This is a genomic window from Streptomyces sp. HD (assembly GCF_028369295.1).
Lineage (GTDB): Bacteria > Actinomycetota > Actinomycetes > Streptomycetales > Streptomycetaceae > Streptomyces.
This window is the reverse complement of record NZ_JAQMYP010000054.1, coordinates 1-55696: the sequence shown is the minus strand read 5'-3', so window position 1 is coordinate 55696 and position 55696 is coordinate 1. Positions and strand designations below refer to the sequence as shown.

General features: G+C 69.8%; 53 protein-coding genes and 6 pseudogenes (1 of these 59 cut by a window edge). 35 read left to right on the top strand and 24 right to left on the bottom strand.

The window, feature by feature from the left end; translation table 11 throughout:
- Both POF73_RS37335 and POF73_RS46385 read left to right on the top strand, forming a co-directional pair.
- Window positions 1-85, top strand: the end of a protein-coding gene (locus tag POF73_RS37335) for an alpha/beta fold hydrolase (protein ID WP_272123710.1). 1070 nt of this gene lie to the left of the window's left edge; 85 of the gene's 1155 nt are visible here — the last part of the coding sequence; its start codon lies beyond the left edge, outside the window; it ends in the stop codon at window positions 83-85.
- A 370-nt stretch (window positions 86-455) separates the two neighbouring features.
- Window positions 456-1868, top strand: a pseudogene (locus POF73_RS46385) (ISL3 family transposase).
- Window positions 1869-1973: 105 nt separating this feature from the next.
- Here the strand turns inward: POF73_RS46385 and POF73_RS37320 are convergent.
- Entirely contained in the window at window positions 1974-2387 is a 414-nt protein-coding gene (locus POF73_RS37320) for a DUF4345 domain-containing protein (RefSeq protein WP_272123707.1), read from the bottom strand.
- Window positions 2388-2480: 93 nt separating this feature from the next.
- On the opposite strand from POF73_RS37320, the gene POF73_RS37315 reads away from it, so the two are divergent.
- Both POF73_RS37315 and POF73_RS37310 read left to right on the top strand, forming a co-directional pair.
- Complete coding sequence (locus tag POF73_RS37315) at window positions 2481-3110, top strand: TetR/AcrR family transcriptional regulator (RefSeq protein ID WP_272123706.1); 630 nt, start codon at window positions 2481-2483, stop codon at window positions 3108-3110.
- A gap of 183 nt (window positions 3111-3293) precedes the next feature.
- Window positions 3294-3845 carry an AAA family ATPase gene (locus POF73_RS37310; RefSeq protein WP_272123705.1) on the top strand — a complete coding sequence of 184 codons (552 nt, stop codon included), beginning with the start codon at window positions 3294-3296 and terminating at the stop codon, window positions 3843-3845.
- A 13-nt stretch (window positions 3846-3858) separates the two neighbouring features.
- Here POF73_RS37310 and istB read toward each other — a convergent pair.
- A pseudogene (gene istB / locus POF73_RS37305) lies at window positions 3859-4657 on the bottom strand (IS21-like element helper ATPase IstB); the annotation flags it as partial.
- Here istB and POF73_RS37300 point away from each other — a divergent pair.
- Window positions 4641-4830, top strand: a pseudogene (locus POF73_RS37300) (IMP dehydrogenase); the annotation flags it as partial. The pseudogenes istB and POF73_RS37300 sit on opposite strands and share 17 nt — an antisense overlap.
- A 54-nt stretch (window positions 4831-4884) precedes the next feature.
- Here the strand turns inward: POF73_RS37300 and POF73_RS37295 are convergent.
- Window positions 4885-5517 (bottom strand): DUF2461 family protein, encoded by a 633-nt coding sequence (locus tag POF73_RS37295; RefSeq protein WP_272123704.1) that lies wholly within the window; start codon window positions 5515-5517, stop codon window positions 4885-4887.
- A gap of 1121 nt (window positions 5518-6638) precedes the next feature.
- Between POF73_RS37295 and POF73_RS37290 the strand changes: the two are divergent.
- Both POF73_RS37290 and POF73_RS37285 read left to right on the top strand, forming a co-directional pair.
- Window positions 6639-6914 (top strand): annotated as a pseudogene (locus POF73_RS37290) (tyrosine-type recombinase/integrase); the annotation flags it as partial.
- Window positions 6915-6979: 65 nt separating this feature from the next.
- Window positions 6980-7141, top strand: a complete 162-nt coding sequence (locus POF73_RS37285; protein ID WP_272123703.1) for a hypothetical protein — start codon at window positions 6980-6982, stop codon at window positions 7139-7141.
- Window positions 7142-7355: 214 nt separating this feature from the next.
- On the opposite strand, the gene POF73_RS37280 is transcribed toward POF73_RS37285, so the two are convergent.
- Together POF73_RS37280 and POF73_RS37275 are read right to left on the bottom strand one after the other, a co-directional pair.
- Complete coding sequence (locus POF73_RS37280; RefSeq protein WP_272123702.1) at window positions 7356-7643, bottom strand: SHOCT domain-containing protein; 288 nt, start codon at window positions 7641-7643, stop codon at window positions 7356-7358.
- A 50-nt stretch (window positions 7644-7693) separates the two neighbouring features.
- Window positions 7694-8146 carry a DUF6325 family protein gene (locus POF73_RS37275; protein ID WP_272123701.1) on the bottom strand — a complete coding sequence of 151 codons (453 nt, stop codon included), beginning with the start codon at window positions 8144-8146 and terminating at the stop codon, window positions 7694-7696.
- Between the two features lie 161 nt (window positions 8147-8307).
- Between POF73_RS37275 and POF73_RS37270 the strand changes: the two genes are divergently transcribed.
- From POF73_RS37270 to POF73_RS46380, 7 genes and pseudogenes are all read left to right on the top strand, one after another.
- Window positions 8308-9648: a hypothetical protein gene (locus POF73_RS37270; protein WP_272123700.1), complete on the top strand. Its 1341-nt coding sequence runs from the start codon at window positions 8308-8310 to the stop codon at window positions 9646-9648.
- A gap of 262 nt (window positions 9649-9910) precedes the next feature.
- Entirely contained in the window at window positions 9911-11332 is a 1422-nt protein-coding gene (locus POF73_RS37265) for a DUF2252 domain-containing protein (RefSeq protein ID WP_272123697.1), read from the top strand.
- A gap of 122 nt (window positions 11333-11454) precedes the next feature.
- Complete coding sequence (locus POF73_RS37260) at window positions 11455-11973, top strand: hypothetical protein (protein ID WP_272123696.1); 519 nt, start codon at window positions 11455-11457, stop codon at window positions 11971-11973.
- Window positions 11903-12151: pseudogene (locus POF73_RS37255) on the top strand (hypothetical protein); the annotation flags it as partial. The gene POF73_RS37260 and the pseudogene POF73_RS37255, both read left to right, overlap by 71 nt.
- A 235-nt stretch (window positions 12152-12386) precedes the next feature.
- A complete protein-coding gene (locus POF73_RS37250) occupies window positions 12387-12671 on the top strand; it encodes a UDP-N-acetylmuramoylalanyl-D-glutamate--2,6-diaminopimelate ligase (RefSeq protein WP_272123695.1) in 285 nt (94 codons plus the stop codon).
- A gap of 106 nt (window positions 12672-12777) precedes the next feature.
- Complete coding sequence (locus tag POF73_RS37245; protein ID WP_272123694.1) at window positions 12778-13164, top strand: SDR family NAD(P)-dependent oxidoreductase; 387 nt, start codon at window positions 12778-12780, stop codon at window positions 13162-13164.
- A gap of 18 nt (window positions 13165-13182) precedes the next feature.
- Window positions 13183-13311: pseudogene (locus POF73_RS46380) on the top strand (IS5/IS1182 family transposase); the annotation flags it as partial.
- A 213-nt stretch (window positions 13312-13524) separates the two neighbouring features.
- Here the strand turns inward: POF73_RS46380 and POF73_RS37235 are convergent.
- Both POF73_RS37235 and POF73_RS37230 read right to left on the bottom strand, forming a co-directional pair.
- The gene (locus POF73_RS37235) at window positions 13525-13992 is read right to left on the bottom strand and encodes a GNAT family N-acetyltransferase (RefSeq protein ID WP_272123693.1); all 468 of its coding nucleotides are present in this window, start codon (window positions 13990-13992) and stop codon (window positions 13525-13527) included.
- Window positions 13993-14107: 115 nt separating this feature from the next.
- Window positions 14108-14650, bottom strand: coding sequence for a GNAT family N-acetyltransferase (locus POF73_RS37230; RefSeq protein ID WP_272123722.1), 543 nt, complete (start codon window positions 14648-14650; stop codon window positions 14108-14110).
- Window positions 14651-15095: 445 nt separating this feature from the next.
- Between POF73_RS37230 and POF73_RS37225 the strand changes: the two genes are divergently transcribed.
- Complete coding sequence (locus POF73_RS37225; protein WP_272123692.1) at window positions 15096-15224, top strand: hypothetical protein; 129 nt, start codon at window positions 15096-15098, stop codon at window positions 15222-15224.
- 108 nt (window positions 15225-15332) lie between these two features.
- Here the strand turns inward: POF73_RS37225 and POF73_RS37220 are convergent, their stop codons facing one another.
- A complete protein-coding gene (locus tag POF73_RS37220) occupies window positions 15333-15965 on the bottom strand; it encodes a type III effector protein (protein WP_272123691.1) in 633 nt (210 codons plus the stop codon).
- Window positions 15966-16093: 128 nt separating this feature from the next.
- Between POF73_RS37220 and POF73_RS37215 the strand changes: the two genes are divergently transcribed.
- The 4 genes from POF73_RS37215 (at window position 16094) to POF73_RS37200 (ending at window position 18272) form a co-directional block, all read left to right on the top strand.
- On the top strand, window positions 16094-16525 hold the full coding sequence (locus POF73_RS37215) for an Hsp20/alpha crystallin family protein (RefSeq protein WP_272123690.1): 432 nt from the start codon (window positions 16094-16096) through the stop codon (window positions 16523-16525).
- Window positions 16526-16621: 96 nt separating this feature from the next.
- The gene (locus POF73_RS37210) at window positions 16622-17017 is read left to right on the top strand and encodes a DUF2267 domain-containing protein (RefSeq protein ID WP_272123689.1); all 396 of its coding nucleotides are present in this window, start codon (window positions 16622-16624) and stop codon (window positions 17015-17017) included.
- 53 nt (window positions 17018-17070) lie between these two features.
- The gene (locus POF73_RS37205; RefSeq protein ID WP_272123688.1) at window positions 17071-17508 is read left to right on the top strand and encodes a DUF2267 domain-containing protein; all 438 of its coding nucleotides are present in this window, start codon (window positions 17071-17073) and stop codon (window positions 17506-17508) included.
- Window positions 17509-18059: 551 nt separating this feature from the next.
- Window positions 18060-18272 (top strand): hypothetical protein, encoded by a 213-nt coding sequence (locus tag POF73_RS37200; protein WP_272123687.1) that lies wholly within the window; start codon window positions 18060-18062, stop codon window positions 18270-18272.
- A 128-nt stretch (window positions 18273-18400) separates the two neighbouring features.
- Here POF73_RS37200 and POF73_RS37195 read toward each other — a convergent pair whose 3' ends face one another.
- A complete protein-coding gene (locus POF73_RS37195) occupies window positions 18401-19540 on the bottom strand; it encodes a PucR family transcriptional regulator (RefSeq protein ID WP_272123686.1) in 1140 nt (379 codons plus the stop codon).
- An 87-nt stretch (window positions 19541-19627) separates the two neighbouring features.
- On the opposite strand from POF73_RS37195, the gene POF73_RS37190 reads away from it, so the two are divergent.
- From POF73_RS37190 to POF73_RS37180, 3 genes are all read left to right on the top strand, one after another.
- Window positions 19628-20683, top strand: a complete 1056-nt coding sequence (locus POF73_RS37190) for a ferredoxin reductase (protein WP_272123685.1) — start codon at window positions 19628-19630, stop codon at window positions 20681-20683.
- A gap of 7 nt (window positions 20684-20690) precedes the next feature.
- Window positions 20691-21809, top strand: coding sequence for a fatty acid desaturase family protein (locus POF73_RS37185; protein ID WP_272123684.1), 1119 nt, complete (start codon window positions 20691-20693; stop codon window positions 21807-21809).
- A gap of 416 nt (window positions 21810-22225) precedes the next feature.
- On the top strand, window positions 22226-23014 hold the full coding sequence (locus POF73_RS37180) for an MBL fold metallo-hydrolase (RefSeq protein WP_443049704.1): 789 nt from the start codon (window positions 22226-22228) through the stop codon (window positions 23012-23014).
- 486 nt (window positions 23015-23500) lie between these two features.
- Here the strand turns inward: POF73_RS37180 and POF73_RS37175 are convergent, their stop codons facing one another.
- Window positions 23501-23935 carry a VOC family protein gene (locus POF73_RS37175; RefSeq protein ID WP_272123682.1) on the bottom strand — a complete coding sequence of 145 codons (435 nt, stop codon included), beginning with the start codon at window positions 23933-23935 and terminating at the stop codon, window positions 23501-23503.
- A 305-nt stretch (window positions 23936-24240) separates the two neighbouring features.
- On the opposite strand from POF73_RS37175, the gene POF73_RS37170 reads away from it, so the two are divergent.
- Window positions 24241-24900 carry a nucleoside deaminase gene (locus POF73_RS37170; protein ID WP_272123681.1) on the top strand — a complete coding sequence of 220 codons (660 nt, stop codon included), beginning with the start codon at window positions 24241-24243 and terminating at the stop codon, window positions 24898-24900.
- A 106-nt stretch (window positions 24901-25006) separates the two neighbouring features.
- Entirely contained in the window at window positions 25007-25549 is a 543-nt protein-coding gene (locus POF73_RS37165; RefSeq protein ID WP_272123679.1) for a BLIP family protein, read from the top strand.
- Window positions 25550-25712: 163 nt separating this feature from the next.
- Here POF73_RS37165 and POF73_RS37160 read toward each other — a convergent pair whose 3' ends face one another.
- Window positions 25713-26540 (bottom strand): class I SAM-dependent methyltransferase, encoded by an 828-nt coding sequence (locus tag POF73_RS37160; protein ID WP_272123678.1) that lies wholly within the window; start codon window positions 26538-26540, stop codon window positions 25713-25715.
- Between the two features lie 208 nt (window positions 26541-26748).
- On the opposite strand from POF73_RS37160, the gene POF73_RS37155 reads away from it, so the two are divergent.
- Both POF73_RS37155 and POF73_RS37150 read left to right on the top strand, forming a co-directional pair.
- A complete protein-coding gene (locus POF73_RS37155) occupies window positions 26749-27453 on the top strand; it encodes a DUF4328 domain-containing protein (RefSeq protein ID WP_272123677.1) in 705 nt (234 codons plus the stop codon).
- Window positions 27454-27737: 284 nt separating this feature from the next.
- Window positions 27738-28427 carry a GAF and ANTAR domain-containing protein gene (locus POF73_RS37150; RefSeq protein WP_272123675.1) on the top strand — a complete coding sequence of 230 codons (690 nt, stop codon included), beginning with the start codon at window positions 27738-27740 and terminating at the stop codon, window positions 28425-28427.
- Between the two features lie 178 nt (window positions 28428-28605).
- Here POF73_RS37150 and POF73_RS37145 read toward each other — a convergent pair whose 3' ends face one another.
- Complete coding sequence (locus POF73_RS37145; protein ID WP_272123673.1) at window positions 28606-28830, bottom strand: hypothetical protein; 225 nt, start codon at window positions 28828-28830, stop codon at window positions 28606-28608.
- 520 nt (window positions 28831-29350) lie between these two features.
- A complete protein-coding gene (locus POF73_RS37140; protein ID WP_272123671.1) occupies window positions 29351-30586 on the bottom strand; it encodes an epoxide hydrolase family protein in 1236 nt (411 codons plus the stop codon).
- A 523-nt stretch (window positions 30587-31109) separates the two neighbouring features.
- Between POF73_RS37140 and POF73_RS37135 the strand changes: the two genes are divergently transcribed.
- Both POF73_RS37135 and POF73_RS37130 read left to right on the top strand, forming a co-directional pair.
- On the top strand, window positions 31110-31511 hold the full coding sequence (locus POF73_RS37135; RefSeq protein WP_272123669.1) for a hypothetical protein: 402 nt from the start codon (window positions 31110-31112) through the stop codon (window positions 31509-31511).
- A gap of 86 nt (window positions 31512-31597) precedes the next feature.
- Entirely contained in the window at window positions 31598-32371 is a 774-nt protein-coding gene (locus POF73_RS37130) for a hypothetical protein (protein WP_272123667.1), read from the top strand.
- Between the two features lie 37 nt (window positions 32372-32408).
- Here POF73_RS37130 and POF73_RS37125 read toward each other — a convergent pair whose 3' ends face one another.
- The 5 genes from POF73_RS37125 to POF73_RS37105 form a co-directional block, all read right to left on the bottom strand.
- Window positions 32409-33575, bottom strand: a complete 1167-nt coding sequence (locus POF73_RS37125; RefSeq protein WP_443049702.1) for a substrate-binding domain-containing protein — start codon at window positions 33573-33575, stop codon at window positions 32409-32411.
- Window positions 33576-33643: 68 nt separating this feature from the next.
- Window positions 33644-34729, bottom strand: coding sequence for an ABC transporter permease (locus POF73_RS37120; protein WP_272123666.1), 1086 nt, complete (start codon window positions 34727-34729; stop codon window positions 33644-33646).
- The gene (locus POF73_RS37115; protein ID WP_443049701.1) at window positions 34726-36279 is read right to left on the bottom strand and encodes a sugar ABC transporter ATP-binding protein; all 1554 of its coding nucleotides are present in this window, start codon (window positions 36277-36279) and stop codon (window positions 34726-34728) included. Before POF73_RS37115 ends, POF73_RS37120 begins: the two co-directional genes overlap by 4 nt.
- A gap of 107 nt (window positions 36280-36386) precedes the next feature.
- Complete coding sequence (locus POF73_RS37110) at window positions 36387-39251, bottom strand: SpoIIE family protein phosphatase (protein ID WP_443049700.1); 2865 nt, start codon at window positions 39249-39251, stop codon at window positions 36387-36389.
- A gap of 168 nt (window positions 39252-39419) precedes the next feature.
- Window positions 39420-40418: a cyclase family protein gene (locus POF73_RS37105; protein ID WP_272123659.1), complete on the bottom strand. Its 999-nt coding sequence runs from the start codon at window positions 40416-40418 to the stop codon at window positions 39420-39422.
- A gap of 167 nt (window positions 40419-40585) precedes the next feature.
- Between POF73_RS37105 and POF73_RS37100 the strand changes: the two genes are divergently transcribed.
- Window positions 40586-42598 carry a spermidine synthase gene (locus POF73_RS37100; RefSeq protein WP_272123657.1) on the top strand — a complete coding sequence of 671 codons (2013 nt, stop codon included), beginning with the start codon at window positions 40586-40588 and terminating at the stop codon, window positions 42596-42598.
- A gap of 128 nt (window positions 42599-42726) precedes the next feature.
- Entirely contained in the window at window positions 42727-43089 is a 363-nt protein-coding gene (locus tag POF73_RS37095; RefSeq protein ID WP_272123656.1) for a hypothetical protein, read from the top strand.
- Between the two features lie 22 nt (window positions 43090-43111).
- Here the strand turns inward: POF73_RS37095 and POF73_RS37090 are convergent, their stop codons facing one another.
- The 3 genes from POF73_RS37090 to POF73_RS37080 all read right to left on the bottom strand — a co-directional run bounded on the left by POF73_RS37090 (window position 43112) and on the right by POF73_RS37080 (window position 45934).
- Window positions 43112-43726 (bottom strand): dihydrofolate reductase family protein, encoded by a 615-nt coding sequence (locus tag POF73_RS37090; RefSeq protein ID WP_272123654.1) that lies wholly within the window; start codon window positions 43724-43726, stop codon window positions 43112-43114.
- 110 nt (window positions 43727-43836) lie between these two features.
- The gene (locus POF73_RS37085; RefSeq protein ID WP_443049699.1) at window positions 43837-45261 is read right to left on the bottom strand and encodes an MFS transporter; all 1425 of its coding nucleotides are present in this window, start codon (window positions 45259-45261) and stop codon (window positions 43837-43839) included.
- A 103-nt stretch (window positions 45262-45364) separates the two neighbouring features.
- Window positions 45365-45934 (bottom strand): GlcG/HbpS family heme-binding protein, encoded by a 570-nt coding sequence (locus POF73_RS37080; protein WP_272123653.1) that lies wholly within the window; start codon window positions 45932-45934, stop codon window positions 45365-45367.
- A gap of 236 nt (window positions 45935-46170) precedes the next feature.
- Between POF73_RS37080 and POF73_RS37075 the strand changes: the two genes are divergently transcribed.
- Window positions 46171-47388, top strand: coding sequence for a sensor histidine kinase (locus tag POF73_RS37075; RefSeq protein ID WP_272123652.1), 1218 nt, complete (start codon window positions 46171-46173; stop codon window positions 47386-47388).
- Window positions 47385-48032: a response regulator gene (locus POF73_RS37070; protein ID WP_272123651.1), complete on the top strand. Its 648-nt coding sequence runs from the start codon at window positions 47385-47387 to the stop codon at window positions 48030-48032. The genes POF73_RS37075 and POF73_RS37070 overlap by 4 nt, the downstream gene beginning before the upstream one ends.
- Window positions 48033-48063: 31 nt before the next feature.
- On the opposite strand, the gene POF73_RS37065 is transcribed toward POF73_RS37070, so the two are convergent.
- From POF73_RS37065 to POF73_RS37055, 3 genes are all read right to left on the bottom strand, one after another.
- Window positions 48064-48546 carry a DUF5990 family protein gene (locus POF73_RS37065; protein WP_272123649.1) on the bottom strand — a complete coding sequence of 161 codons (483 nt, stop codon included), beginning with the start codon at window positions 48544-48546 and terminating at the stop codon, window positions 48064-48066.
- A 61-nt stretch (window positions 48547-48607) separates the two neighbouring features.
- Window positions 48608-50749 carry a SpoIIE family protein phosphatase gene (locus POF73_RS37060; RefSeq protein ID WP_272123647.1) on the bottom strand — a complete coding sequence of 714 codons (2142 nt, stop codon included), beginning with the start codon at window positions 50747-50749 and terminating at the stop codon, window positions 48608-48610.
- Between the two features lie 153 nt (window positions 50750-50902).
- Window positions 50903-51460 carry a TetR/AcrR family transcriptional regulator gene (locus POF73_RS37055; protein WP_272123646.1) on the bottom strand — a complete coding sequence of 186 codons (558 nt, stop codon included), beginning with the start codon at window positions 51458-51460 and terminating at the stop codon, window positions 50903-50905.
- Between POF73_RS37055 and POF73_RS37050 the strand changes: the two genes are divergently transcribed.
- From POF73_RS37050 to POF73_RS37040, 3 genes are all read left to right on the top strand, one after another.
- Entirely contained in the window at window positions 51420-52715 is a 1296-nt protein-coding gene (locus POF73_RS37050) for an FAD-dependent monooxygenase (protein ID WP_334313648.1), read from the top strand. The two genes, POF73_RS37055 and POF73_RS37050, sit on opposite strands and share 41 nt — an antisense overlap.
- Window positions 52716-52845: 130 nt before the next feature.
- A complete protein-coding gene (locus POF73_RS37045) occupies window positions 52846-54042 on the top strand; it encodes a serine hydrolase domain-containing protein (RefSeq protein WP_272123642.1) in 1197 nt (398 codons plus the stop codon).
- Between the two features lie 111 nt (window positions 54043-54153).
- Entirely contained in the window at window positions 54154-55497 is a 1344-nt protein-coding gene (locus POF73_RS37040; protein WP_272123640.1) for an MFS transporter, read from the top strand.
- Window positions 55498-55696: the final 199 nt, after the last annotated feature.

The following is a 55696-nucleotide window of genomic DNA, read 5'->3' as shown; positions in this document are numbered from 1 at the left end:
GGTCGGCCGGGCCGGCCCGCACGTCACCGTGCCCGCCGTTCGCCACCTCGTAGGGTCTTTCTTCGCCCGTCACCTGCCGAGGTGAGCGCCGCTGCATCCCGCTCTCCCGATTGCCTCGACCTACGCATGGCTGCGGTCCGCTTGTGCGCAGAAAGGTAGGGCCGACTGACGCTGACAGTCCCGGACCCGATGGCGCGCCGCCCTCCCAGAAGGCGGGCCATCCCACGCAGTGACGTCATTTCTCGTGAACATTCAGGGCGCCGTCGATCACCGGCCGCCTCCCGAACCCGTGGACAAACGCCGTCGCTTGAAGGGTTCTGGCCCGCTTTCCGTGACGCGGCCACTCTGAGTGATGGCCGACACTCGGGACGACCTCCGGGAAGTTGCCTGAAAATGGTCGGTGTTGATCTCGGTATGGCCGACGGTTCGGCGCCGTGGAAGAGACGTTGCCCTGGCTGGAGAAGCTGTTGTTCCCGTCCATCAAGGACGTGGCGGTGCTGTCGCTGGACGTGAGCAACGAGGCTATACGCATCGAGGCCCGCAGTACGGCGACCGGGGCGCCATGTCCGGATTGTGGGAGTGAGTCAAGGCAGGTACACAGCTCTTACCTGCGGTTTCCCGCGGATGTGCCAAGTGGAGGACGGCGGGTGGTCCTCCGTCTGCGGGTCCGTCGGTTCTTCTGCCCGGCGGCCTTGTGCGAACGGCGAACGTTTGCCGAGCAGATGCCGGGGCTGCCCCGGAGACACAGCAGGTGGACAGAGCGGTTGCGTTCGACTCTCGCAGCAGTCGGTCTCGCCCTCGCCGGCCGGGCCGGCGCCCGGATGGCCCGGGTCTTCGGGGTGTCCATCAGCCGCAGCGCGGTGTTGCGGCTGCTCGACGCCTTGCCCGAACCGGAAGCCCCGGCCCCGCGGGTGGTTGGTGTTGATGAGTACGCCACACGCAAGGGGCGGGTCTATGGCACGGTTCTGGTCGATGTCGAGACCCGCCGGCCGGTGGATCTGCTGCCTGACCGGGAGGCGTCCAGCCTGGCGAGATGGTTGGCGAAACGACCTGGGATCGAGGTCGTCTGCCGGGATCGGGCGCCGTTCTTCGCGGAAGGCGCCACGGCCGGGGCGCCCCCAGGCTGTCCAGGTCGCTGACAGGTGGCACCCAGGCACGCCACCGTCCACGCGATGCTGGAAGCCGGCCACAGCCGCCGCTCCATCAGCCGTCAAATCCGCATGCCCCACCGCACCGTCAAGAGCCTCGCTGACGCGGCTGAGCCGGAAGATCTCTTTCGCGGCCAATGGCAGTACAACAGGACCTCCGTCCTCGACGAGTACAAGCCCTACCTGGACGAGCGTTGGGACGAGGGCTGCACCAACGCGTGGAAGCTCTGGGAAGAGCTCGTTCCCCTCGGCTACCAAGGAAGCTACGGCCGCGTCAGCGCCTACCTGCGGGAGAAGCGCACCTCGCCGCGGCCGGTCACCGCACGGCCGCCGGCACCCCGCGTGGTGACGAAGTGGATTCTCAGCCGGCCCGAGACTCTGACCGAGATCGAACAGCTCCGGCTCAGGGCCGTCCTGGCCAACTGCCCCGAACTCGACGCCCTCACCGGCCACGTCCGGTCCTTCGCCCAGATGCTCACCGAGCGCCGGGGCGACCGGCTCCCGCACTGGCTCGATGCCGTCCGCCAGGACGACCTGCCCAGCCTCCACACCCTCGCCGCTGGCATCGACCGCGACCGTGACGCCGTCATCGCCGGCCTCACCCTGCCCTGGAACTCCGGCGTTGTCGAGGGTCACGTCAACCGCATCAAGATGCTGAAACGGCAGATGTTCGGCCGCGCAGGCTTCCGGCTTCTCCGAAAGCGCGTCCTCTTCGCGTGACGGAGACGAGGAGGGGAGACACGACGAACCGCACTATGCGGCATGCTGACAATGTGGCTGCGCAGGTGAGGGCGTCGTCCGGAAGTCGTCGGAGTCGCTGCGCATTTACCGCCCGGCGGACGTGGTCTCCGCGCTGCTGCGCAGAGCTCGTTCCTCTGCGTCGGCAAGCCAGAAGAAGACAGGCGGCAGACCGAGTTCGATCGCCGTCAGGGGGATCTGGAACCACTGCGGCCAGCCGTGAAGGGCGAGTGAGAGCAACCGCCCCGCGCCCCCCAGTAGAAAGACGCCGGCCAGCCACCGCACCGCCCGAGCCGGGACGGGTCGCTGCCGAGCGACCCAGAGCCAGGCCAGCCCGTAGCCGACGAAGCTGGCCCCCATGAACCGACCCCAGCTGTCGACCGTCGTGCCGGCTGAACCTGCGCCGGGGATCGCCGCGTTGCCGAGTAGCACGTGAAATACACCGATCAGCACGCAGGCCCAGCCCATTAACTGTGCGAGTGCCCGCAGAGCCCTTGCCATGACCCCTCCCAACCCGTCTCGACAGATCCTTAGTTGACATGTGTCTACTAGATTGGGTGCGTTAGTAGACGCATGTCAAGTAGTCTGCGGCTCGTGCCTCCCCGCCAACGACTGAGCCCCACTGACCGCCGCACCCAACTCCTCGGCGTCGGAGCGCAGCTCTTCGCCGCACGCCCGTACGACGACGTGCTGATGGAGGAAGTCGCCAAAGAAGCCGGCGTCTCCCGAGCCCTGCTCTACCGTCACTTCCCCAGCAAGCACGCCCTCTTCGCGGCCGTCTACCAACAGGCGGCGGACCAACTGCTCGCCGAAACCCGGCTCGACCCAGCCGACTCCCTGGTCGAGCAGCTCATCCAGGGTATGGACGTCCACCTCGACTACTTCGTGGCCAACCGCAACACCGTCCTCGCCGCAAACCGGGTTCTCGCGGGCGACCCGGTGATTCAGTCGATCATGACGAACGAGCTGGACGCACTCCGTACGCGGCTGCTGGCCGTACTCCCGCTCGCGCACGACAGCACCCGCGAGGCCGTGTCCGCCGTCCTGAAAAGCTGGCTGGTCTTCGTCCAAGTCCTCTGCGTCGACTGGCTCACCCACGAGACCTGCACCCGCACCCAACTCCGCGACAGCTGCATCGGCGCGCTTCTCGGCGCTCTCCAGCCATTGCTCGCCGACGACCCCACCCACCAGTGGCCGCTACAGCGCCCCGGCGCAGACGCCTAGTTCACGGCCACCGACAGCGCCGCGACACCGGCGAGCAACGGTACGAGCTCAGTCATTACGCAGAGCGACAACTTCACAGAAGTTGAGCCAGAGCCGGAAGTTGGCCCCACCGGGACCGCGCGGCATGCTCATCCGACATGCCGGGCCCGACGCGGGGCATGGCAACGGGGCGGGAGGATCGCGTTGATCGTCTGGGTGAACGGTGCGTTCGGCAGCGGGAAGAGCACGCTGGTGGAGGAGTTGCGTCCGCGCTGGCCCGAGGTGCTGGTCTATGACCCGGAGATGGTCGGATACGTGCTGCGGGAGATGGTGGAGGTGCCGACCGGCGACTTCCAGGACCTTCGGCTGTGGCGACGCCAAGTCGCGGACCTGGCGGTGGGACTTGTCGAGGAGTATCGCCGCCCGGTCTTGGTCCCCATGACCTTGGTCAACCCTGGCTACGTCGGTGAGATCTTCGGCGTGTTGAAGGACGCGGGCATAGACGTCCACCACTTCTTCCTCAAGGTTTCCCGAGAGGTTCTGGAGCAGAGGATCGACAGCCGGAGCTTCACCCCGGACAACCCTGAGCAGGACGAGAAGGTCCGGCGCTGGTGCAAGGACAGGATCGAGTCGTGCACGGCCGCGGCCGACACCCTGCCCAGCGACACGGTGTTCCTGGACGGCGAGCTGACCTCCAAGGAGTTGGCCGACCAGGTGTTGGCCCGGGTCCGAGCTGACGGAACATCCGGGCTGTGACCGCGGCGGCGGCTTCGGTCGTCCGGTGTCCTGCTGGGCCTTGGCATGTGACCAGTCGATAGGAATCGGTGCCCGTCTCCATGATGTTGCCGCCGAAGGTGAGCCGGTCCACGATTGCCGGGCAGAGCCGGGGATCGGTGAAGGTCTTCGTCCACCCTCCAAACGATTCGTTGGAAGCGATGGCCACCGACGCCTTCTCCTCCCACTCGGTCAAAACCTGAAACAGCAGTTCAGCGCCGCGGCGGTCCAGTTCCATGTAGCCGAGTTCGTCGATCGCGACGAGATCGACGCGGCCGTAGCGGGCGATGGTCTTGGTCAGCTGCCGTTCGTCGGCGGCCTCGACGAGTTCGTTGACGAGCGTGGCGGCCAGCACGTAGCGGACCCTGAAGCCTGCCATGGCGGCCTCGGTGCCCAGCGCGATCAGCAGGTGCGACTTGCCGGTGCCGGAGTCACCGATCAGGCAGAGCGGCTCGCCCTTCTTGATCCATTCGCAGGAGGCCAGGGTGTGGATGGCGGCCGGGTCGATGTTCGAGTTGGCCTCGAAGTCGAAGTCTCGCAGGGGCTTCTGGCGGGGGAAGCCGATTGCTTTGATCCGGTGCTCGGAGCGTCGGCGGGCCCGGTCGTCGCACTCGGCCATCAGCAGCTCGGCGAGGAAACCGCGGTAGGTCATCTGCTCCTTGGCGGTCGCGGTGGCGACGTCGGGGAACTGGGCTCGGATCGTGGGCAGTCAGCATCCGGCAGGCAGAGTCTATGGAGGCGGGCCCACAAACCCCCGAGCGCTGCAACGGCAGCCAGATGTTCGACCGCAGCATCACGCTGCGCGGAGGCACCGCCCCGGTCCGCGCCTACATTCCCGAACTGCTGCCGGATGTGCTCTCCGGTGCCCTCGATCCGGGGCCCGTCTTCAACCGTGCCGTCCCCCGGCTGAGGTGCCGGACGGATATCGGCGATGGACGACCGGTCGGCGCTGAAGGAGCGCATCACCTTCTGTGGGCCGGCAGCACGGGGGCCTCCCGTGCCGCGCGGCGCCCTCGTGATGTCAGGCGGCGCGCTTCACATGGCGGACCAGCCACATCAGCAGGGCGTCCAGATCGGCGGCAGCCCAGAGGACCCGGCCGACCGCTTCGGGGGTGTGCAGCCACTCCCCGCAGCCGAGGGGACGGGCGGCGATCAGCGAACGGTGGCGCAGCAGGTCGCTACGGGGGTGGCCCGTCGGATAACCGCGCGGGGGGCGTTTCATCACGTCCCCAAAGATGTCGTAGCCCTTCTCCCGCACCTCCTCGACGATGGCGGACAGTTCGCGACCGCTCCCCTCGCAGGCCACGGCCTTGCGGAACATATCCACCTGGCCGGGATCGGGGTACCACCAGGCGCCCTGGATCCGCAGGCCGTCCAGGTCGAACCGGAGACCGATCTCGATCTTGCGGCCGAGCCGGATCACCGCGCCCTGGTGCTGCCACCACCAGGAGTCGGTGCGGTAGTGCCAGACGGAGAAGTCCTCGTACCGGGCATCGGTGTCCGCGACCTCGTTGAGCAGCGCAATCATCGGCTGCCGAACCAAGCGTTCGCGGTCCGCGCGGTAACGCTCGCGCGTCGCGTGGGTCGGTTCGCCCTGGAGCTGCCACAACACGTCCATGGCCTGCTCCGGCCAGCCGGTGAACTGTCCGCGCATGCGCGGAGGATAGCTCACGCATGATCTGCGCGCGGGGAGAGTGACGCTGGCAGGGAGACGTAGCCCAGACATGGCGGGAGGTGATGCGGCGGGGATCGCCGGCCAGATCGATGTGCCGTGCGCGGTGGGCGAGTTCGTCGAGGAACACGGACAGTGCAGTCGATATGAAGCGGGCCGTGAGACTGTGCAGCCGGACGTGAGATCCCACACCCGGCAACGGGCGGCAAGCACCAGGACCGGACGCCATCACTTGTAGCGGTACAGCTGGTGGATGTGGAGGACGCCGGTCCGCCACTGCGCTCGGGCTCCAGGGGTATCGCCAGGCACATCCCGGCCGAGCCGCTCCGCCGCCCGCTCATACAGGGACGGCGAGCGCGTGTCGGTGGCAGCCAAAAGCGCACCGCAACGTAGCCACCTCAGCAACCTTCTCCTCAGCCAGCCGCTCCCGTACCGCACCCCCTTTCCCACCCCGTCCCGCAACCCCTTGCACCCCATCACGTGACCGAGCTGCGCTTCGCGCACCGTCCGTCCGGCCAGGGTCGGATCGAAGCTGCGGCACGTGCAGGCGCGCGATCCACCTCTCGGCCTCCCGCCGCTGCGCCGACATCACCTCGCCGCCAGCCTCGCTGAGGTCTTTCTCCAGCAGTGCCACCAGCCGTCGAGTGTCGCGGGAGAGCGGCCGATCGGGCAGGCGACGCAGATGCCGAAGAGCTGAGCGCACGCGACGCTGAGCGGCCCGCGCCGGGCTGCCCCCCGGCCCCCGGACACAACCGGGTGAAGCTCATGCGTGGCCGCAACCCAGGACTCGACCTCCTCACGCTGCAACGCCGTGACATGATCCCCCGCCCCGGCCGCGCTCCTCCTCAACTGGCCGATCAATCGGTTCACCTCACGCTCAGGCGCCCAACCGGCCAGCCGCCGCAGGACAGCAAGCAGATCACGCGTCCGACGGGGCAGGCCAACCGCCGTCGCAGCGGCAATCGCGGGGCACCGCTACTGCGCACGCCCCGCACCCTTCCGCGCGTTCTCGGGCCGGGTGAGGTCGAGGCAGTGCTCGGTGCGGTGAACACGGCTCGGGTTCGGGCCATGGTCCTGGCGATACTGCTGAGCGGACTGCGTCGCTGCGAGGTCCTCGGCCTGAGCTGGGTGACCTGTCACCGGGTGAGCGTCGGGTCTTCATCAGCGAGGGCAAGGGCGGGCACCAGCGTCTGATATCCGTCTCCGCGCAGTTCTTCGCCGCGGTCGGCGACTATCTGGACCGTGAACGTCCCCTGGTCGACCATGACCGCCTGTTCGTCGTTCCGCGCAAACCGATCCTCGGTCGACCCTTCTCGGCCGACGGCCTGGACGAGATCCTCGACGGCGTCCGGAAGCGGACCGGACTGGCGAAGCTGACCTGCCACCAGCTCCGCCACACCTGCCTGACCCGACTGCGTGAGGCAGGCATGGCCGTGAGGCGGGCATGGCCCTGGAAACGGGCATGGCCCTGGAAGCGGTACAGGCTCAGGCCGGGCACCGCTCCATCGAGTCGACCCGCATCTACATCCACCTGGCGAACAGCTGGCTCGTCGAGCAGTACCTGCAGGCGAGTGCCGCCATCGACGCCGACCGGGCGGGCAGTTGATGCGCCGGGCCCGCGCCGCGGCTCTGCCGATCGTGTGCCCGGACCTCGTCGAGTCCCACCTCACCCAGCGCGCCGCGCAGGGCATGAACACCGACCACAAGGTCCGCTGGGGAGCCCGCGCCCTGCTTCGCCGCAGTGCCCGAGCTGACCGACTTCTGCCGCCTTCATCGTCCCGATTCTCGCGTGAGGCAGGCACAACCCACTCCGGGGCTGATCAGGTTTCCAGGATCCTGCGCTTCTGGTCCTCGAACTCGGCCTCCGTGAGCACGCCTTGTTCCTTGAGCTCGCCGAGCTGCTTCAGCTGTTCGATCTTGCTGGTCATGTCGGGGGCCGCCGGAGCCGCGGCGGGTTCGGCCTGGTACGCCGGTTGCGGTGCGGGCGCCTCGTATCCCTGCTGCGCCGCCCATCGCCCCTGTTGTCGGCGTGACACACGGTTCGACACGGCGGTAGCCGTTCCGGCGACGACGGCGGTGCGGGCGACCCCGCGGATGAGACCTGGCATGGCTGTTCCCTTCTGCCCGTCAGCTGTCGGTCAGCGTCATCGTTCGCTGTTCACTGGGCGCCCTCGGTCGCGTCGAGGGCGGAAACGAGGTCGGGCACCGGAATCCGCCCGGAGGCAACCATCCTGGCCCCGCCGCGGCGCAGGGCGGCGGCGAAGGGCGCGGCCCACAGATTCTCGTAGATCAGGATGCCGGCGGAACTGCCGGGCTCCAGTGCGGTGGCCGCCTCCTCCAGGTCGTCCTGGCCCAGAAGTCCGGACGACGCTCCCTCGAAGACGGCCAGGTCGAGCTCGCCGTCGCCGGTGAGGTCGGCGATCTCCATGCCCGTCACGGATCCGTCGTCGTTCTTCCTGACGAACACCAGGTCCAGGATCCGGATGAGGCCGCGGTCCACCAGATCGACGAGGATGGGGAAGCCCTCGCCGGTCATCCGGTTGCCGGGGAACTCGACGACCAGATAGTCGATCGGGCCCACCTCACCCACTTCTTCGAATTCGTCGCTCACGGCGTCACCTCTGGTGCTCGCGGCTGTCCCCCTGTGACACACCCCACATCACCTATGTCAATTGCATCATCGGGCCGCGCCCGTCGCACCTCGGTACGCCGTTCACCCGCCTGGGTTCGCCCAGGTCGCGCGCTGTGCGCAGCATGGATGGGCTGGTACCCATGAGCGAAGGCGGCGACGAACAGCTCTCGGCCCGGGAGCGCAGCGAGCTGGACGAGCTGCGGCGGCGGGTGAACGCGCTGGAGAGCGCCAGTCCACCCCGGGCGGCACGGCACCACCCGTTTCGCTCGCTCGGCTCGGTCCTGCTGATCCTTCTCGCCGCGCTGCTCTCGCTTCTGTCCGTCGTCGCGGTATGGGCGAACAGCATCGTGCAGGACACGGACCGCTACGTCGACACGGTCGGACCGCTGGCGAGCGATCCCGATGTGCAGAAGGCCGTCACCAACCGGGTCACCGCCGCCGTACTCGCGCGGGTCGACGTGGACGCGCTGGTCAAGGAGCTGACGGACTCGGCTGCGCAGCAGGGGGTCCCGCCGCGGGTGGGCGAGCTGCTGGGTGATCTGGACGGCCCGATCGAGAACGGGCTCAAGCAGCTGGTCAACAGCACGGTGGAACGGGTGGTCACCAGCAGTGCCTTCGAGACGGTCTGGGTGAACGCCAACCGCAGAGCGCACTCGGCGCTGGACAAGGCTCTGACGGGCCAGTCCGACAGCACGGTCAAGCTGGAGAACAACCAGGTCGTCATCGACCTGGGGCCGATCGTCGCCAACGTCAAGGACCAGCTGGTCGACGCGGGTTTCTCGGCCGCCGCGAAGATCCCGGCCGTCCACACGGACTTCGTGGTGTTCGCGTCGACGGATGTCGGCGAGATCAAGTCCTACGTGAGAGTGCTGGAGATCCTCGGCGGCTGGCTGCCCGTCATCGCGCTGCTGATCGCGGCCGCCGGTGTGTACGTGGCGTTCAACCGCCGTCACGCGTTGATCGGGGCCGCACTGGCCGTGTTCGTCGCCATGCTGGTGCTCGGGATCGGCCTCACCGTCGCCCGTGACGTCTACCTCGACCATCTGCCGCCAGGGGCTTCCCAGGCCGCCGCGGGATCCGTGTACGACGCACTGGTCAAGTTCCTGCGGGCCGGTGTACGGGCGCTCGCCGCGGTCGCCCTCTTCACCGCCGCCGGTGCCTTCCTCGCGGGGCCGTCCCGGATCGCCGTTCTCACGCGCACCGGCTGCCGGCGGAGCATCGGCGGTCTGCGCGACGTGGCGACATCGGCGGGGCTTCGTCTCGGTGCGGTCGGGCGGTTCGTCCATCGCTTCAAGCGCTGGATCGGGGTGGCCATCCTGGTGATCGCGGCGGTCGTCCTGTTCACCTGGAGCTACCCGACCACGGCGGTCGTGGTGTGGACTGCGGTGATCACGCTGGTGGGCCTCGCGATCCGTGAGTTCCTGGACGACGACGGCTCCGCAACGTCCGTCGACTCCCGGGCCGGTGCCGCCACTCCCTGACCCGGCTCGCTGGGAGCCCGCTTCAGAGCTACGTTGAGTGAGGAGGCTTGGTGAGCCTGCCCTCCGCCCGGCACGCCCCCTCCTGACGGGCGAATTCGAGGGTCCGAGCACTCCACGGCAGCGCCTGGCATGGCCTGCCTGCGACAACGGCCGCGACACGGTCAACAGCCCCCGTCTGCCGCACATCGGAGCGGCCATTCCAATGCTGACGGCCCGTCACCGTCAGCCAACACGCAGGCGCCCTACCCCTGGAGCCGCTGCCATGACAGACAAGAACCACCTGGACGGCCGTGAGTTGCGGCACCGCACCCCGCAGGAGCGAGCCGCGCTCGGCAAGGCGGGACGGACCGACGTACCCCGCTCCAGCCACGCCGAGTTCGCGCCGGGACCCAAACGGCCCGACCCGCTGGAGATCATCGAGAAGCAGTCGGCGATGCGGCTGCCCGAACTCGTGCCGATCCGCTACGCAAGGATGTCCGAGTCGCCGTTCCGGTTCTACCGGGGGGCCGCAGCCATCATGGCGTCGGACCTCGCGGAGACGCCGAGAACGGGGTTCCGGACCCAACTTTGCGGCGACGCCCACATGCTGAACTTCCGGCTCCTGGCCTCGCCCGAGCGCCGCCTCATGTTCGACATCAACGACTTCGACGAGACACTGCCGGGCCCCTGGGAATGGGATGTCAAGCGCCTTGCCGCCAGTCTCGTCATCGCCGGGCGGGCGAACGGCTTCAGCACCAAGGAGCGGGCCGGTATCGTCCGAGCCACCGTGCGGTCGTATCGCGAGAGCATGCGCGCGTTCGCCGGAATCGGCAACCTGGGCGTCTGGTACGCCCAGTTCGATGAGAAATGGGTACGCGACCAGTTCGCGGCGGACCTGTCCGAGCGGGGCCGCGAGCGCTGGGAGCAGGCCGTGGCCAAGGCGCGCTCGCACGACACCCTCCAGGTCTTCGACAAGCTCACTGGTGTCGTCGACGGCAAGCGCCGCATCATCCCCGATCCACCGCTCATCACACGCCTTGAGGACCTGCTGCCGGACGACCGGCGGGGTCAACTGGAGCAGCAGATCAGCCGATTGATCGAGCGTTACGGCAAGACCCTGCAGTCGGACCGGCGCTTCCTGCTGGAGCAGTACCGGGTGGCCGATATGGCGCGCAAGGTCGTCGGGGTCGGCAGCGTGGGCACCCGCTGCTGGATCGTGCTCCTGCTGGGGCGGGACGACGAGGACCCGCTGTTCCTCCAGGCCAAGGAGGCCGACGAGTCAGTGCTCGCGCCCCACGTCGGAGGCACCGCGTACCCGACGCAGGGCGAGCGGGTCGTCTCCGGGCAGCGGCTGATGCAGGCCACCAGCGACATCTTCCTGGGCTGGGAGCGGGTCGAAGGCATCGACGGCCGGCGGCGGGACTTCTACGTACGGCAGCTGCGGGACTGGAAGGGGGTCGCCGTGGCCGAGGACATGGTGCCCCGGGGCATGCGTACGTTCGGCGCTCTGTGCGGTGCGACGCTGGCCCGCGCCCACGCCAGGTCCGGCGACCGCATCGCCATCGCCACCTACCTGGGCGGCGGCGACTCCTTCGACCGGGCGCTGGTGACGTTCGCCGAGCTCTACGCCGACCAGAACGAGCGGGATCATCAGGCACTCGTCGACGCCGTCAGCGCCGGAAAGCTGCCGGCCGAGGCCGCCTGAGAAGGCGCTACCGGAGCACGCTCCCCTCCACCACGCGGAAGTTCGCCACGCGGAAGGGCGGTCAATCCGACGGCGGGCCCGACGGTCCCGGCGGGCCCAGACACGCCGACCTCGCGCCCGATGTGCTCGACACGATCACTGCGCACGCCCGGACCCTGTGGGACGGCCTCGGGTTGCGCGGTTCGGCACGCATCGACTTCATCCTCACCGAGGACAACGAGCCGTACGTGCTGGAGGTCAACACCACGCCGGCATGTCCCGCGCCAGCAACATCGCGGTGGGAGCGGCGATGGTCGGACTCACGCACACGGACGTCGTATTGGCCATGCTCCACGAGGCTCTGGCCCGCCCGCCATACGATGTCCCCCTTCCCGCTCCCGCGTTCGCCAGCACCACACGGGCTCGGGAGGCTGCCGTCTCGCCGTAGGAGCCCGCCGCTGTGCAGCGCGTCCACGATGTCCCCATGTGCGGACAGCTCATCGACCCCGCCGAGTGGGATCTACACGGAGCCTGGCAGTAGGAGACAGGATCGAATGGTCCAACCGGGCGTGCGGCCTGGCCTCGCTGAGAATGATCCTGCTCGCCTACGGGCACGAAGCACCCACGGTCACGGAACTCCTGAAACTCGCGGTCAAGAATGAGGTCCTGCCCCCGCGTGGAGCACTCCACGCGGGGATCGCGAACCTGGCGACCAACCTTGGAGTCCCCTCAGCCGCTGGGCCCGTGCCCGTCGAAGAACTCCTGACCCGACTCGGCGAAGCACCGCTGATCGTCTCCGTGACCGAGCAGTTCCCCGACGACGGCCGCACGGGTGGTCATCTCGTCATCCTTCGCGGCTACGAGGACGGCCCCGACCCGACGATCCACTTCCGAGACCCGTCGGCCTGGGGCCAGAGGCACGATCGGGTCCCCCTCAGCCGCGTGCCCCCCTTCCTACACCAGCCGCGCAATCACCTTCGCACCCCTCAATCACCACGGAGAGTCCTGATGACCGAGGCAGACGGCGACACGACCGAGGCCGCAGGCAGCCGGAGGATCGCCGTACTCGGAGAAAATGCTGGAGCTGGGAGACGAGGCCGTCGAAGGCCACCACAAGGTCGGGCGCATGGCAGCCGCGAACGGCGTCGATCTCCTCGTCGCAGTCGGCGGAGATATGGCCAAGCGACTGGACCTCTCGGCAGGAGCGGCAGGAGTTCCGGACATCGCGCTGGTAGGAGACAACGCCACAGCTGCCACCTACCTCGAATCCATCCTCCGCCCCGGCGACGTCGTACTCGTCAAAGCGTCCCGCGGCGGTCAGCTCCGGCAGATCGCGCAAGCCCTCACCGGCAGGCCGTGACGGGCTTGTGAGCCGACTCAGCACACGTGCAGCATGGATTCGAGAACAGGAAGGGGAAGCCCGCGGTTCCGGCTATGGAGGCGACGTTGATGATGGATCCGGCGCCTTGCCGGATGAGGTGAGGGCCGAGCGCTTCTACGCGGCGACCAATGCGGCCATGATCTCCTTCACCCCGTCGATCGCCGCCGGCTGGGCCAGCTCCGGCGTCCGCCTCAATGCTCTGCTCCCCCACTGGCACGCCACCGAACTGACCAAGAACTTCCTCGGAAACCCCGAGATCTCGGAGGGCATCCTCCGCGGCATCCCGTCCGGCAGGTGGGGCAAACCCGACGAGGTCACCGGCGCAGCCATCTACCTGGCCAGTAACGCCTCCAAGAACACCACCGGCAGCTGCCTGACCGTGGACGGCGGCCAGACCACATACACCGGCGGCTCCGGTATGACCGACCTCCTCGAACTCGGACGCCTTAAAGCGTGTTGCACAAGGCTCTGAGCTGGGCTTCTCCTCGGCATGGTCGGGGTGTTGAGGGCAGACCGTGTGTGGGTGGAGACGTTTACCGGGCTCCAAGTGACGCAGTTCGCACGTCTGTTGAAGGTAGTTCGGGAGCAAGGCGGTAACGGCACCGTGCAGGGCCGGCCGTGAGTTTTGCCGCTGGCCGATTCGATGGCCCTGTTCATCAGGGGACAGCCGTCGTCGCTGTTGCCTGTCGGTGAAGCTACTGATGATCTTCGCGTGATGTCGCGCCGCGGTTGCCCTTCGCTGAAGGTCAGGGCGTGTGCTCCAGCGACATCACGCGGCGAAACTCAGTAACGGCCTGGGGAGCGATTACCAGTGACGGCTGGTTGGACAGGGCTACGAGACGTCGAGCGGCAGATCTCGGTGGAAGACGGCCATAGCCTGGCCGGGGCCGTTGTAGTCATCGACGATCTTCGTGTTGAAGCCGAGGCTGCGGTGGAAGGCGATTGAGCCGGCGTTCTCGATTGACGTGATCGCCTTCAACTGCCGCGCACCGTGACGTTCCGCTGCTTCGGCGAACGCTGTATACAGACGACGCCCGAGACCGGTGCCACGGGCGTCGTCCCGCGTGGCGATCAGATGCACGTACCCGGTGCCGTCTTGCGTGACGAACCCGAAGATGTACCCACGGATTCCGTCTTCGGCTCGGGCAACCAAGCAGGTGGAACCGAACTCCTGCACCAGTGCAAGAAGGTGTAGCGACCGAAGGTCGCGGTCGCCCCAGTAACGGGGGTGATCAGTCAGGACCTGATGGAAGTCGGCCACCCCGGCCGTTGCGATGCGTATCCCCATGGTGACGATCATGGCAGGTGCCTTGGCCGTTACGGGCGAAGGTCCGCACGCCGGAGACATCGAGCCGTGGCCACCAGGCACGACGAACTCGCGGTCCGCTACGAGGCTACCGTCCTGGTTGCCGCCTTCAGCGAGTGGTTGTGACGTACTGGTCCGACGACAACTGGAACACCCGTACTCGCCGACCGCAGGTGGGATTGACGGTCTCACGGACCAGATGCATCCCCAGTTTGGCCATGATCCGTTCGGAGGCGTCGTTGCCCACTTGAGCGATGCTGACGATCCGCTCCAACCCTCGCTCTTCGAACGCGAACCGTACAGCGGCCGCGGCTGCCTCGGTGGCCAAGCCCTGCCCCCAGTGGGAACGTCCCAGCCGCCAGCCGACCTCAACCGCCGGCAGTACCTCAGGCAAGAAGTTGGGCACCGAAAGGCCGGTGAACCCGGCCAGCTCGCCAGTGGACCGGATCTCCACGGCGAACAAGCCGAAGCCCTGCGACTCCCACTCGCTCTCCCATGCCTGGACCCCGGCGCGAGTCTGCTGTTCGTCACGGACGCTGCCGTCACGGATCCACCGCATGACCTCGGGGTCGGCATTGACGGCAGCCATGGGCGCAACGTCTTCCTCGCGCCAGCGACGCAGGATCAAACGGGAAGTCTCAAGCCTGACCATCCGATCATCCTGGATCACAGGCGGGACTCTCCGCCATTCTCACCAGGCACTTTCGATACACGCCCTAAGCGGCGTGTCGAAATCACTGTCGATGGCGTGGTCGGTCCGCAGACCTGGGGCATGCTCAAAGGCGCTGAGCAGGCGGAGGAAGACACCGCCGGTACTCCCACTCTGCAACAGGGTTCACACGGGCCGGCCGTACGGAAGCTGCAACGTCTGCTCAACGACCATCTGCCCCTCCAATGCCGCTATGTCTCGTACCACTGCCGTGCGTTCTGGCATCTCTACCTCCACGAGCCGTCGTTGGCTCGCGATCACAGCAGAATCGGCAGCACGAGCGGGCGAGCTTCGTGAGCGCCGGGCGACGCTGACACTCACTGTCCGTCTCAAGCGGAGACCGACTGGCCGTCGAGGCTAGTTCGGTCAACGGGGCATCCGATGCCCGATGCTGTCGGTCAACCCCAAGATGCCGCCCCGGCTCGACGAGCTGGAGGCCGACCTACTGGCCCGCCCTCAAAGCGCGATCGTGACGAAGGCCGGCGCGATGAGGTCGAAGGACTCGACCTCACCCTGAGGTTCCTGGCCAGCAAGCGCGCCCAGGCCCACCGGGCCGCCGCGACGGCCGGCGTGGACCTGGGCACGCCTGGTGGATCCCGCGCACGCCTTGGGGCAACCGGTGGGTTCAGGGGTGCGTGAGTGTGTCGAGCTGTGCAGCGAGGTCGGGATGAGTGGTGGCCAGGTGGGGGCGGGTGGCGTGGAGGGGGCGGATGAGCTCGGCGGGGTCGTCGTGGGCGAGGGCCGCGTGGAGCTGGCTGAGCGGGAGGCGGGCCGTGGTGGGCAGGTCGGTGAGGGCGGTGATCTGGCCGGCGATGCGGCGCAGATCGGCTGCGTTGCGGCGGGCCCAGGTGGCGGTGGTGCGTTCGGCGGCGCGGCGTTCGCGGGTGGCCTGGACGCGTTGTTCACCGGTGGTTCCGGCGGGGCCGGGGCGGCCACGCAGGTAGCGTCGTTCGGCGGCCTGCCGGCTGGCGACGCCGAGGGGGTGGGCCAGGTCGGCCCAGCTGGCTCCCGCGTCGCGGGCGGTTTCGATCAGGCCGGTCTCCCATCCGGCGAGTTGCTCGCGCACCTGCCGCAGCAGCATCAGGGAGGCCAGCGCCTGCTCCGGCCCGGGGCCGGGCGCATCCGGGGTGTCCAGGGACTCTCGCTGGGCGTCACGCAGGGCGTCGTCTATGGCATGCAGGGCCGCCGCGGCGGCGAGGAACGACGCCGGGCTATGGGCATTCGCACTGGTCGTGGACGGCTGGTCCGCTGCGGTCACGGACACCTCCCTCTCATTGTCATCGCATCGACGACATCGCGTTTGTCATCCATTGGATGACATGTTACAACGGTGTCAGTGAGGCGCATTGGCAGCAACTGCCTGAACCTGCTGGAGGTGTTTTCACGATGTTGATGCGCACTGACCCCTTCCGCGAGCTGGACCGGCTGGCGCAGCAGCTGATGGGCCCGGCCACCTGGTCCCGCCCGTCGGCGATGCCGATGGACGCCTACCGCGAGGGCGACGAGTATGTGGTGGCCTTCGACCTTCCGGGCGTCCCCGCGGACGCGATCGACATCGACGTCGAGCGGAACATGCTCACCGTCAAGGCCGAGCGGCGGCCGGTGGCAAAGGCCGACGACGTGCAGATGGAGCTGTCCGAGCGGCCGCTGGGTGTCTTCTCCCGCCAGATCGTGCTCGCCGACACCCTCGACACCGAGCACATCAAGGCCGACTACGACGCGGGCGTGCTCACCCTGCGCATCCCGATCGCCGAGCGCGCCAAGCCCCGCAAGATCTCCATCGGCGTCGGATCCGGCCGCAAGGAGATCTCCGGCTGACACCGGCCGGACGGGTGCGGAGAGCGGCACCTGGTCTCCCCCTCATCCCGCTCTCCGCACCCCCTATGGGCAGTCCGAGGAAGGGGGGCGGCCGAGATGACTCTGCGACGCGAAGCGTTCCTCGGCCACGTGAAGGAACGCGGCGAGTACGACACTGCGGAGGAAGCCGAGCGCGCGGCCCGTGTGGTGCTGGCCCTCCTCGGCGCACACCTGGTCGGCGACGTCCGCACTCAGCTGGCGGCGCGCCTGCCTGAGGTGTTCGCCCTGATCCTGCTCAACCCGCTGCAGAGCGCCGAGCCGCTGCCCCCGGAGCGGTTCGTCCGCGCAACCGCCGCATGGATTGAAGGCGCCACCGAGCAGACCGCGGCCTGGGACGTCAGCGCCGTGCTGTCCACCGTCGCCGACGCCACCGGCGAAGACCTGCTGGGCCAGATCCTGCTCCAGCTCCCCGCCGGCTACGACCTGCTCTTCGGCCGCCCCCAACCCACCTGACCATCCCGCACCCCGGTGTCCGAACACCGGCCACAGCAAGAAAGGCAACCCCAGTGATCTCCGACCGGCACGCCTCACCCCAGCAGCCGTACGGGACGGCGTACGAGCAGATGGTGGAGAAGGTCCGCTACGAGGGCGCCTATCCCACCCGCGAGAGAGCCGACGAAGCCGTCCGCCTGGTTCTTGCCGGACTGGGGCGCCAGCTGACCGGCGACGAACGCGTCGACCTGGCCCGCTGCCTGCCCTTGGAAGCCGCACGCGTGCTGACCGCGCAGATCCCCGACCCCCAGCCGCTGACAGGCTGGGCCTTCGTCAAGGACCTCGCCGCCCGCACCGGCGCCTCCCCGGCCACCACCCGCTGGGACACCGGCTCCGTCTTCTCCGCCGTTGCCGCCTACGCGGGCCCCGACCTGATCACCCGCATCCTCCACCAGCTCCCCACTGGCTACGCCCTGCTGTTCGGCCGCGCCGAACTCACCCAGGCCGCGTAGGCGGCGAACGTGCGTAGGGCGGGCGCGACGACCGCTGCGTCGCTGTCCGCCCTGCGCCCCGAGGCACGCCAGGAGAAGGCCGTCGCCTTCCTGGCCGGGGTCCCGGCCCCAGGGGCTCTTTGACGCCTATCTGGGTCACACGCCCACCACGTCCGCCGTGGCGGGATACTCATCCCAGGTCCGGCCATGGAGCAAACGGGTGCCCACAAACTCAGCTTGTCCTACGGTTCTAGCGCGGGCTCACGCCGGTCATTCGTAGGATCGGTGGCCCGAGGACTCCGGGTATGGCTTGACGTCCGCTATTGGGAAGTCTTTTGACCTCGACTGCGTCCTGATCACATGGAACAGGAGAGTTGCTCGCGCACCCATGCAGGATCGGCGTTGGTGTGCGGCCGGCGCCTGGGCGAAGTCCGCGACCCGGTGGGGCGAGGACATCGCGGCGTTCGGTGATGCTCAGCCAGTCTGCGCGGCGAGCCACCTCCGGCGGCTCCTGAGTGGGTACTCCGTGGCCGAGGTGACCGGTGTTCGTCACCCAGCATAAGGATCCCGCGATGACGACGTCCCCGCCCCCGGTATCCGAGCCAGACCCGTCCGCGCTCAGCTGCCCCGGCGACCAGGTCGGCCTGTGCTCCGGCTGCCAGCGCAAGACCCACCGCTACGGCAGCGGCGGCAGCCCCCTGTACAGCTGGTGCATGAAACCGGTGGCAGAGAACTGGGGTCCGCAGGTGAGCTACGTCAGCACCCGCACAGCCAGGAAGGCGTAGACAGGTCCGAGTCCGACGGGGCCGGTCTGCAACGGGGATGTCAAAGGTGGTAGCAGCGTGGGGCACCGAGGACGAGGCACGATTCCTGGACCGCTCGCGGACGCGGTCCTGGACGGTCGAAGAACGCGTCAGCTGCCCCTAAGACCGACCGCCAGGGTCAGTTCAAGGACCCGGTGCGGCGATGCGAGATCCGGAAACAGCTCCCGCAGCTGCGACATCCGGTACCGGACGGTCTGGGGATGGACGAACAACGCCGCCGCCACCTCATCCCGCCTGCCCTGGTGCAGCAGCCACGCCCGCAACGTCTCCTCCAGCCGCCGCGCGGTCGCGTCAGGCAAGGTTCGCAACGGTGCGAGGGCTCGGGCACGCAGGTCTGCGAACGCGTCCACGTCGGCGCTCAGCACCAGCTCGGGCAGGTGGTCCTCGGTGTCGCGAATATCAGAGGAGAGGGAGCGCGCGCGTACGGCTCGTGCGTACGAGGCGGACGCACGAGTCCATGGCCGGGCCGGGCCGACCACGGCGGTGCGGTCGGTCAGCTGCCGCAAGAGATGTGATCGGTCGGCATCGGGGACGAGCAGCACGCCGAAGGCGTCCGGCAGATCGTCGAGGACCAGGGTGCTCGGGTCGAGCGCGCGGTAGGCAGGCCGCGCCTGGGCGGCGGGCAAAAGGACCGCGGTCAGCGAAACCGGAGGCTGCCAGCCGGCCCGTTGAACAGAGGCCAGCAGCACGTCCGGGCTCGCGCCGGCGAGGAGGTCGCGGGCCAGGTGTTCCAGGTGGCGCTCCTGGGCGCGGCCCTGGGCGGCCAGTTCGTCGGCGTGGCCCGCGGCGCTCGCGGCGGAGAGCTCGTCGATGTAGGCGAAGGTCAGCTCGGCGAACTTGGCGACCTCGGCGGCGGGCAGACCTGCGGGTACGGCACCCGCTGCCAGGCATCGCCAGGCCACGCGGGCGCCGACGCGGTAGGCGCTGAGCAGTGCGTCCATCGAACGGCCGTCGCGGACCTCGCCGCGGCCCAGCTCGTAGGCCGCGTCACCGGCGTCGCCGCCTGTGGCGTTCCCGCTCGCGAGGTCCAGGTAGTGCCCCAGAGCGGTGCGGACGGCTCGGCGGATGGTGCCGCCCATGTGGCCCGACAGGGCGTTGGCGTAGGGAGGGACCTCGTCGATGATCGCCTGGACGACCTCGTCGGCGGTCGTCTTCAGCGCGGCTCGAAGTGCGGTGACCGTCGTCTCATCCAGGGCCAGTTCGCTGGCCCTCCGGATTGCATGGCTCACGTTTTTATTCCCTGCGAACAATTCAGCCGACCAGATTTACGTCCTGCGGTCAGGACTTTACGCCTTGCGACACAGCAAGCTGGAGTCATGACGAGTGCAGCCCTCCGCAGTAGGGCGTGGAAACTGCTGGAGATGGTCACGACACCGCTGCTGCCGTCGGACTACCTCGACCTGGTCAGCCCGCTGCGTGCGGGCGCTGACCTACGTGGGCGCATCGAGGCCGTGCACCCTGAGACGGGTGACGCCGCGACCATCGTGATCAGGCCTGGACGCGGCTGGCGCGGCCACACGGCCGGTCAGTACGTGCGGATCGGCGTCGACGTCGACGGGGTGCGCCTGTGGCGTGCCTACTCGGTCACCTCACCGGCAAACCGCCGGGACGGCCGCCTCACGATCACCGTGAAGGCGATCCCGGACGGCAAGGTCAGCAACCACCTGGTCCGCAGGGCGAAACCGGGCACGCTGATCCAGCTCGACCAGGCGACCGGCGACTTCGTGCTGCCGCAGGCCAAACCCGCCAAGGTGCTCTACCTGACGGCCGGCAGCGGCATCACGCCCGTGATGGGCATGCTGCGCGACACCGAGTTCAACGACGTCGTCATGGTCCACTGCGCGCCACAGCCGCAAGACGTGATCTTCCGCAACGAACTGCACGACCTCGTCGCGGACAAGAAGCTGCAGCTCACCGAGGTGCACACCGACACCGACGGCATGCTCGACATCGCCCGTCTCGACGAACTCGTGCCCGACTGGACCGAGCGAGAGACCTGGGCCTGCGGGCCCGCGGGCCTGCTCGACGCCGCCGAAAAGCACTGGAGCGAGCACGGCGTCCCAGAGCGTCTGCACACCGAACGGTTCCGCCCCAGCATCGTAGTCGCCGGTGACGGCGGCGAAGTCACGTTCAGCGCCACCGGCAAGACCGTCGACGCGGACGGCGCCACGCCGTTGCTGGACGTCGGCGAGGAGGCCGGCGTGCTCATGCCCTCCGGGTGCCGCATGGGCATCTGCTTCGGCTGCGTCACGCCGCTCAAGGCGGGCGCCGTCCGCGACCTGCGCACCGGCGAGATCACCGAGGCCGAGCCGGGCGTCCTCATCCAGACCTGTGTGTCCGCCGCGGCGGGCCCCTGCGACATCGACCGGTAGGAGCACCTTGACCGCCATCGACCCCACCTCCCACCTGACCGCGGAGCAGATCGAGGAGCTCGGCCGCGAGCTGGACGCGATCCGCGACGAGGTGATCGCCGGCCGCGGCGAGAAAGACGCCGCCTACATCCGTAAGGTCATTTCGGCGCAGCGCAAGCTGGAGCTGGTCAGCAGGGGCGTGCTGCTGTTCTCGATCTTCCCGCCCGCGTGGCTGATCGGCACGGCCGGTCTGTCCGTGGCGAAGATCATGGACAACATGGAGATCGGCCATAACATCCTGCACGGCCAGTGGGACTGGATGCGGGACCCGAAGATCCACTCCACCACCTGGGAGTGGGATCACGTCTCCCCGGCCGACCAGTGGAAGCACTCGCACAACGAGCTGCACCACACGTACACCAACGTGATCGGCAAGGACAACGACCTCGGCTACGGCATCATGCGCGTCGACGAGGACCAGAAGTGGCACCCCTTCCACCTCGGCCAGCCGCTGTGGAACTTCATCAACGCCTGCTTCTTCGAGTACGGCATCGCAGCGTACGACCTGGAGCTCGGCAAGAACCTGCACAAGCGCCGCCGCAAGAACCCGGAGTTCCGCGCGCGGGCCAAGGCCGTGGGCCGCAAGATCCGCAAGCAGGTGCTCAAGGACTACGTGATCCACCCGCTGCTGTCGGGCCCGTCGTTCCTCCCCACGCTCGCCGCCACGTTCACCGCGAACCTGGTCCGCAACATCTGGTCCCACTCGGTGATCATGTGCGGGCACTTCCCCGAGGGCGTACAGGTCTTCGAGCGCCGGTCGATCAAGGGCGAGACGCGCGGCCAGTGGTACCTGCGCCAGATGATGGGCTCGGCGAACATCAGCGGCAGCAAGGCCATGCACTTCATGACCGGCAACCTGTCGCACCAGATCGAGCACCACCTGTTCCCGGACCTGCCTAGCAACCGGTACGCCGAGGTCGCGGTGAAGGTGCGCGCGTTGTTCGAAAAGTACGAGCTGGAGTACGTCACCGGGCCGCTGCCCAAGCAGGTGTTCTCCGCGTGGCACAAGGTCTTCCGGCTCTCGCTGCCGAACAAGAAGCCCAAGGTCACAACGCCGGCCCGCGAGCAGGAGCTCGTCGCGGCCTGATTCCCGGTATTGGTTCGGATCTTTCGGCCGTACCGGCGACACCGCCGGGTTCGGTGAGATCTGTACCCGGCCTCCGAGGCGGCCGAGGCACACCGCCGTTTCGAGGCCGGCGGCGTCCGCGGCCGTCTCGTTCTCACGTTCTGGGTTCGTTCGGCCTCCACGGCCCCGTACAGGGGCCGTGGAGGAGGCGCCGGTCCCCATTGGGGCCTCATCCCGAGCGTTTCGGAGACCAGTGCCCAGGTGCAGCGGCGAGCTTCCTGATCGAGGGTCTTGCTCTGAAGCATGATCTCGGTGACACCCAGGCAGGCGAAGATCTCCTGATGGTCTCGCGGAGGTAGCCTCGGTCGATGGCCGCCGCTGCATCGTCTGTTCGATCAACCTTCTTCGGAACGTCCTCCGTACACGTCACTGACGGTGTGTCCGGGATTCTCATCGACGGCTTCTTCACCAGGCCGTCGTTGCTGCGAGTCGCTCTGGGGCGGCCCATCGCACCCGACCTCGGACGCATCTGCGACGCCCTGTCCCGAGGCGGCATCGAGCATCTCGACGCACTGTTCGTGGCCCATTCCCACCACGACCACGTCATGGACTCCCCCGAGATCGTCAAGCGCGTCGGCGGTGTGCTGTACGGCTCGGAGTCGACGGTGAACGTCGGCCGCGGAGCCGGTTTGGGCGAACAGTCGATGACGCGTATCGGCGACGGTGACACGTACGCCTTCGGGGACTTCACGGTCCGGGTCTTCGAAGGGGCGCACAGCCCGGGTGACAGATACCCCGGCACGATCGACGAGCCGCTCGTACCACCGGCCAAGGCCAGTGCCTACCGCACCGGCGGCTGCTACTCCTTCCTCCTTGAGCACCCGACCGGCACGATCCTGGTCCACCCGAGCGCCAACTTCGTCCCGAACCAGTTCGATCGCCTGGACGTCGATCTGCTCTACCTCGGCATCGGTGCCCTGGGCGCGCAGCCCGCACAGTTCCAGAACGACTACTGGCACCACACCGTCGAGGCCACCCGCCCCGACCTCATCATCCCCGTGCACTGGGACGACTTCGGACGGCCACTGAACAAGAAGCTGCGTCCCATGCCGCGAGTCCTGGACAACTTCGCCAAGACCAAGGAACTGCTCGACCGCAGAAGCGCCGAGTCCGGCACCCCCGTGCGTTTCCAGAAGCCGTACGAGACGATCACCCCGTTCAACTGACCGCAGTCCTGCGGCGGGACAGCCGAGCTCCCGCACCGCTGAACAGCAGCTGCTCACCGAGGCATGCCCGCACGCTCCGCACGCCAAGCCATCCGACGACGTCGACACCCCCGACAGCCACCTCCCGTCCCAGACGGCCGCGACGTCACGTGGTGGCCGACGTAGTGGCAGTACCGCAGCCGGCCGCCACGTGACATCGACACAACACGGTCGATGAACAGCATGCCGAACCCAAGAGGCGGCGCTATACGCCTTCTGAGCCACAATCGCTCAGCAGTGCCTCCACCGGCGGGACCTCGCCGCCGTACCGCGACATCATTGCCTGCGCATCCAGCCGCGACACCGACGACACAGGTCCCGCCCACCCCAGCGCCCGGCCCGCCCGGCTCTCCCCCCTCCAAGCGGAACCACCCCCGTCCGTGGGCCGGAGGCAATCAGCGCACCGGGCCTGCGCCGGCCGAACGCCTCGCCGGCCGGGAGGAGCACTCAGTCGAGACAGAACTCGTTGCCCTCGACGTCCTGCAACACGATGCACGACTCATTGACACCATCAGCAGTCAGCAGCCCCACCCGCACCGCACCGAGCTCGACCAGCCGCGCGCACTCGGCCTCAAGCACAGCCAGACGCTCCTCACCCACGAGCCCGGTACCGACCCGCACATCGAGATGCACCCGGTTCTTGACGACCTTTCCCTCCGGAACACGCTGGAAGTACAACCGCGGACCCACACCCGAGGGATCACCACACACAAACCACGAACCCTGATCCTCGGACGGCTGGGAAGCCTTGAACTCGTCCCACGTCGCGAACCCATCCGGCGGCGGCGGAACGACATACCCCAGCACCTCACACCAAAACCGAGCGACACGCTCAGGCTCAGCACAGTCGAAGGCAACCTGAAACTTCCTGATCACTGACATCGGCGCACCATAACAGGACGACGCAGCACCCCATCTCCCTACACAGACCCACAAGTTGCCGGAACAACAACCCCGCACTTCCCGACAACAGCCCGCCGGCCGCCAGCTGCCGATACAGCAGGGGCTGATTCAGCAAGGGCTTCGCGAGGGGCGTTCGCCAGGAGAGTCGAAGAGTGTTCTTGCTGCGTTGCCATGCCAAGGGGTGGCGTAGGCCTTCGGGGCGCATGAGCCCGCGCCCGACCGGGGACGTCCCGTGATGGCATGACCGCCGGAAGGATCCGCCCGCAGTCAGTGAGAGGACACATATGGAGTCAGGCAGACGTGAGTTCCTCGGTAAATGGGCAGCAGCAGCCGGCATCGGGACGCTGCCCTTACCTCCCCGGGAACCGCATCAGAAGCACCACACCCACCCAAGCCCGGACGGCGGCACGAACACCGCGTCAGGTCCGCAAACCAGCGACAGCGGCCGCGCCGGCCATGAGCGGTTCATGTGGCTGGCCATCGAACAGGCCCGGAACAATCCCGAGTGGCCGTTCGGCGCCGTGATCGTCGACAGCCGTACCGGTGAGGTACTGGCAGGCGGGGTCAACTCCGGAGCAGACAGCCCAGTGCTGCACGGCGAAATCGTGGCCATGAACGACTACGTACGCCGCCACGGCAACCAGGGCTGGACCCGCACCACCCTCTACACCACCGGCGAACCCTGCCCGATGTGCATGAGCGCCATGGCCTGGGCCGATCTGCGGCGCGTCGTCTGGGCAAGCTCGATCGAAGAAATCCGCCGCACCGGAATCGGCCAGATCGCCCTGCCCGCACAGGAAGTCGCCGCCCGCGCACGCTCCTTCTACCACCCCGAACTAATGCTGGGAGGGGTACTCGCAGACCACACAAGACGCCTGTTCGAGCAAGCACAGCAACTACGCGACCGGCACACGGACACGTCCCCTGTCGGCGCACCTTCCTGAGAGCAGCCCAGGGGCAGACCGAGACCACCGCAAGAGGACGCGCAGTGAGGATGGACCCCCGACAGCCTAGAACGGCAGGGCACCGACAGAGGGGAACCAACCTTTCATGCTGAGCATCCGCAGCGCGGCAGCCGCAATGGCAGCGGCCACAATGGCAGCCGTCGGCACAGCCGGCAGCGCGGGAGCCACGGAACCGTGGTTCACCGTCGAGCAGTACGACAGCATCCACTTCGGCATGACGAAAACCGAAGTCCTCGCAATCACCGGCGACTCCCCCGGTTGCACCGTGAGCGCCACCAGTATGAGCTGCCGCGCCGAATCAGCGGACTACCCGCCCTACGGTGGCTTCAACTTCACCACCGACGGAAAGGTCTACCGCAAATTCCAAGAGCAGCTGCACGTAGCCAAGAAACCGTCCATCACCACCGCCCAGTACAACCGCACACACCTGGGCATGACCGAAGCACAACTATGGGGAGTGGTGTCACCGGACTCATGCGCGGTGGGCGACGAGTCCTACCCCAATTGGCCCGCCACCAACGGACACAAGGTCCTCCACTACTGCACCGCCACCACGGGCCTCTTTGCACCCTCCGCCCGATTCCAATTCACCGACGGCACCCTCACCTGGAGCAAATCCGACCTCTGACAAAGATAGACAACAAAAGGACCAAGAACGAAATAAGAAACCGGACACGAAGCGGGGCGAAGGCAACCGCACCCCAGAGACAGCCACATACATGACCCCCTGACCCGGACACGGACGCACCGACGCCCCGGGGGGGCCGCCCCCGGTGGTTGGTCGTTGGGCCCTACCGAAGAATGTGGGGCGTTCGCGACACCCGCAGTTCCGTGAGGTACCGCTTGGTGATCCGGCCTCCGTATCGCCGGTCGATCTGGCCGGCGATGCACCCCAGCAGTCCCTCCCTGGCCTCCGGCAGCAGCGCCCGGTGGCCGGAGTAGGTCCGCAGCACCTCCAGGTATGCCGCCGTGGTGTATGTCAGGTCCCACTCGTAGCGCCGGAAGACGACAGGGCCGAACCGGCCGCTGCGTGCGACCTCCTCCGTGTGATCCGAGGTGTCGACGTCCTCGGCGGCAGGAAGCCGCAGCCCCGGAGGTGTTGCCGGATCGAAACGCTCGTAGCAGTCCTGGACCTCGACGAAGAACTGTTCGCTGCCACCCGCCACATGCTGGGTGGCGACCACGGCGAGGGCACCACCGGGCCGCAGCGCGTCGGCGGCTTTCGCCATCCGCACCGCCGGATCGATCCAATGGAACGCCGTCGCCGAGACGACCGCATCGAACGGCTCCTGCGGCAGCGGCCAGGTCTCGAAGTCCGCCGTCACGATCTCCACCGCTTCGAACCCGGCCAGGTTGCGCCGGGCGACGCCGGCCATACCGGAGCCCAGCTCGACGGCGGTGATCCGGTAACCGCGCTCAGCGAGAGGCAACGTTGCCTTGCCGGTACCCGCCCCCACCTCAAGGACACGGCAGCCGGGACTGGTGCCGGCCACATCGGCGAGGTCGTCGAACAGCTCCGGCGGATACCCGGGCCTGGCCCGGTCGTACAGCTCCGCGTCCTCGTCGAAGGTCCGGCTCAGGCGGCCACGGCGCGTCTCGTCAGGCGTGTCATCGCGCATGGCGGCACACTAAGACCCGTCCGACGGTTCCGAGTCCGCGAACCTGGATCGGCTCTGGTGAGCAGATCCGCAGCCCCTGTCGGACCTGTCGCACGGGGCCTGCGACCGCATCTCGCACCTGCACGAGGTGTAAACGAGGAGTGAAGGCTCCCGCTGTCCGGGCATGTCAGCCTGGCGGCCGGTGCTCGTCGTCGGCGAAGATGCCCCGGTGAACGACCACACAACACCCCCCATACCCGCCCCGGCCCCCGCCCTGCGCCCCGTCCGCGGCATGGCCCGGCTCGCGGTCATCAGCCTCGCCCTAGCCGGCGCGCTCTGGGCCGTACGGGCAGTCTGGGAGATTCGACTCGCCGTGACAGGGGAACCCGCCTCCGGGCCGCCGGACCAGGGCGAGGGCGTGCACCGGCCGCTGACCTCGCTGGAGAACTCGTACCACTTGGTCAGCGCGGTGGGCGGTGCCGCCGTACTGATCTGCGCGATCGTGTTCCTGCTCTGGCTGGACAACGTGCGGGACAACGCGCGCGCCCTCTCCGGACACAAGCCGCGGTACTCCGGTTTCTGGCTCTACGCAGGCTGGTTGATCCCCATCGCCAACCTGTGGATCCCGCGCAGCATCATCGCGGACGCCCACCAGGACAGCGCCCCGGGCCAGCGGCTGCCGGTCTCCCTGAACGTGTGGTGGGGCCTGTGGCTGATCGGGCTGTTCAGCGGGGTGGGCCTGATGTACGGCGACGACACGGACCAGCTCATCGCCCGCGCCTACACGGACCCGTGGATGCTGTTCGTCTCGGACGCTGCCGTCATCGGCGCCGCCGCGGCCGGCATCCTCGTCGTCCGCGCTCTCACCGCCGTACAGGAGCGACACCTCCACGGAACTGTGCCGTACGGCGATTCACCGGTTCACCCGGCCTGAGGCGCGTCCGCCGGATCGCGTGACCGAACCGCGGCGGTGTCGGCTCGCCCACCGCGAGACCGGCGCCGCCGAACGCCGCGATCATCGCCACCGCGACCCACTCCAAGGTGTGCACCCGGCCGGCCCTCGAACCAGTGCGTCGCCAGGTGCTGCAGCGCAGGCAGGCCGCGCGTCGCGGCGTGCGGTGGACTGAGGCGAGGCAGCCTTTCCCGCCACGCACCGTCCCGCTCACGTGAAATGCTGGATGCGCGACCTGAGCGAGGCCGACCGAAGTGGAGGACACGATGGACTGGGCCCGCTTCGCACAGCAGATGGCATCCATGGCACGAGAACTCCTCTCAGAGGACACCATCGGCACCACACTGGAGCACATCACCGGCTCGGCCATCCAGCAGGTCGAGGGCTGCGACGCGGCCGGCATCCTCGTACTGCACGGCACACAGGTCCAGAGCCTCGCTCCCACCCATCAACTGGTCACAGACAGCGACCGGCTCCAGGAACAGCTGCACGAAGGACCGTGCTTCGACGCCGCCCGCACCAAAGCCGGCGAACACGTCTTCCGCATCTCAGACGTCACCCGCGAACAATCCCGCTGGCCCTCCTTCGCCCCCGAGGCCCAGAAACTCGGCATCGGCAGCATGATGGGCTTCCTCCTCTACACCGAGGACGAAGACCTCGGCGCACTCAACATCTACTCCCGTCGGCCCGGAGCGTTCACGGAAGCCAGTGAACTGGCCGGCTGGCTCCTCGCCTCCCACGCCGCCGTGGCCTTCTCCACCGCCCGCACTCACGCCCAGATGGAACATGCCGTCGCCACCCGCCACATCATCGGGGAAGCCATGGGCATCCTCATGGGCAGCCACGATCTCACCGAACAACAGGCCTTCGACGTCCTACGTCGCTACTCACAGGAGAACAACATCAAACTCCGCGACGTCGCCCGCCAGATCTGCGAACACGGCAGCCTCACATAGCCACAAGGAACGGCCCCCCGGGCACACGGTCAGAACCAGAGGAGCCTTGACCGAGTCGGCCCCCAGGGGAAACGCCGCCGACCCGGCCTCAACGCCAAGTCCCCGCCCACGCCGAATTCACACAACCCGAACCGCCACCCCAGTCCAGCCCGCGAGCACCCCACCTCCTTCAGACCCTTCAGGTAATGCGGCGCTCGACGGTATTGCGGCGCGCATAAAGACGGGCGGCGGTACGAATCGAACTGAAGCTGCCATGGACATGGGTCAGAAGGGTCTGGCGAAGAGTGCGGTCCGCAAGCGCCTGGTCACCCAGAGTGCGGGACACGAACGGCTCGGCCACCTCACGGTCCCGCGTCAGTACGTCGACCAGCTCGACGTCGGCCAACCGCGCGGCACGCTGCATGACCCCAGACTGATCAGCACCGCCTGGGCCGCAAACGCCTCGCCGTGCCTCGTGCGGAAGCCTTCGATCCCGTACGCCAGGCGATCTGATCCACCGCCCCGTCGAGCTTGGACCGATCCGAGGCGGGCCAAAGGATCACGGCCGTGTGGTGGCGGCCAGTCGGTAACCGAGCTGGGCCTGTGCCAGTTCCACAGCGATCGGGCGCGCCGCCGACGATCGGCTCGATGGCCGCCACCGCCTGCGCGTCGACCGTCGCCGCGTGATCCTCCAGCCCGCCCGGCCGGCCGCGACGCCTCGACGGAGTCGGCCGCGAACTGGAAGATCGACTGCGACGCGAACTCGCCCCCTGTCAGCAGCACTGGATCATCGGTGTGGGCCAGGCACTCCGACGCCCACCGCCGCCACCCCACCACGGCCGCCGCCCGCCAGGCACCGGTGAAGTCCGGGCTGCGGCCGGGCCGGCGAAGAAGTTCCTGCAAATCCTCACCGAGACCTCGGTGCTGCGAGCCCGCAGGGTCGTTCAGGGCCTGCGGCCGTGGAACGTGCGGCGCAGGTCGCTCACCCAGGCGTCGGGGTTCTCCCAGGGGATGAAGTGGCCGCCGTGGTCGTGGGCGTTGACGTTGACGTGGTTGAACCAGTCGGCCAGCGGGCCGGTCTCGAATGCCTGGACGCGCTCGTTGGCGGTGTGGATGCCGGGCGGGTTCTCGTAGGTGACGAAGGTGAGGCCGACCGGGGCCTGCACGACAGGGGTGCGATCGTGGGTGGGGGCCCAGGGGTAGCGGTTGGCGTTGGCGTAGTAACGCATCGACGTGGCAATGGAGTTGTTCACCCAGTAGATCGTGGCGTGGGTGAGCAGGTCGTCCTTGGTGAAGACGGACTCGATGTCGCCGCCGTTGTCGCTCCAGGCGTCCCAGCGCTTCAGCAGCCAGGCGAGCAGTCCGGCGGGTGAGTCGCTCAGTCCGTGGGCCAGGGTGGCGCCGTCGAGCATGTGCACGGCGAGGTGGGACGCCCAGCGGTGGTCCAGTTCGATGATGCGGGCGCGGACGTCGGCGGGCTGGTCGTCGGTGAGGGGCCGGTTCCGGGCGAAGTCCCAGGCGCGGGGGCCGGTGAAGAAGTCGAGCGGCAGCCCGGAGCCGATGTGGATGCCGTACAGGTTGTCGGCGTACTTGTGGGCCAGTTGGCTGGAGACGATCCCGCCGATGTCGCAGCCCCCGGCGGCGTACTTCTCGTATCCCAGGGTCTCGGTCATCAGGGTGTGCCAGAGGTCGGAGACCTTCCAGAAGTTGACGTCCGGAAAGCCGGTGAGTGGGCCGGGGAATCCGAAGCCGGGCAGGGACGGCACGATGACGTCGAACGCGTCGGCGGGGTCACCGCCGAACGCGGCCGGGTCGGCCAGCGGGTCGACAACTTTCGACCAGTGCCAGAACGTCCACGGCCAGCCGTGGGTGAGGATCAACGGGATCGGGCGGGGGCCGCTGCCGGGCTTGCGCATGAAGTGCACCGGGACACCGGCGACGCTCACCTGGTAGTGCTCGTAGGCGTTGATGGCGGACTCGGCCTTGCGCCAGTCGTAGCCGTCCCGCCAGTGGGCGACCAGCTCACGCAGATAGCTGTCCGGAACGCCGTAGGACCAGTCACCGTTCCCCTCGTCCACTGGCGGACGGGTCAGGGTGAGACGGGTGCGTAGGTCATCGAGAACCTCGTCGGGCACATGGACAGGTGTGGGCTCCAGGGGGAAGGTGTGCGGGGTGGTCATGGGGTGGTTCCTCACCAGGTAGGGGGAAGTGTTGTCGTTGGCCTGTTGGATGGTTGGGCGGCGAGCCGGGTCATTTCGCCGCGACTCGACCTCCCTGGCACCGGCACGGACACTCAACAGCTCTGACGATCGGACGTTTCCACATCCTCCCCGGGGCGGCGTTGCACAGCCCAATCTCCAGCCGTCGCTGATATCGACGTGGTGCGTAGAAGTCGAGGCCCACGCCGAGTCGGTGCAGCGCCGTGTACTCGTGTGGGGGGCCGGCGAACACGGCCTCCCCCTGACGCGTGTTTCGGCCCTGCCCGAAGGTCCTGTCCTCCTTCCCCGGCACGCGCCAGCGTGTACGCATCAACGGGGAAGAGCACCAGCCCCACAACTGCGGTGCGGAACGGGGAACACACATGCACTCCGCTCGAAAGGCCCTCATCGGCATAGGGGCCGCCACCCTGCTCGCGACCGGCGGCGGTGTGAGCACGGCGGCGGCGCAGGCCGCCACCGGGCCCACACCGCCGGTGCCGCCTCCGTGGCCTCGGCCCAGGACGGCGAGGCGATACGGGCGGCGCGGGCCAAGGTGACGGCGAAGAAGAGTGGGATCGGCAGGGCGTCCGCCACCTTCACGTGGAAGGGGCAGAACCGCACCGGCAAGTTCAAGGTCTACGTCAACGACACCAGCTGCGACGGGTGGGACGCCTTCACCTTCCTGCAGTTCAAGATCAAGAAGCACGGCCAGTTCAAGGTGATCACCGGCGACAGCCGCCTCTATGACTACACCTGCCGGCAGGGCGGCGGCGAGAGCAAGTCGCTCAACCGCTACATCACCTCGTACAAGCTCCACAGCATCCGCATCGCCGTGTGCCAGAACGACAAGACGGGTACGGGAGACACCTGCAAGTTCGGGAGTTGGAAGAAGAACCCCAAGTACTGAGCACGGAACCAGCCGACGAGCCGCACAGTGACCGTGCGCCCGGCCTCCCGGAAGGGGCCGGGCGCACACACGGATGAAGGAAGCCAGTGGGAGCTGACAGACCCTGCGGTGCGGTGGTCGCGAGGCGGGCGGACCGTCTCGTGACCACCGGCTGCCTGACCATCCTGATCGCGTTGGCTGTCGCTCTCGGCATCGTCGTCTCCTGGTTGTGGTACCGGCACTGGCATGACGGGAACGTCAACCGTGAGCGCGAGCAGAAGGCACTCGCATCGATCTGGGAGCAGGCCCGTGCCACGGCGGACGACACGGCCCACGCGCTCAACACGAGCGACTCCATGGATGCCGACGCGCTCACCGGCGTGATCTGGACGCGCTCCGAAGCCCCGGTGATCACCTACGACGCGTCCCGCCACGAGTTCACCGCCACGGCCGCGAGGTCCGTCCCGTACGACGAAGAGGTCATGCTCCCTGGTGGCGGGCCCGTCGAGGTGACCTGGTGTCTCGTCCTCACCTTCACCCACCGCCCCGGCCAGGCGTGGGCGTCGAGGGTTTCCGAGCGGGACGACGACGTATGCCGTCCGAGCACCGAGATCGGCGGCCGGGTCCGTCTGGCGCTGACGCGCATCTCGGGCATGTACGCCGAGGACTTGACGCGCACCGGGGTGCAGGATGCGCTCGCCCCCACCGGACGGCGTTCCTTCGACGTCAAGAACGTGGTGCGGGAAGGGGACACGGTGACCGTCTCCGTCCTCGTCTCAAGCTCGGAGACGGCCGTCGACCAGTGCTACCGCTTCACCCGGCCCGTCCCCGGCGACGACGGCCGAGGTCACGCCACAGCGGTTCCGGCGTCTTCCTGCTGACCCTGCACCGGAGGCTTGGCGAAGGCGCGGGACGTGTTCACTTCCCCCAGATCTTCCGGTACGCCTCCCGATAGCCCGATGGATCCCAGGCCGTGGCCCCGTGGCTGTTGTCGCCCGTGGTGATGTGGACGGGGGCCACGTATCCGCTGGCGGGGCGGGCGGAAAAGGCACGGTTGAATTCGTCGACGATCTGCCAGCCCTGGAGGGACAGCGGCTCGGGCACGGTGGCGGCCTGGTACTGCCTGCTGTTGATGCGTTGGAAGGCGGAGCGGTCGCCGTCGCCTGCGCCGATGTTGAACGGTGGGCCGGAGCCCTTCTTGCCGGCCGCGCGGAATGCGGGGGCCGCGTCGGCGAAGTAGAGGTCGTTGATGGCGACGGAGTGGGTCCAGGCCGTCCCGAAGCGGGAGAGGAGGGAGGCGATCACCCGGGGGGTGCGGCTGCTCGCGTCGGGGATCGGGATGTTCTCGTAGGCCAGCAGTTTCACGCCCGGGCAGGTGGCGAGCTCTTTCTTGATCAGCTCGGACTTGTACTTCGCGAAGGGGATCGAGGCGTCGGTCATGAGCACGACTCCGGCGTGGCCGCCCGAGTTCGAGATGATCCACTGCGCGCTGATGTCGGCGACGTCCTCGACGCGGGTGGTCACGTTGGTGAAGAGTTCGGGCTGCCGGCTGGGCCCGGGAGCGGCGACGGCGTGCCAGCCGATGAGCGGGATGTGTGCCGCGTTGGCCCTTGAGACCTGCTGGAGCGTCGAGTTGGGGTCGAAGCCGCCGATCACGATGCCCGAGGGCCGCAGGGCGACGGCCTGGCTCATGGCCGCCTGGATGCCGGCCGGGGTGCCGCCGCCGTCGATCACCCGGACGTTCCATCCGATGACCCGCGCCGCCGCCCGTACCCCGTCCGCGGCGCCGGCGACTCCGGGATTGGTCATGGTCTGGGCGACGTAGACGATGGTCTTGCCGGAGACCGCCGGGGGGCCGCTGGACGGACCGTTCCATGAGACGTCCGTCAGTTCCGCCCGGCTGACCATGGCCTGGGCATGGGCGTGCACCGCGGGACAGCCGTTCGGGCCCGGGGTGGACTCGTCCGGTCCGCTCTGCGAGCCGCGTTCGCAGCCGGCGAGGAACGTTGCCGTTGCGAGCAGCAGGACGCAGGTGGCGAGCCGGGCCCTGGGGACGCCGGTGGCGGCGTTGCGAGTGCTGTGCACGAGAGCTCCTCACGGAGGCGTGAGCGGGAGGATGCGGCCGGGCATGGAGGTGGTGAACGTGGCGTCGGTCAGGGAGGGGAGCCCGCGGAGTCACCGTCCGGGTTCGGGGCGGACGGCGGTTTCGGCGGCGGGGCGGGGGAATCGCGGGCCGCGACGGCTCCGGTTCGCAGTCGGCGGCGGGCGGCGTAGCCGGCCAGGCCGACGGCGATGAGCAGGGTGCCGCCGTGGAACAGCGGGACCGTCCAGAAGTCGGCGCCCAGCTGGCCGATGCCGGTCAGACCGACGGCCAGGACGGCGACGGCGACGACGGTGCCCACGGCGTTGGGCCGACCCGGTTTGATCGCGGTGGCGCCGAGCAGGGCGCCGACGAAGGCGGGCAGCAGGTAGTCGAGGCCGACGCTCGGGTTGCCGATCTGCTGCTGGGCGGCGAGCAGTACGCCGGCGAAGCCGACGATCAGCCCCGACGCGGTGAACGCGTAGACGGTGTACTTGCGGGTCGGGATGCCGATCAGGTCGGCGGCGCGCGGGTTCGACCCGATCACGTACAGGTAGCGGCCGAGCGGGAGCCGCTCCAGGACCAGCCAGAGGGCGACGGTGAGCGCGAGGACGTAGTAGGCGGGGACCGGCAGGCCCAGGAACGTGGAGTCGTAGAGGTCGGTGAAGGCGGCCGGGAGGCCTCGCGGTCCGGGGACGATCCGGCCGCCGTCCGTGATCCAGCCGGTGACGGCGTACATCATGCTGCCGGTCCCGAGGGTGGCGATGAAGGAGTCGATCCGGCCGAACACGACGATGACGCCGTTCAGGATGCCCACGACCGCTCCTCCGGCGATCACCGCGAAGCACGCGAGCGGCCAGGGCCACCCTTCGTTGACGATGAGCTCCAGCACCATGACGTGCGCCAGGCCGAGGCCGTAGCCGATCGAGAGATCGAACGCGCCGGTCACGATGGGGACCATGGCGGCGAGGGCGAGGACGGCGGGGATCGACTGGTTGGACAGGATCGAGTCGACGGTGTCCAGCGTGGGGAAGGTGCGGGGCAGGGCGAGCGAGAAGATCAGGAAGAGTACGGCGGTGAGGGCCAGGAGGCCGTACGCGCCGATGAGGTGCCCGCCCGATCGGGGCCGGGGCGAGGACGGTGCCGGCGAGGGGGTCATGGATTCGTCGCGGTTCCGGAGGAGGGCATGGCCGAAGCCGCCCGGGTGAGTGCGGCCACGGTGAGGGCCGGACCGCTCAGCTCCGTCGTCACGGCCCCGCCGACGAAGACCAGGGCGCGCCGGCACGTGCTGGTGACCTCCTCGAAGTCGGTGGAGATGAGCAGGACCGCGAGGCCCGCGGCGAGCGCCTCGTCGAGCAGCCGGTGGACCGCGGCCTTGCCGCCCACGTCCACACTCGCGGTCGGCTCCTCAAGGATCAGCAGGCGCAGGCCCACCCGGAGCCATCGGCTGATCATCACCTTCTGCTGGTTTCCGCCGGACAGGACGGCGATGGGGGCCTCGCTGTCGCGGGGACGCACCGAGAACCGTTCGATCAGGGTGGTGGCCTCGGCGCGTTCGCGGCGCGGGCTGATCCACCGCGGTGCGGGAGGCCCCCCGGCGCGGGGGTTGGCCAGGAGGTTCTCCCGTACGGTCAGTTCGGCGAGGCAGCCCTCCTGTTGCCGGTCCCCCGGCACCAGGCCGACACCGAGGGCGACGGCGTCCGCGACCGTACGCGGGTGGTACGGCCGGCCGCCGAGCAGCACCTGTCCGCCGAGGACGGGACGGGAGCCGGCCATGGCCCGTCCCAGGGCCAGGTGCCCGGCGCCCGAGAGGCCGACCAGGCCCAGGACCTCTCCGGCCCTGAGTGCCAGGCTGACCGGTCCGGCGTCGGCGGTGCGCACACGGTCGAGCGTGAGGACGGCGGGGCCGGCGGCGGGTGTGCGGGCGGGGCGGTGGTCGGCCAGTTCCTCGCCGACGATGTCGTGCACGAGTCGGGCGGGGCTGTGGCCCGCGAGCGGGCCGTGGCCGACGAGGTGGCCGTCGCGCAGAACGGCGAAGGTGTCGGCCACCTCGTACACCTCGTCCAGGCGGTGGCTGACGTAGAGGATGCCGTGTCCCCGGTCGCGCAGCGCGTGCAGGACGCGGAAGAGGCGGGTGCAGTCCGCTGCGGGGAGGCGGGCGGTCGGCTCGTCGAGGACGATCAGCTTCGCCCGTGCGGCGAGGGCTCGGGCGATGGCGACCAGCGAACGCTCGGTGGGGGCGAGGTCGGCGATCGGTGCGTCGGGGTCGAGGTGGGCGGCGACGATCCGCAGGGCGTCGATGCAGTGCTCGCGGGTCCGCCGCCAGGAGATCAGTCCGGCACGGCGTGCGTATCCCGTGCTCAGGGCGATGTTCTCGGCGACCGTCATCCACTCCACGAGGCCGAGGTCCTGGTGGATGAAGGACATGCTGCGGGAGGCGGCATGGGTCCGCAGGGGGTGCCCGTCCACCGTGATCTGTCCCGCGTCGGCGTGGTGGACGCCGGAGAGCACCTTGATGAGCGTGGACTTTCCGGCGCCGTTGGCCCCGAGGAGGGCGAGGACGCTGCCCGCGTGGATGTCGAGATCGACCCCGGCCAGCGCGACGGTGCCGCCGAACCGCTTACGGAGTCCTCGGACGCGGACCAGGGGTTTTGCTCCGCCGGGCGGCATCGCCCTGTCGGGGGTGTCGGGAGCGTCGTACACGGACATCTCCCCGGGGTCGGCCTGGCAGGTTCTTCCCGACTGCCATGAGGGATACTAGCGGGTCATTTCATGACATTTCAGGCATTCTGAAGTGGCGTGTGGCCGCAACCCCGTCAGACCCCGGCGAGACCGCATTCGGCCCAGATGACCTTGCCCTGCGGGATGTAGCGCGTACCCCAGCTCTGTGACAGCTGTGCGACGAGGAACAGGCCACGACCGCCCTCGTCGGTGTTCGCCGCGCGGCGCAGGTGCGGGGCGGTGTTGCTGGCGTCGCAGACCTCGCAGATCAGGGTGCGGCCGTGCAGCAGCCGCACCCTGATGGGCCCGGCACCGTGGCGGATGGCGTTGGTGACCAGCTCGCTGAGTATGAGTTCCGCGGCGAACGCGGCCTCGTCGAGGCCCCACTCGGCCAGCCTCCGGACGGCGGCGGCGCGGACCTCGCTGACCCGGGCCGGGTCGGCGGGCAGGTCCCAGGTCGCGATCCGGTCGGGGGGCAGGGCGTGAGTGCGGGCGACGAGCAGGGCGATGTCGTCGCTGGGGTGGGCCGACGCCACGGTGTCCAGGATGACCTGGCAGGTGTCCTCGGGCGTGCGCTCCGGGTGGGCCAGGGCTCCTCGCAGCTGGTCGAGGACCACGTCGACGTCGCGCTGCCGGTCCTCGATGAGCCCGTCCGTGTAGAGGACGAGACGGCTGCCCTCGGGGAGGTGGACCTCGGCGGATTCGAAGGGCAGACCGCCGAGGCCGAGCGGGGGCCCGGCGGGCAGGTCGGGGAAGGACACGGTGCCGTCGGGGTGGGCCAGCGCGGGCGGAGGGTGGCCGGCCCGCGCCATGGTGCACTGCTGCGAGGTCGGGTCGTAGACGGCGTACAGGCAGGTCGCGCCGATGATGCCGGCGCCGTCGGAGTCGGGGTCCTCCCGGTCCAGGCGTCCCACGAGGCTGTCGAGGTGGGTGAGGACTTCGTCCGGCGGGAAGTCGAGTTCGGCGAAGCTGCGCGCGGCGGTGCGCAGTCGGCCCATGGTGGCGGCGGAGAGCATGCCGTGTCCGACGACGTCGCCGACGAAGAGGCCGACCCGGGTTCCGGAGAGGGGGACGACGTCGTACCAGTCCCCGCCCACGTCCGATTCGGCGGGCAGGTAGCGGTGCGCGACCTCGACGGCGTCCTGGTCGGGCAGACCGTGCGGGAGCAGGCTGCGCTGCAGGGCCAGGACCATGGTGCGTTCGCGGGTATAGCGCCGGGCGTTGTCGATGGACAGCGCGGCTCGGTTCGCGAGTTCCTGGGCCAGCGAACGGTCGTCGTCACCGAAGGGCGCGGGGTCCTGCGCTCGGTAGAAGCCGACGATGCCCAGCACGACACCGCGGGCGACCAGGGGCACCGCGATGAGGGAGTGGACGTGGCTGAGCAGTTGCCCGGTGTGCTCGGGGTCCTGCGCGAGCCAGCCCGCCGCGGCCTTCAGGTCCGGTTCCAGCACCGCCTGTCCGCTGGTCAGACAGCGCAGTTGGGGCGTGGTCGGGCCGTAGTCGACCCGCTTGCCGACCGGTGAGAAGGGCAGGCCGTCGCGGATCCCGTGGACCACGGCACGGCGCAGGTCACTGCCGGGGTCGGCGGACTCCTCGCCGCGCAGTACGGCTTCCGGCAGGTCGATGGTGACGAAGTCGGCCAGTCGCGGGACCGCCGTCTCGGCGAGTTCCCGGGCGGTGCGGCGCACGTCCAGGGTGGTGCCTATGCGGGCGCTGACCTCGGAGAGCAGCTCCAGCCGGCGTCGCGCGGCCAGCGCGTAGGTCCCCACGTGCGGCTCGCCCACCATCACGAGCCCCGTCTTCGAGGGCGGGAAGCCGGAGCGGTGGTCCGTCGCACCGTCGGCGGCGACGCTCATGGCGCCCTGGCCCTGCTCGGCACCGGACAGGGGCCCGGACGACACGGTGACGGGGACCTGCTCGGGCGCCGGAGCAGCATGAGCAGCCTCGGGCTGCGGGACGGCGGGGACGGCGGGGACGGCGGGGACGGCGGCAGGCTCGACGGCGAAGCCCAGCGGCTCGTCGACCTGGCGTGGCACGGCGGCGAGGAACCTTCCGGGTGAAAGGCCGGGGAGGACGGCCTCGATGGCGATGCCCGCCACTCCGCAGGCCGTCGTCACCGGACGGCTCACGAGCGTGACCAGGCGGCCGTCGGACAGGTGCACGTCGACGGCGGCCCGTATCCCCAGGGCGATCAGCTCGGCGGCCTTGCCCACCACGGCGGACCGGTCCCGGGGGTGCAGTTCGAGGGCCAGTTCGTCCACCCCGATGCCGCGGTGGGAACCGGCCGAGGTTCTGGCTCCCGCGTCCAGGTACGCCCGCAGCAGGGCGCGCCCGCGCGCGGAACTCTGCCCGAGCAGCCGGCGCTCGATGGCCTCCGCCGCCCTGCGTATCACGGTGTCCAGCGCGGGGTCCTCGGCGCTGCGCGGATAGCCGAAGCACAGGACACCCTCGATACGGCCGCTGAGCGGGTCGCGGACGGGCAGTGCGCGGCAGGCGCTTCCCTGGGAACGCTCGGCGAAGTGCTCGGCGCCGTAGACCCGGATGAGCCGACGCTCCGCGAGAGCGAGACCGATGCCGTTGGTGCCGGCGACGTGTTCGGCGAAGACGAATCCCGGGACGCGTTGGATCGCCGGGAGGGTTCTGGCCAAAGACGCCTCTCCGAAACGCCGCAGGAGAACCGTCCCGTCCGCGTCGGCGACGGAGATGTTCATCGAGGTGCCGGCGAACCGGGACTGCAGCCTGTCGAGCACGGGCAGGGACGCGTGCACGATCCGGCCGTCCGGGTCGAAGTCGTCGCGGAAGGGAAGGTCGACCTGGTCCGGCGAGAGATCCAGGGACTGGCAGCGCTGCCACGAGTTCAGGATGGACGTCCGTACGCCCGTCTCGACCGGCTCCCCCTGCAGAAACCGCTCACGGGAGCGTGCGGGCCCTGCGCCGCCTGTCGCACGCCCCGTCGACATCGGTTCCCCGCCGGACCGAACCACGCCTCGCCTCACTCGTGCTTTCTGTAACCCATCTTCGGAAATACCCAGCATTAACGACAATACGGGAAATCCAAGACATGAGTCACGATCCGCAAGATCGATCACGCACAGTGACCGGGCCGGGGGTGCGGGGCCGGACGGTGGTCACAGGACCGCGACCGGACTGACAGGTGAGCCGGTCCCGCCGGGAACGTTCAACGGCGCCACCACCAGCAGGAACTCGTACCGCCCCGCTTCGGCGGTCGCGGCCGAGAGTGCCTCCAGGTCGAGGTTGTCCAGCAGCGGCACCCCCATCGCGGCCACGGCCAGGGCGTGGACGGGCGAGTGCACACCCTCCACCGGTGAGGGCCGCACATCGCTGTCGCCGTCGCCGCCCAGCAGCGCGATGCCGCGCTCGCCGAGCAGGGGCAGCGCGTCCACGTGGAAACCCGCGCTCGCCTCGTCGGGATCCCAGGCACCGAGCTCCGCGCGACGGCGGGCGTGCCCGGAACGCAGCAGCACCGCGTCTCCCTCGCCGATCGTCACATCGAGCGCCTGCTCGGCGGCGATGACGTCCTTCGCATGTACCGCCCGTCCCGGCTCCAGCCACCGGATCCCGAGGACGGCGGGCAGGTCGAGAAGCACACCCCTCGTGACGAGGGGGCCGAGCTCCGACACCGCGCCGAAGCGGGCGCCCGTGGCGTCGACGACCTCGTCCGCCGCCCGGCCGTCGTAGAGCCGCCCCCGGTAGGCGATATGGCACAGGGCATCGAGATGGGTGACGCCCTTGCCGTGGTAGTCGGCAGCGATGAAGTCCTTGTAGGTGGCGGGCTCCGGGGCTTCCCGATCGCCCAGATCGGTCATGTGATGCAGGGCGGGCCTGCGGTTGTCGGGCCCGGGCCGGGTGTTCCAGGGCAGTGCCATCGGGACGACGGTCCCGGACCGCACCGTGGCCGTGGCCCGCCGTACGGATTCCGCGGTCACCCGGTTCCAGGCGCCGCGGTCGGCCGGCGCCCACCGCCCCCAGGTGCGCACCGTCTCGAAGAGTGCGTCGAACTCCCGTCGGGAGACCGCGGGACCGTTGTCGGCGTCGGCGGGCGCGGGGGTGGGCGCGGGGGTGGGGTCAGGGGTGGGGTCGGGGGCCTCGGCGGAATTTGAGCTCATCCGTACTCACCGTCCCCGTCGACGCCATGACGGCGATCATGTTGCCGCTGATATCCGCGCCGTAACCCGGCAAGGCTTCTCGACTCGACGCCCTGAAGCTGACACCTTAAACGCGCATGAAGCTGACCGAAACCGGGCAAACCGCAGCATCGGTACGCTGGAGGCTCGTGCTGGCCAGCAGCACCATGCTCTTCGTCGAGCTGGCGCTGATCCGATGGGGCGGCGCCAACGTCGTCCATCTCAGCTACTTCTCGAACTTCATCCTGCTGGGATCGTTCCTCGGCATCGGCATCGGGTTCCTGATCCCGGCGGCGCGCGGGCAGTGGCTCAAACGCTGTACGCCCATCCCCCTCGCACTGCTCGTCGTCCTGGTGCGCGCGTACCCGGTGCAGGTGCGCCAGAGCAGCAGTGAGGTCATCTACTTCACGGCCGTGAAGACCACCGGCCTGCCCCAGTGGGTGACGCTGCCGGCCATCTTCCTGCTGACCGCGGTGATCATGGCCGGGATCGGCAAGATCACCGCCGACCTCTTCCGCCGGCTCCCCTCGCTCGACGCCTACCGCTACGACCTGCTCGGCAGCATCACCGGTTCGGTCTCCTTCGCCGTACTGTCCTGGTTGTGCGCCCCATCGGTCGTGTGGGGCGTATGCGCCGCCGCGGCCCTGCTGATCCTCGGTGGGCGCCGCAACACGCTGCTGTACGCCATCCCCCTCACGGCGATGGTCGCCGCGCTGTTCCTGGAGACGACGACGGCCGGCGTCTCCTGGTCGCCCTACTACAAGATCGAGCTCGAAAAGTCGCCGACCACCACCCGGACCTACTACATCTCCGCCAACGGCGTCCCGCACCAGAGCACCGCACCGCTGCCGGTGCTGATGCGGGAGAACTCGCCCTATCGGCAGGCGTACGAGCAGACACCCCGCAACCCGCACAAGCGTGTGCTGGTCATCGGGGCCGGCAACGGCAATGACGTCGCGGTCGCGCTGGCGCACGGAGCGCAGCACGTGGACGCGGTCGAAATCGACCCGCGCCTGCAGGAGATCGGTGCGCAACTGCACCCCGCCAGGCCGTACGACGACCCCAGGGTGCACGTCCACATCGACGACGGGCGGGCGTTCCTGGAGCGGACGAACGCCAAGTACGACCTGATCGTTCTGGCGCTCCCGGACTCGCTGACGCTGGTGTCGGGCGCGAGCAATCTGCGGCTGGAGAGCTACCTGTTCACCCGTGAGGCGTTCGAGGCCGCCCGCGATCACCTGACGCCGAACGGCGCGTTCGCCATGTACAACTACTACCGCAAGAGCTGGCTGGTCGACCGCTTCGCCGGTGATCTCGACGGCCTCTACGGCCACGCCCCCTGCATGACGACGTACAAACGGAACGCGGCCGTGCTGGTGGCCGGGATGAGCCCCGCCGACCAGTCCTGCAAGCAGACCTGGCGGGCCACCGGGGCCATCCCGGCGGCCGCACGCGACGACCACCCCTTCCCGTATCTGCTGCACCGGGGCATCCCCACGCTCTACCTGGGCGCCCTGGGCGCGATCCTGCTGGTGACCTTGCTGTCGGTGCGCCTGACCGGGGTCCGCATCCGGAGCACGTTCCGCTACGCCGACATGTTTCTGCTGGGCGCGGCCTTCATGCTGCTCGAAACGAAGAACGTGATCGGCTTCGCGCTGTTCTTCGGTACGACCTGGCTGGTCAACGCGCTCGTGTTCTTCGGTGTCCTGCTCTCCGTCCTCGCCGCGGTCGAGGTCCGGCGCAGGTTGCGGCGGGTCAGCCAACCGTTGCTGCAACTGCTGCTCTTCGGCTCTCTCGCGGCGGCCTGGCTGGTTCCGGTGCAGGCCGTGCTCTCGCTGCCCTTCGCCGGACGGCTCGCAGCCGCCATCGCGCTGGCCTTCGCGCCGATCTTCTGTGCCAACCTCATCTTCTCGGACCGCCTCGCACTGGCCCCCGACCCGACATCCGCGTTCGGCGCGAATCTGCTGGGTGCGCTGACCGGGGGCGCGCTCGAATATCTGGCGCTGATGACGGGATATCAGGCGCTGCTGCTGGTGGTCGCCGTGCTGTATCTGGGGGCATGCGTCGCCATGCGCTTCACCGGTCGCGGGCCGGGCATGCGGGCAGCGCAGGTGCCGGAGGAGACCGTGGCCGTCAGGGCCCAGCCGAGCACGGGCCGCTGATACCGGTTGGGGGTGCGGCAGCGGCGACAGGCTCCGGTGCGAGGCCCTCGGCCACCGCGGAGGCGGCCGGCCAATCGCCCGCACCGGAGCCCGACGGCTCAGGCACTCGGCGCGCGTCGGGATGCCGGATGGGCGGCATAGCCTCCGACGGCGCCCAGTACGCGCGCTGCGGCGACCAGCAGCGCCGCGGTGAGGCTCACACGCAGCAACAGCGTGCCGATGGCCGCTCCGGCGAAGACCGCCACCAGGGCGGCTCCGTGGAAGGGCGGAAGGTATCCGACGTGTCACCGCCCACCGCCGACTTCCTGATCCAGGTGATGAGGGTGCCGGTCACCAGCGTGGTGTTCACCAGCGCCCCGAGTCGCCATATCGTCGCGCTGCGAACCCCCATGGCCACCGCGGTCAACGCGATCAGCGCCTTCGGCAGCGGATCGGAGCCAGGCGATACGGGTATGCGTTGTTCCCGTCCCTCATGGCCGGAGCGAGTGTGATCACCTGACGGACCTTCACTTCTCACTTCACGAAGCGGTACTTCAGGTGGGTCGCCAGGGGCGTGCCGACCATCCTGACCTGCTCCAGGTTCTGTCGCTGTGCGCCCGGGCCGTCGAAGAGCCGCAGGCCCTCGCCGAGGAGGGCGGGCACCACGTGCAGTTGCAGCTCGTCGATGAGTCCAGCGTCGAGGTACTGCCGCACCGTGCTCGCGCCGCCCGCGATGTCGACGTTCCTGTCGCCGGCCGCGGCCCTCGCCCGGTCGAGGGCGCTGTGCATGCCGTCGGTGACGAACGTGAAGGTGGTTCCGCCCTCCTTGGCCAGGGTCGGCCGAGGGCGGTGGGTGAGGACGAAGACCGGCGTGCGGAACGGGGGGTTGTCGCCCCAGAACTCCTCGCCCGTGTCGTACATCATGCGGCCCATGACCACCGCCCCGGTGGCGTCGAACCACTCACGCATCAGCCGGGAGTCCTCGTTCTCCTCCCCGCCCGTCATCCCCTGGCGTTCCCGCCAGCTCGCCAGGTTGTGGATCCACTCGAAGAGGGGCTCGGCGCCGTTGCCTCCCGGGTTGTCGATGCCGACGTCGGTGCCGGCGACGTAGCCGTCGAGGGAGATGGCCAGATCCGCGGTCACGGTCACGATGAGTACTCCTGGGTGCTGGGGTGTGCTGCCTTCACTCTCACGTCGATCGGGAACGGGTGAATTCGACACACCTGTGATCGCGTTTCCGCCGTCCTGCCCCTGCCCCTTTACGCCCGCTTCGCCCTCGCCGGCACGCACAGCCACCCCAGCGCCGCCGCGACCAGATACGCGACCGCTCCCACCGCCATGCTGACCCGGAGCCCGGCGTCGTAGTCCGTGGCCGTGGCGAGCAGGGTGCCGCCGAGCGCCACGCCCGTGGCGCTGCCGATCTGGCGGGTGGTGTTGAACAGGGCGGAAGCGGCGCCCGAGTAGGCAAAGGGCGCGGCGCCCATCACCGTGGCGGTCGAGCCGGTGAGGGCGAAGGACGTGCCGAAGCCCGCGGCCATCATCGGGGCCACCAGCAGCGCGTAGGCGGGATCGGCTCCGGCGGCGGCCCAGCCGGTCAGTCCGAGGGCGGCCAGGAGCATGCCGCAGATCACGAGCGGCCGATCACCGGTCCGGCGGGTCAGCCGCCCGGAGAGGACGGAGGCGAACATGGTCATCGCCACCGCGGGGAACAGCGCCAGCCCGGTTCCCAAGGCGCTGTAGCCGCGCTGGTGCTGGAACTGGAGGCTGGCGGTGAACACCATGCCGTAGAAGCCGAAGTTGAACAGCAGGCCGATGGCGGCTCCCCCGCTCATCTCGCGGGAGCGGAGCAGGTTCAGGGGCAGGACGGGAGAGCGGGCCAGCCGTTCGCGCACCACGAACGCCGTGGTGGTCAGGGCGGCCAGGCCCAGCCCGGCCAGCACGGCCGGATCCAACCAGCCCCGTCGTCCGGCCTCGTTGAGTGCCGCGGTCAGCAGCGCCACGGTCGCCACGACCGTGCACTGTGCCGGCCAGTCCAGGGCCCGGCCGGTGCGCCGGGGGGAGCGGGCGACGTAGCGCAGTGTCAGCAGCGTGCAGGTCACTCCGACGGGCAGGTTGATGAGGAACACCCAGCGCCAGCCCACCGTGGAGACGAGCAGTCCGCCCAGCAGCGGTCCGGCGGAGGCCGCGATGCCGGCCATCGAACCCCATAGTCCGAAGGCCCGTGAGCGTGCGTCCGGCTCCGGGTAGGCCTGCTGGAGCAGGGCCAGGGAGCCGGGCACGATGAGTGCCGCGCCCAGGCCCTCCACCAGCCGGGCCGCCACCAGGAACAGGGTTCCCGGCGCGAGCGCGCACGCGGCCGAGGCCACGGTGAACACCGCCACGCCCGAGCAGAAGATCCGGCGGTTGCCCAGCCGGTCGCCGAGCGCGCCGCCGGTCAGCAGGAACCCGGCGAACACCAGGGTGTACCCGTCGGTGATCCACTGGATGCCGGTGAGGGAGGCCGACAGCTCCCGGCCGATGACGGGGACGGCGACGTTGAGGACCGTCACGTCCAGGATCACCATGAAGTAGCCGGCGCACACCGCCAGCAGCGGCGCCCAGGGCTGAGGCCGTCGCTCGGGCCGCGGGGCCCGCTCGCCGGAGGGCTTGGGCTGCCCGCCATCGGCCGACTCCGCGAATGCCACCGCCCCGGTTCCCTCCCGTCCGCAGATACCCCTGCACCAACGGGAACAATAAGGGGCATATCTCCCTGATGCGGGGAGCCGGGGCGCGTTCCGCAGCCGACGGCTAGCGAGCCACCGCCTCCGCTCCCGCCCGCGCGAACTTCTCGTCCAGCGCCCCGGACGGAGCACCCGCGACGCCGATCCCGGCGATGGGGGCGTTGCCCGCGGTGACGGGGACCGCGCCCGCCAGGAACAGCGTGCCGGGGATGTCCTTCAGGTTCGGGGCCTGCTCCAGGCGCTCGGCCAGCTGGGAGGTGGGGGCGTTCCAGGCCACCGCGGTGAACGCCTTGCGCTCGGCGGACTCATAGGACTGCGGGCCGGCGCCGTCGCCGCGCAGGGTGACGATCGTGTTGCCGTTGCGGTCCACGACGGCGACCGTGACGCGCTGGTTCTCCTTCTCGGCGGCATCCAGCGCGGCCTGCGCGGCCCTGCCGGCGGCGTCGATCGTCAGGTGGGTGGAGGTGGTCGTGGCCCGGGCCGGGGCGGCGGCCGAGGTCGCGGCGGCGGACGTGGTGGCCGGGGCCGAGGCGTTCGCCGACACCGCGCCGAAGCCGGCCAGGGCGACGACGGCGAGCACGGCGCCGCCGGTCGCGACGCGGGCCCGGCGGGAGAAGGTCTTGCGCACTCGGTTCATGGGTCGGTCGACTCCTTCGATGGGCGGGGGCGGCCCGGTTGCCGCCCTGCTTCGTCCGCTCTCCACCCTCCGTGCGGAAACAGGCACCGGCCGTCGACGTTCCGGATGCCTTCGCGTCGCACTACGGGCGGCACCGGGGTCATCCGATCGGTTGACCCACCCGGCCCTCACACCGGGTCACAATAGAGGTGTTTGCCCAGTTCAGCGCATGCGTGTGGGAGGGGAGGCAGCTCCGGATGGGGAACCGGTCGTACGTAGCGGGCACCGTGGACGCCCGGTGGCTCGGCGTCGTGATGCACGCGGCGTTCTTCCTGCTGCTCGGCGGCGCGCTCGCCCGGTTCCTGCTGCGCCACCCCGGCGAACCCCGCACCCCCTGGATCATCGCGCTGTGCGTCGTGCTCGCCGTGCTGCACCTGCTGGGCCCCAGGGCCGGTGACTCCGGCACCCGGCCCGCCCGGAGGCACACCGCGTGGTTGACGCTCGTCGTCGTGGTGTGGATGGTGCTGGTCGTGCTCGCGCCCAGCTTCGCCTGGTGCGCGGTGCCCCTCTTCTACACCGGGCTGCGCACACTGCCGCCGCGTGCGGCGCTCGTTCTCGTGGCCGTCCTGACTGTGTTCGTCGTCGCCGCGCAGGTGCAGCTCGCCGGCCGCTTCGACCCCAACCTGGTCCTCGCCCCACCGGCCGTCGCCGCGCTCGCCACCGCCGTCTTCCTGCAGATGGAACGGCACACCGTACGTCAGCGTGGGCTGATCGACGACCTGATCCGCACCCGCGCCGAACTCGCCGCCGCGGAACGCCGCGAGGGCACCCTCGCCGAACGCCAGCGGCTTTCCATGGAGATCCACGACACGCTCGCCCAGGGCCTGTCCAGCCAGCAGATGCTGCTCCAGGCCGCGGACCGGGTGTGGGAGACCGAACCGGGCAAGGCCCGCGCCCATGTCCGCACCGCCGCGTCCGTCGCCGAGCACAATCTCGCCGAAGCCCGCCGCTTCGTGCACGACCTCGCCCCCGCCGACCTCGCCCGTGGCGGCGGCCTCGACGAGGCGCTGCGTGCCCTGGCCGCACGGGAGTCCGGTGCGCGGCTCGCCGTACGCGTCCACACCGACGGCGACGGCCGCCTCCCCCACCTGCCGGACCGCATCCAGTCCGCCCTGCTGCGGATCGCGCAGGGCGCCCTGGCCAACGTCCGCGAACACGCCGGTGCCCGCACCGCCGCCCTCACCCTCACGCTCCTCGACGACGAGGTCGTACTCGACGTCTCCGACGACGGCCACGGCTTCGACCCCGCCGCCCGGCCCGCCCCTGACGCGTCCGACGCCGGACGCGGGCACGGGCTGCCCGCCATGCACGCCCGGCTGCGCGCCCTCGGCGGCACCCTGACCATCGAGTCCGCCCCCGGCGAGGGCACCGTCCTGTCCGCCGCCGTGCCCCTCCCCCTGGAGACACCCCGATGAGCACCGACCGCGCTCCCGTACGCATCCTGGTCTGCGACGACCACACCGTCGTACGGGCCGGACTGCTCGCCCTGCTCGACAGCGCCCCCGGCATCGACGTCGTCGGCGAGGCCGGCACCGGTGAGGAAGCACTCGCGCTGGCCGCGAGACTCACCCCGGACGTGGTGCTGATGGATCTGCAGCTCGGCGAGGGCATCGACGGTGTGGAGACCACCCGCCGCCTCACCTCCTCCCCCGGCCCCGGCGCCTCCCCCCACGTCCTGGTCCTCACCACCTACGACACCGACGCCGACATCACCCGCGCCATCGAGGCCGGCGCCACCGGATACCTGCTCAAGGCCGAGCGCGCCGACGAACTCTTCGCCGCGATCCACGCCGCCGCCGAGGGACGTACCGCCCTGTCCGCGCCGGTCGCCGGCCGCGTCATGGCCAATCTGCGCCGGCCCCGGCCCACGCTCACCGACCGCGAACGCGACATCCTCGCCCAGCTCGCCCGCGGCATCGGCAACCGGGACATCGCCCGCGCGCTCTACATCAGCGAGGCCACCGTCAAGACCCATCTGCGCCGCATCTACGACAAGCTCGGCGTCGACACCCGCGCGGGCGCGGTGGCCGTCGCCAAGGAACGCCGACTGCTGCCGTGACCTGTCTCGACCGCGGTGCGGTCAGGTCGGGTCAGGGGCGAGGGCCACGCTCCGCGGTCCAGGTGATGGCCGGCGGCACGACCCGCGCGCACAGCGGGCCGCCCCGCGCATCGGTGCGGCCGAGACGTCCCACCAGCAGGCCGCCCGCTACGGCGCCGTCGAGCACCTCGGCCGGGACGGCGTCCGGCATGAGCTTGGCCCGGCGGAACATCGTGCCCTCCCCGACGTCGTCGACGGCGCCCCACGACAGGTGGACGAACCGGCCGCCCGGGCGGCCCTGCACATAGGGGCCCCTGATGTCGGTACCGGCCGGCGATGCGGTGGCCGTGCACTCCAGGCTCCAGGTGGCGGACGGGGCGTCACCTCGCTGTGGACCGAGGAGTTCGGCCGGGCGGTCGCGGCGCTGCACGGCCACGCGGATGTTGCGGTACGGCGGGCCGGTGCCGTCGGCGGACGGGCAGGTGAGTCCGGGGAGCTGGTCGGCGTCGATGCGGATGCGCAGCATGGCGGCCATCAGCGCCGCGATCGAGGCTGGTCGTGCACTGGATGTGCTGATCGTTTCGAAGGGCGCTGCCTCAGCGCCGTGTCGGTCCGGCAAGCCGGGTCGGGCGGAGCAGGAGGAGGGCGACGTCGTCCGTGTGGTGGCGGTCGGTGGGGCGGGTGTGGTGGACGAGGTAGTCGACCAGGTGGTGCAGGGGGAGGTGGCTCGCCTCGCCGAGGTGGTGGGCGAGTTCGGCCGTGGTCTGGTCGATGTCGGCGCCGGGGACCTCCACGAGGCCGTCGGTGTAGAGCGCCAGGAGGGCGCCTTCGATCAGGGGCAGGGCTGTGGGCGGGAAGGCGGTGGTGCTCATGCCCATGCCGATACCGAGGGGCGGGCCGGGGTCGATGTCGACCGTGTGGGCGTGGGTTTCGGGGTGACGCAGGAGCGGGGGCGGGTGGCCGGCGCTGGCGAGGGTCACCTCGTGGCGGGCCAGGTCGAGGTGGGCGTAGAGGCAGGAGACGAATCGGCCGGCCTCCAGGTCGGCCAGGTCGCGGTCGGTGCGGGCGAGGACCTGCGCGGGACTGGCACCGGCGGTGGCGTGGGAGTGGACGGCCGTGCGGACCTGGCCCATGAGGGCGGCCGCCGTCGCGTCGTGGCCCTGCACGTCGCCGATGACGGCCGCGACGGTCGTCTCGGTCAGGCGGATGAGGTCGTAGAAGTCGCCGCCGATGTCCATGCCGTGGCTCGCGGGCAGATAGCGGGCGGCGACGTCCAGTCCGGCCACGGTCGGCAGGGTGCGCGGCAGCAGGGTCTGCTGGAGGGCGTGGGCGAGGCTGTGCTTGGCGTCGTAGAGGCGGGCCCGGTCCAGGGCCTGGGCGATGAGACCGGCCAGCGGCGTGAGGATGGAGCGTTCCCCGGCGGTGAGGGTGTGCGGGTGGTTGTACGCGAGGACGAAGCAGCCGAGGGGGCGCCCGGAGGTGATCAGCGGCAGGAACGCCCAGGCGTGTTTGTCGCTGATCTGCGGCGCCTTGGGGTAGGCGCGGGCCAGCTCCGCGCGGTCGGCGAAGTAGGAGGAGCTACCGGTGGCCAGGGCACGGCCGGCCGGGGTGAGGTCGGCGTCCGCGGGCAGGCCGTCGAGTTGTTCGATGGTGTTCGGGGTGTATCCGCGGTGCCCGATGATCTGCATACGGCCGGCGTCGACGGTGGACATGATCATGCCGTGGGCGCCGAAGGCGGGCAGGATCTGGTCGGCGACCAGGTCGACGACGTCCTGGACGCCGACGGCCTCGGTCAGCGAGGCAGCCAGGTACACCAGGAGGTGGATGCGGCTGGTGGCCGGGGCGTCGATGTGGACGGGCTGGGTGTCGGCCGGCCGCACCGGCGGGCCGACGGGGTCGCCCGGCGTGATGAGGACGCTCATGCCGCCGGCGTCCGCGTCGAACCGGAAGCTGAGCCACTGGACGGAGGGGCGCAGGACCGTCAGGGCGAGGGGCTCGTGGCTGATCAGGGCCGTGCGGTAGGCGTCCATGAAGGCGACGTTGTCCAGCCAGGACAGTGACTGCCACAGCTGGGTGCCGAGCAGGTGCTCGGAGGGCCGGCCCAGGAGTTCGGCCGCCGCGGGGTTGGCGAAGGTGATCCGCCCCTCGCGGTCGAGGGCGAGGGCGCCGAGGGTGAGGCGTTCGGCAAGCTCGGTCGCGGCGAGCGCCGGCTCCACGCGTCGTACCTCCCGGGGGCGGAGCGGGACGAAGCGGGGCCGGTCCGGTACGGCCGTGGGGCGGGCGGCGTCCAGGACCCGGGCGACGCGTCGGGCGCTCAGGGCGATGCCGCCGCGCTCGCGGAGCGTCAGTCGGCCCGGACGGTCGGACCGCCACATCAGCATCAGCGCACCACGGCTGTCGCGCAGACCGGTGAGGGGCGCGATCGCGAAAGCCACCCGGTAGGGCATGTTCGCCGCCGCGCGCGGATACGACCGGGCCAACTCCTCCTGGGAACTCACCCAGACCAGCCGTTCCTCGTGTACGGCGTCCTGGGCCGGACCGGGAGCGGCCAGCGTCACCCGCCACCACGGCGCGACGGCCTCGACCGGTACACCGCAGATCGCGTGCAGGGCCAGTACCGTCCCCGCGGGGTCCGCCAGATAGACGCCCCCGGCCACGGCGCCCGTACGATGCACCGCCGCCGCCAATGCCCCGCCCAGCGGATCGGCATCGGCGGATTCCTCGGAGCGCCCGGTCACGTGGGACACACCCTCCCGCCCATATCAGGACGGTACGTCCGCGCGGCGGAGGCGGCACGCGGAGCGGACCGTGCGGAAGGGGCGCCGGGGGCAGATGGAACGGATGGGGGCGGGTCGTGGCGGCCCGCCCGGTGTCGGCAGGGTGGGGCCGGGTTATCGGAGCGCCGCCGCGACCATCCCCCGGATCACCTGGTCCGACACGGTTCCGCCGCCCACCAGGCGGTCGAAGACCAGCCCGTCCACGCAGGTCAGCAGCGTGATCGTGCGGTCCTCGGCGTCCGCGACGCCCTGCGCGGTCAGGAAGTCGTGCACGACCTGTCGTCCCGCGTTCCGGCGCGGCACGAGGATCTCCCGCAGTTCGGGGTGGTGCACGCTCTCGATGGCGCAGGCGTAGCGCGCGAGGGTGCGTCGGCGGCCGTCGCCCGTGAGTCGTCGCTCGACGAAGGCGGCGATCCCGGTGGCCAGTTCGTCGGCGTTCCGCGGCACCGGGGTCTGTGCCCCGATCACCTGGAGTTCCGCCTGGTCGAGGGCGACCAGACGGCGGACCAGGGCGGTCAGCAGTGCCTGGCGGGTGCGGTAGTAGGCGGACGTGGTGCCGGACGGCAGGTTCGCTGCCCGGTCCACCGCGCGGTGGGTCAGTCCCCGGATTCCGGCCTCGGCGAGGACGTCGATGGCGGCGTCGGCGAGGACGGTGCGTCGGTCTGTGGGCATACCCCTTTCTACACCTGTAGAGGATGGGGGTACTCTTCCTCGGGTTTCTACAGATGTAGAAGCCTGGCGGCGGGACGGACGAGGGAGGCCCGGTATGGGCGGCAGTGCGGTGGTGGTCGGCGGAGGCATCGGCGGGCTGGCCGCCGCGATCGGTCTGCGCCGGATCGGCTGGGAGGTGACGGTCGTCGAGCGCGCCCCCGTCCTGGCCGACGCGGGCGCGGGTATCTCCCTGCACGCCAACGGCATTCGGGCGCTGGACGTCCTCGGTGTCGGCGAGTCCGTGCGCGCGGCTGCGCGCCCGCAGTACACCGGGGGCACCCGTGTCCCCGGTGGCGGGCGGCTCGCCCGGATGGACGGGGCCGCTCTGGAGCGTGAGCTGGGCACGCCGATCGTCGGTGTCCCCCGGGCCGTGCTGCATCGACTGCTGCGTGCGGCGCTGCCGTCCGAGTGCCTGATGGTCGGGGCCGAGGTGACGTCCGTGGACCGCTCCGTCCCCGGTCGGGTGCGGATACCCGTCGGGGGCGCCGTCCTGGAGGCGGATCTCGTCGTGGGCGCGGACGGGGTGGGCAGTCGGCTGCGTGCCCGGTTGTTCCCCGGGCATCCCGGCCCGGCCTACAGCGGGTCGACCGTGTTGCGTGCCATCACCGGGCGTCCGGTCGAGTTGGCGACGGACTTCGAACTGACCTGGGGCAGGGGCGCCGAGTTCGGCCACATCGCGTTCGCCGACGGCCGGGCCGAATGGCACGCGGTGCTCAACTCGCAGCCCGGCGTGCGGTATGCGGACCCTCTCGCCGCGATGCGCCGCCGCTTCGGCGACTGGCACGATCCGATCCCGGCGCTGCTGGCCGCGACCGAGCCGGAGGCCGTACTGCACCACGACATCCACGAGTTGGCGACTGCGCTGCCGTCGTTCACGGCAGGCCGGATCGCCCTGCTCGGTGACGCGGCGCACGCCATGACCCCGAACCTCGGCCAGGGAGCCTGCCAGGCGCTGGAGGACGCGACGGTGCTGGCCGCCGCGCTCGCCGACGAGCCCACCGTCGAATCGGCGCTGGCCCGCTACGACGCCGAGCGCCGCCCGCGCAGCCAGTCCGTCGCGCGCGCCGCCCGCCGGGCCGGCCGGATGGGGCAACAGCTGGCGCACCCCATGGCCGTCGCCGTACGCAACACCGCCCTGCGGCTGGCCCCCGCGCGCGTGACGGTCCGCGCGATCCTGCGCCATGCCGCGTGGACCCCGCCGGGAACGGGGTGGTAACCCCAGCGTCGATCCTGGTGGCTCCCCCATCGCGCGGGCTCGCCCTCTGCGGACATGGTGGGCCCATACAGCGACTTGGGGTCTCCTGTGGCCGGTGCGTGCGCCTCAGGTCCGGGCCGAGGGGGCAGATGTGATCAGGCGCAGAGGAGTGCTGGGCGGCTTGTTCGGCCTGGCCGTGACGGCCGGTGCGGCGGTGGGCCCGGCGACGGCCGCCGATGTGCCGTGGCCGGACGCCGCCGCCGGGTTCAAGGAGGCCGGTGACACCGGCGGCCACGCCCGGCTCCGCGAGCTCCTCCACCGGCTGACCACGGCCGACGGCGCCCCCGGCGCGCTCCTGGAAGTGCGCGACCGGCACGGCAGCACCGTCCTGACCAGCGGTGTCGCCGATGTGACGAGCCACGCCCCGGTGCACCCCGACAGCAGGTTCCGGATCGGCAGCATGACCAAGCCGTTCGTGGCGACGGTCATGCTGCGACTGGTGGGCGAGCGTCGCGTCGTACTCGACGCCCCGGTGGAGCGCCATCTGCCCGGCGTCGTCCGCGGGCATGGCAACGACGGGCGGGTGATCACCGTCCGTCAGCTGCTCCAGCACACCAGCGGCCTGCCCGACGTCCTCGACCATCTCAGCCCGGCGGAGATCCTCAAGGACCCGCTGGCCCACCGCGACGTCCGCGACCTCGTGAACATCGCGCTCGCCCACCCCCCGACGTTCGAGCCGGGCACCGGCTGGCGCTACTGCAACACGGGCTATCTGCTGGCCGGCCTGATCATCGAGAAGGTGACCGGCCGCTCGTACGGCGAGGAGATCCGCCGGCGCATCATCGTGCCGCTCGGCCTGCACGAGACGTACGTACCGGGCGACGACCCGGCCATCCCCGGACCGCATCCGCGGGGGTACGCACGGCCGGGCAACGACGCGCCGCTCGTCGATGTCACCGCGATCAATCCCTCGGTCGGGGGTGCGGGCGGCGGGATGATCTCCAGTGGGAGCGACCTCAACCGGTTCCTGGACGCGCTCGTACGCGGCGAGCTGCTACGCCCCGCCCAGCTCCGGGAGATGATGCGGACCCGGCCGACCGGCAGTCCGGACGGACGGGCGTACGGCCTCGGCCTGGAGAGCAGGCCGCTGCCCGGCGGCGGCCGCTACTGGGGGCACACCGGCGACTTCCCGGGATTCGAGACGGCGGGCGGTGCCACGCTCGACGGCCGGCAGGCGACGGTCATGGTGAACCTCGGCCCGGGCGGCTCCGACGCACAGAGCGCCGACATGAAGGCCGCCGTCCGCACGGCGCTGTGCGAGGGCCGCCGCCCGCCCGCTCGCCGGTAGCCCGCTCCCCCACCGCCCTAAGGGACTGTTAGGACTTCGTTTCCGCTGTTGAACGGCCCTGTCGTGGCGTCGACTCTGTGTGCTCCCGGGCCACAGACAAGGGAGTTTTCGATGGCCACACAGACCACGGCCGTGGGCGCGAAGCAGTCGCGTCGCGGTGAGCGCAGGGTCGTCAGCAACATCCTGCGCGGATCGATCGGCAATCTCATCGAGTGGTACGACTGGTACGCGTACACCGCGTTCAGCGTGTACTTCGCCGCCGCGTTCTTTCCGTCCGGCGACCAGACCGCCCAACTGCTGAACACCGCGGCGGTGTTCGCGGTCGGCTTCCTGATGCGCCCGATCGGCGGCTGGGTGCTGGGGCGGTACGCCGACCGCCGGGGCCGGCGCGCGGCGCTGACGCTGTCGGTGACGCTCATGGCGGCGGGTTCGCTGATCGTGGCACTGACCCCGTCGTACGACGCGATCGGCGTCGTCGCGCCGGTGTTGCTGGTGACCGCGCGGCTGCTGCAGGGGCTGTCGGTCGGCGGGGAGTACTCGACCTCGGCGACGTACATGTCGGAGGTGGCCTCGCCCGGCCGGCGCGGCTACTACTCCAGTTTCCAGTACGTCACGCTGATCGCCGGGCAGCTGACGGCGCTCGGCCTGCAGATCATCCTGCAGCAGGTGCTCAGCGCCGCGCAGATGGAGGCGTGGGGCTGGCGGATCGCGTTCGTCGTCGGTGCGGCGGGGGCGATCGTGGTGCTGTGGCTGCGGCGCGGCATGGACGAGTCGGAGAGCTTCGAGCGGGCGGCGGCCGAGGACGGCGACGGCAAGGACGACGGGCCGGCCCGCGGCAGTCTGCGGATGCTGCTGTCCTATCCGCGGCAGTGCCTGGTGGTCGTCGGGCTGACCATGGGCGGCACGCTGTTCTTCTACACGTACACGACGTATCTGCAGAAGTTCATGGTCAACACCAGCGGTATCGCCAAGCCGACGGCGGCCTGGATCAACTTCTTCGCACTGCTGGTGTTCGTGCTGCTCCAGCCGGTCATGGGGCTGTTGTCCGACCGGGTGGGGCGGCGGCCGATGCTGATCGCGTTCGGTGTGCTGGGCGCCGTGGTCGTGGTGCCGTCACTGACCCTGCTGTCCCACACCAGTGATCCCGTGTACGCGTTCCTGCTCATGGTGGGTCCGCTGGCGGTCAGCTCCCTGTACACGTCGATCAGCGCGGTGGTGAAGGCCGAGCTGTTCCCGACGTCGATCCGGGCGCTGGGCGTCGGCCTGCCCTATGCGCTGACCGTGGCCCTGTTCGGCGGGACCGCGGAGTACGTCGCCCTGTGGTTCAAGAACGCCGGGCACGAGACCTGGTACTTCTACTACGTCACCGCCTGTGTCCTGGTCTCGCTGCTCGTCTACATTCGGATGCGCGAGACGTCGGACGGATCGCCGTTGGAGAGCGAGGCTCGGGACTGACTGGGAGGGTGGCGACCGTGCGCGTACTGCTGGCCGAGGACGACGACGGTGTGGCCGGTGCGCTGACGGAGGTCCTGTACGAGCACGGTCATCTACCCACCCGGGTGCGGCGCGGGGGGGGGGGGGGGGGGGGGGGGGGGGGGGGGGGGGGGGGGGGGGGGGGGGGGGGGGGGGGGGGGGGGTGTGGTGGGGGTTGTCG

Excerpts from the sequence above, each read along its gene's own strand:
- POF73_RS37095 (WP_272123656.1), top strand. The coding sequence starts at position 42,727 with ATGGGCGGCATAGCCTCCGACGGCGCCCAGTACGCGCGCTGCGGCGAC.
- POF73_RS37075 (WP_272123652.1), top strand. The coding sequence starts at position 46,171 with ATGGGGAACCGGTCGTACGTAGCGGGCACCGTGGACGCCCGGTGGCTC.
- POF73_RS37190 (WP_272123685.1), top strand. The coding sequence starts at position 19,628 with ATGACGAGTGCAGCCCTCCGCAGTAGGGCGTGGAAACTGCTGGAGATG.
- POF73_RS37270 (WP_272123700.1), top strand. The coding sequence starts at position 8,308 with ATGAGCGAAGGCGGCGACGAACAGCTCTCGGCCCGGGAGCGCAGCGAG.
- POF73_RS37110 (WP_443049700.1), bottom strand. The coding sequence starts at position 39,251 with ATGTCGACGGGGCGTGCGACAGGCGGCGCAGGGCCCGCACGCTCCCGT.
- POF73_RS37225 (WP_272123692.1), top strand. The coding sequence starts at position 15,096 with ATGCTGTCGGTCAACCCCAAGATGCCGCCCCGGCTCGACGAGCTGGAG.
- POF73_RS37265 (WP_272123697.1), top strand. The coding sequence starts at position 9,911 with ATGACAGACAAGAACCACCTGGACGGCCGTGAGTTGCGGCACCGCACC.
- POF73_RS37050 (WP_334313648.1), top strand. The coding sequence starts at position 51,420 with ATGGCGGCGTCGGCGAGGACGGTGCGTCGGTCTGTGGGCATACCCCTT.
- POF73_RS37160 (WP_272123678.1), bottom strand. The coding sequence starts at position 26,540 with ATGCGCGATGACACGCCTGACGAGACGCGCCGTGGCCGCCTGAGCCGG.
- POF73_RS37215 (WP_272123690.1), top strand. The coding sequence starts at position 16,094 with ATGTTGATGCGCACTGACCCCTTCCGCGAGCTGGACCGGCTGGCGCAG.
- POF73_RS37145 (WP_272123673.1), bottom strand. The coding sequence starts at position 28,830 with ATGCAGCGTGCCGCGCGGTTGGCCGACGTCGAGCTGGTCGACGTACTG.
- POF73_RS37280 (WP_272123702.1), bottom strand. The coding sequence starts at position 7,643 with ATGCCAGGTCTCATCCGCGGGGTCGCCCGCACCGCCGTCGTCGCCGGA.
- POF73_RS37230 (WP_272123722.1), bottom strand. The coding sequence starts at position 14,650 with ATGGTCAGGCTTGAGACTTCCCGTTTGATCCTGCGTCGCTGGCGCGAG.
- POF73_RS37150 (WP_272123675.1), top strand. The coding sequence starts at position 27,738 with ATGGACTGGGCCCGCTTCGCACAGCAGATGGCATCCATGGCACGAGAA.
- POF73_RS37070 (WP_272123651.1), top strand. The coding sequence starts at position 47,385 with ATGAGCACCGACCGCGCTCCCGTACGCATCCTGGTCTGCGACGACCAC.
- POF73_RS37080 (WP_272123653.1), bottom strand. The coding sequence starts at position 45,934 with ATGAACCGAGTGCGCAAGACCTTCTCCCGCCGGGCCCGCGTCGCGACC.
- POF73_RS37235 (WP_272123693.1), bottom strand. The coding sequence starts at position 13,992 with ATGATCGTCACCATGGGGATACGCATCGCAACGGCCGGGGTGGCCGAC.
- POF73_RS37285 (WP_272123703.1), top strand. The coding sequence starts at position 6,980 with ATGGCCCTGGAAACGGGCATGGCCCTGGAAGCGGTACAGGCTCAGGCC.
- POF73_RS37295 (WP_272123704.1), bottom strand. The coding sequence starts at position 5,517 with ATGCGCGGACAGTTCACCGGCTGGCCGGAGCAGGCCATGGACGTGTTG.
- POF73_RS37250 (WP_272123695.1), top strand. The coding sequence starts at position 12,387 with ATGCTGGAGCTGGGAGACGAGGCCGTCGAAGGCCACCACAAGGTCGGG.
- POF73_RS37210 (WP_272123689.1), top strand. The coding sequence starts at position 16,622 with ATGACTCTGCGACGCGAAGCGTTCCTCGGCCACGTGAAGGAACGCGGC.
- POF73_RS37320 (WP_272123707.1), bottom strand. The coding sequence starts at position 2,387 with ATGGCAAGGGCTCTGCGGGCACTCGCACAGTTAATGGGCTGGGCCTGC.
- POF73_RS37140 (WP_272123671.1), bottom strand. The coding sequence starts at position 30,586 with ATGACCACCCCGCACACCTTCCCCCTGGAGCCCACACCTGTCCATGTG.
- POF73_RS37105 (WP_272123659.1), bottom strand. The coding sequence starts at position 40,418 with ATGAGCTCAAATTCCGCCGAGGCCCCCGACCCCACCCCTGACCCCACC.
- POF73_RS37115 (WP_443049701.1), bottom strand. The coding sequence starts at position 36,279 with ATGTCCGTGTACGACGCTCCCGACACCCCCGACAGGGCGATGCCGCCC.
- POF73_RS37055 (WP_272123646.1), bottom strand. The coding sequence starts at position 51,460 with ATGCCCACAGACCGACGCACCGTCCTCGCCGACGCCGCCATCGACGTC.
- POF73_RS37040 (WP_272123640.1), top strand. The coding sequence starts at position 54,154 with ATGGCCACACAGACCACGGCCGTGGGCGCGAAGCAGTCGCGTCGCGGT.
- POF73_RS37165 (WP_272123679.1), top strand. The coding sequence starts at position 25,007 with ATGCTGAGCATCCGCAGCGCGGCAGCCGCAATGGCAGCGGCCACAATG.
- POF73_RS37170 (WP_272123681.1), top strand. The coding sequence starts at position 24,241 with ATGGAGTCAGGCAGACGTGAGTTCCTCGGTAAATGGGCAGCAGCAGCC.
- POF73_RS37175 (WP_272123682.1), bottom strand. The coding sequence starts at position 23,935 with ATGTCAGTGATCAGGAAGTTTCAGGTTGCCTTCGACTGTGCTGAGCCT.
- POF73_RS37200 (WP_272123687.1), top strand. The coding sequence starts at position 18,060 with ATGACGACGTCCCCGCCCCCGGTATCCGAGCCAGACCCGTCCGCGCTC.
- POF73_RS37065 (WP_272123649.1), bottom strand. The coding sequence starts at position 48,546 with ATGGCCGCCATGCTGCGCATCCGCATCGACGCCGACCAGCTCCCCGGA.
- POF73_RS37120 (WP_272123666.1), bottom strand. The coding sequence starts at position 34,729 with ATGACCCCCTCGCCGGCACCGTCCTCGCCCCGGCCCCGATCGGGCGGG.